This is a genomic window from Marinobacterium sp. MBR-109, assembly GCF_040547565.1.
Classification (GTDB): domain Bacteria; phylum Pseudomonadota; class Gammaproteobacteria; order Pseudomonadales; family Balneatricaceae; genus Marinobacterium.
In genome coordinates this window covers 1-57,671 of sequence record NZ_JBEPPZ010000017.1, presented here as the reverse complement: position 1 = coordinate 57,671, position 57,671 = coordinate 1, and the positions used below count along the sequence as shown (strand labels likewise).

The window sequence follows — 57,671 nt, the reverse complement described above, 5'->3', positions numbered from 1 at the left end:
GACACGACCGGCCTGAATGCCACGACCCATGCGGTAGGCGCGGTTCATGTCGCGGCTCCATACACCGGCACCCAGACCAAACTCGGTGTCGTTGGCGATGGCGAGGGCTTCAGCCTCATCCTTGAAGGTGGTAACGGATACGACCGGTCCAAAGATCTCTTCCTGGAACACGCGCATGTCGTTGGTGCCCTTGAGGAGGGTCGGCTGGATGTAGTAGCCGCGACCCAGATCATCGCCCAGCTGCTCCTTGTCACCACCGATCAGTACTTCAGCACCCTCGGCACGACCGATGTCGAAGTAGCTCATGATCTTGTCAAACTGCTCCTGAGAGGCCTGAGCACCGACCATGGTTTCGGTATCGAGCGGGTTGCCACGCTTGATCTTCTTGATGCGATCAATCACGCGAGCGATGAAATCATCGTAGATGTTTTCCTGCACCAGCAGACGTGACGGACAGGTGCAGACTTCGCCCTGGTTGAAGAACGCCAGTACGGTACCTTCCACACACTTGTCGATGAAGGCATCTTCATGGTTCATGATGTCATCGAAGTAGATGTTGGGAGACTTGCCGCCCAGCTCTACGGTAGACGGAATGATGTTTTCGGCGGCACATTTCAGAATGTGGGAACCGACCGGAGTGGAACCGGTGAAGGCGATTTTGGCGATGCGCTTGCTGGTCGCCAGTGCCTGACCCGCTTCGGCACCAAAGCCGTTGACGATGTTCAGCACGCCCGGCGGCAGCAGATCCTGAATGGTTTCCATCAGCTTCAGAATGGACCAGGGGGTCTGCTCGGCAGGCTTCAGGACGATGCAGTTGCCTGCCGCCAGTGCCGGTGCAATTTTCCACGCCGCCATCAGCAGCGGGAAGTTCCAGGGAATGATCTGGCCGACAACACCCAGCGGCTCATGGAAGTGGTAGGCCACGGTGTTTTCGTCGATCTCGCCGATGGAACCTTCCTGCGCACGGATACAGCCGGCAAAGTAACGGAAGTGGTCAATGGCCAGCGGCACGTCAGCGGCCAGGGTTTCACGCACGGCCTTGCCGTTGTCCCAGGTTTCGGCCACGGCGATCTGTTCCAGGTTTGCTTCCAGACGGTCAGCAATCTTGAGCAGAGTGTTGGAGCGCTCCTGCACGGAGGTGCGACCCCAGGCATCCTTGGCTGCATGGGCTGCATCCAGTGCCAGTTCGATATCTTCAGCGGTAGAACGGGGGATTTCACAGAAGGCTTCGCCGGTCACCGGTGAAACGTTTTTGAAGTATTCACCTTTCACCGGGGCTTTCCATTCACCACCGATGAAGTTGCCGTAGCGCGGCTGCAGAGTGACGATAGAATCTGCCTGTCCTGGCTGTGCGTAGATCATATTCTTAGCCTCTTGTTGTTATTCGCATCACGCTCGAAGAGCAGTAACGATTGACGCTTTCAATCTTAGCGACCGCTACTGATCTTCGAGTATAGTGCCTTGGCAGCGAGAATATGGCTCTTTAGTACTAAACAGGTGGATTAGACCTGGCTGTCAGTTCAGCTCCAACTGGATATGGAAGGTGGTACCCACGGCCGGATCTGACGTTACCGCCATGTGGCCCCGGTGCTGCTGAGTAATGACATAGAAGGCAAAAGACAGACGCTTTTCGGGCCCCGAAGCGGATGCCATTTCATTCTCGGCATGGTGTGGATAGGGCTCGAACAGGCACATCTGCTCTTCACTGCTGAGGCCTACGCCATTGTGCTGAATACGCAGCGACAGGGAGTCATAACTGCGTGAAGCATACAGCTTCAGTGTGGGTTCAAAGCCCTCTTGCTGCAGCGTGACCTTGTCGTTCAAGGCACTCAGAGAGTAACGCAGAATGCTCAACAACGCCTGCTGCAGTTCTGTCACATAGCAGGGCACCTTGGGCAGATCGGACTCAAAGTGACGCTCAACCTTGACCTCGCTGAAAGAGATCGCGTTGGGAAGCGACAGCACCTCTCCGGCCAGATCAACCGAGTGTTCAATAATATCGATCACGCTGGCATTGGCAGGTGCCGTGGTACGGCCACGGGCAAACTCCAGCAGATTCTGAATCACCGACTCCACTTCACGGCCGTGTTCCGCCGCATTCTGCAGCAGACGGTGAAGACGTGCGACCTCCTCTTTCTGCTTGCCGCCCTCCTGCAGGAAGGTGGCGGATTCCAGCAGACTGTGGAAACTGCGCAGATCGAACAAAATCGCCTGCAGCGGCTTGTTAATATCACTCGCCATGGTGGTGGCAAGCTCGCCCATCGACGCCAGTCGATCGTGCTGGATCAGCATGTTTTCGGCAATCACGCGGCGGGTGACATCGTCCACCATAATCACGACACCCGGCTCGCTGTAGTTTTCAAGCGGATAGACGGTGATATCCATGTAGTAACTGCCCGGCTGGCTGTAGCGCAGCGTCAGGGTTTCATTCTTCTGCAGCGCCTCTTCAATGTGGCTCGGTTTCAAGGTGATATCCGGGTAGATCGCCCAGAGGTTACGCCCGATCGCATTGATCGCCTTGATGCCGGAAAGCTGCTCGGCGCGCGGGTTCCACTGTGTAATTGTGCCCTCACGGTCAAGCCCGACCAGCACCAGCGGCATGGAGCTGAGAATATTCTGGATATAGGCTTCTGATGCCTGAAGACGCCCAGTTGTCACCACATGCTCTGATACCTCCTGCTCCAGCCGTGCGGTGCGCTCTTTCACTCGGCTTTCGAGGTTGGCCTTGATCTCTTCCAGCTCGTGGTTGTAACCACGCGCACGCCGCCAGACGATGAACAGCACAAGCGCTGCCAGTGTCAGCAGGATAATCAGTACACCGCTGGAAAAGTTGGCAACATACTGCCATTTGGTGCTGCCATCCTCATCTCGGAACGGCGCAAATATATCGGCATGAGCGAAGGTGGTGGGCAGCAAAAGCAGCAGAGCAGTACAGTATCGAAACATGATGCAAAGGGTATCCGGATGTAAAAAACAGGAAAGACAGGTGACTCAGGGCCAACATTATAATGAATCAGGGTGGCTTCAGGATACACCTGACTGACCGGCCTGCCTCTGGCCGGTCATATCTGCTACCAGGGGCCTACCACGTAGCCCAGTTTCTCCGGCAGCCACAGGGCGATACCGGGCACCAGCATTACCAGCAACAGGCTGCAGGCCATGGCTGCAATGAAGATCAGGGTCCAGCCTATGGTGTGTTCCAGCCGGATATTGGCGATCCGCGTGGTGACCATCAGGTTGACCGCGACAGGTGGCGTAAACTGGCCAATGGCGATGTTCATCGCCAGCAGAATGCCGAACCAGACCGGATTCCAGCCGAAATGATTCATCAACGGCAGCACGATCGGGATCAGGATCAGGTAGATCGACACCGCATCCAGCAGCATACCCGCTATCAACACCAGCAGCATCACCAGCCCCAACAGAACCCAGCCGTTTTCGGACAGTGCCAACAGGCCATCGGCCAGATGCTGGAATGTACCCAGCGTGGTGCCCGCCCAGGCAAATATGCCTGCCAACGCAATGATTAGCATCACCACCCCCGAGGTCACCGCCGCTTCGGTCATCAGATCGAACAGCTGACGCACACTCAGGTTGCGGTAGATCACACAGCCGACGATGACACCGTAGGTTACGGCAACCACGGCCGCTTCGGTGGGTGTAAACAGCCCCGAGCGCAGGCCACCGAGAATGATCACCGGCGCAAACAGCGCCGGCAGTGCCGCCTTCAGGCTGGGCCAGAATGGCGGCCGCTCGGACTCTTTCGGGTCCTCCCAGCCGTACTTGCGCGCCAGCAGCAGTGCCGGCACAAGCAGGGACAGCCCGGCCAGAATGCCCGGGAACAGCCCGGCAGCAAACAGCGCACGCAGATCGACGCCCGGCACCACGATGGAGTACAGGATCAGCGCAATGGAGGGTGGAATCAGAATCGCGGTGGACGAGGATGCCGCTATCAGCGACGCCGAGAACGCTTGCGGATAGCCGGCCTTGCGCATGCTTGGCAGCATCACCATGGCGACGGCGGCAGCATCGGCAGGCCCTGAACCACTCATGCCCCCCATGATCAGGCACACCAGCACGGCGACAACGGCAAGCCCACCGTGGCGTGGCCCGATTACCGACTGGGCAAAGCGCACCAGGCTGGCCGCCACCCCTGCCCGCTCGAATATCAGGCCGGTAAGAATGAACAGCGGAATCGCAATCAGCGGGTATTTGGACACGCTGTTGTAGGTGTTGGTGCCCAGAGTCGCCAGCATATCCGGCGACAGCCCGGACAGAATGCCGACAATGCCGCCAAGACCCAGTGCGATGGCCACCGGTACGCCCAGCAGCAGCGCCAGCAGGAAGCTGCCGATCAGCAGCAGATCAGGGCTCATGGATCACCTCCGGCAGTTCCTTGCCACGCAGGCGATCGATCAGATTCTGCGTCATGCGCCACATGATCGCGGCCGACAGTACCGGCAGCCAGACAACATAGATCCAGTTGGGCAGACCCAGCCCCGGAGACAGTGACTCCCACTGGTATTCCTCCAGCGCCAGTTTGGCACCGTACCAGCAGGTCACACCCAGTACTGTGATGCCGGCCAGCCACTGAAGCACATACACGACCTTGAGCGCCGGTTTGGGCAGGTGGTGCTCGATCAGTTCAATGCGAATGTGCTGATTATGACGCGCCGCCACCGCCGCACCGGAGAAGGTCAGCAGCACCAGCAGGAAAACGGAAAACTCCTCGGTGAAGGCAAAGGAGGCATCGGTCGCGTAGCGGACAATTACATTGCCCAGACTGATCAGGCAGATCGCGATCAATGACAGAGAAGCCAGCCAGGCCTCCGGCCTGAACTTGGGGGGTCGGGTAGACATTATCACTCCGCTTCAGACAACAACGCCCGCCGGGGTGGCGGGCGCTTCATGCAGGCTCCGTATTTACTGCTGACGGTTGGCGATTGCGTCCTGAGCCTGCTTGACCAGATCTTCGCCAATACGCGGCGTCCATTTCTCATAAACAGACTGAGTCGCTTCAACAAAAGCAGCGTGCTGCTCTGGGGTCAGATCGGTCACCTGAACACCGCGTTCCTTGATCTTGGCCAGCGTCTCATCCAGTTCGGCACGGGATTTTTCGATCTCCCACTTGCCTGCATCGATGGCAGCCTGCTTCAGCAGTGCCTGATCTTCAGGGCTGAACTGGCTCCAGACACGGTTGCTGACGGCAAATACCAGCGGATCGGCCATATAGTGCCACTGGGTCAGGTAGTTCTGACCCACCTGATCAATACGCGCCACATCGAATACGGACAGCGGGTTTTCCTGGCCATCAACCGCACCCGTTGTAAGCGCAGGTTTGGCATCCGCCCAGCTCATCTGAGTCGGGTTGGCGCCCAGCGCCGTGAAGGTATCCTGGAACAGCGGCGAACCCACAACACGAATCTTCAGACCTTCCAGGTCAGACGGCTGCTTGATTTCACGCTTGGAGTTGGACAGCTCACGGAAACCGTTTTCACCCCATGCCAGCGGAGTAACGCCGCGCTTTTCGATCGCTGCAAACACCGCTTTGCCCGCTTCACCCTGAGTGATTGCGTCGATGGCAGCGTAGTCCGGCATCAGGAACGGCAGCGAGAACAGGTTCAATTCAGGCACCTGCGGTGACCAGTTGATGGTAGAACCGACCGCCATATCAATCAGCCCGGAACGCATGGCCGAAAACTCCTTGGTCTGGTCGCCTGAGACCAGCTGGGAGTTGCTGTAGATTTTCATGTTGATGCGGCCTTCAGACCGCTCTTTTACCAGCTCGACCCATTTGTCGGCTGCCTGTCCCCAGGGAAATGCAGAGGGCAAAACGGTTGATACGGTGTATTCGGCCTTGTATTCGGCACTGGCAACAGAGCTGAACAGCAGAGTAGCGGCTGCAGCGGCCATGAATGTGCGACGTTTCAGCATCGTGTCTTCCTTTTTTTCTGTTGTTGTAAGGCAGCGGCATTATCCTGACCGCTTGCTCCAATCGATTATAAGAGCCTTGCTCGCAACGACGCAAAACAATTACACCCGTTCCCCTGGCCCACAAACGCAAATCCCCGCACAGGGCGGGGATTGAGTGGTCACGAAATACAGAATCAGCTGTCGGCAGAGGCCTTGGCTGGCTCTTGGTTCTCGTAGATCAGGATCGGCTCGGAGGTGCCTGTGATCACACCTTCGTCAATCACCACCTTGGCGACGTTATCCATTGACGGCAGCTGATACATGATATCCAGCAGAGTCGCCTCCAGAATGGAGCGCAGACCACGGGCACCGGTCCGACGCTCCAGTGCCTTTTCGGCAACCGCTTTCAGTGCGTCTTCACGGAAGTCCACCTCAACCCCTTCCATCTCGAACAGGGCTTGGTACTGCTTGACCAGACTGTTCTTGGGCTCGGTAAGGATCTGAATCAACGCATCTTCATCCAGCTCAGAGAGGGTTGCAACCATCGGCAGACGGCCCACGAATTCGGGAATCAGACCAAACTTGACCAGATCTTCCGCTTCGACGTCGTGCAGCGCTTCACTCAGACGACTGTCGTCCTTGCTCTTCACCACGGCACTGAAGCCGATGGAGCTGCGTTCACTGCGGTCACGGATGATTTTTTCCAGACCGGCAAAGGCACCGCCACAGATAAACAGGATGTTGGACGTATCCACCTGCAGGAATTCCTGCTGCGGATGCTTGCGCCCACCCTGAGGCGGAACGGAAGCAACCGTACCCTCGATCAGTTTCAGCAGCGCCTGCTGTACCCCTTCACCGGATACATCGCGCGTGATGGAGGGGTTATCGGACTTGCGTGAAATCTTGTCGATCTCATCGATGTAAACGATACCCAGCTGGGCCTTTTCCACATCGTAGTCACACTTCTGCAGCAGCTTCTGGATGATGTTTTCAACATCTTCACCCACATAGCCCGCTTCAGTCAGCGTAGTGGCATCCGCAATGGTAAAGGGCACATTGAGCAGTCGCGCCATGGTTTCAGCCAGCAGGGTCTTGCCGCTGCCTGTGGGACCAATCAGCAGAATGTTACTCTTGCCAAGCTCCACTTCACCTTTCTTCTGGAACCGCAGACGCTTGTAGTGGTTATACACTGCAACCGCCAGTACCTTTTTGGCACGCTCCTGCCCGATTACGTAATCGTCCAGGGTTGCCTTGATCTCAGCCGGAGTCGGCAGGGTATCACTGGGCTCCTGCTCGTCCGAATCCTGAATCTCTTCGCGGATGATATCGTTGCAGAGATCAACACACTCGTCACAGATAAAGACAGAGGGACCTGCGATCAATTTGCGCACTTCATCCTGGCTTTTGCCGCAGAAGGAACAGAACAGCTTGCTGCCCTCTCCCCCCTTGCCGGTCGTCTCGTCTGCCATCTTCTTACCTCAAAAAAACCATTTACACTTGTTATGCGCCCGAGGCGGCCGAATTTCAACCCGGCCGCGGCTACAAAGGCTTATTCGCTCTCGATACGGCGCTCAAGTACGGAGTCGATCAGCCCGTATTCAGCAGCGGTTTTCGGATCCATGAAATTGTCGCGATCCGTGTCACGCGCAATCGTCTCGAAATCCTGACCGGTGTGGTGCGCCAGCAGGCGATTCAATTTTTCGCGAATGGACAGGATTTCACGGGTATGGATCTCGATATCGGTCGCCTGGCCCTGATAGCCACCCAGCGGCTGATGAATCATCACACGCGCATTCGGCAGCGCAAAACGCTTGCCCGGCTCGCCTGCAGCCAGCAGGAAAGCGCCCATGCTGGCCGCCTGGCCGATACACATGGTGCTGACGTTGGGCTTGATGAACTGCATGGTATCGTAGATTGCCATGCCCGCCGTAACCGAACCACCCGGTGAGTTGATGTACAGGTGGATGTCCTTGTCCGGGTTTTCGGCTTCAAGGAACAGCAACTGGGCGACAATCAGGTTGGCCATGTGGTCTTCGACCTGGCCCACCAGAAAAATGACCCGCTCTTTGAGCAGACGGGAGTAGATATCGTAGGCGCGCTCGCCTCGTGAGCTCTGCTCCACCACCATTGGGACCAGCCCGGAGTTGGTGATTTCGGTGGAACGCCCGGAATAGATATCTGCCATGCAAGAATTCTCCTTACCCTGATAAGCGAAAAAACGACAGTCAGCCAGGCCAACTGTCGTTTCCTTTACGGCTTACGCCCTGACCGGCTGTTCCGGATCAGGCTTCGGTCTCTTCAGCTTGCTGCTGAGCAGGCTTGATCGCCTCCTCGTATGCAACTGCTTTTTCAGTGACTGTAGCAGAAGCCAGCAGATGATCAACTACCTGATCTTCCAGCACCAGGCTCTTGATCTGGTTCAGGATCTGGTCGTTGCTGTAGTACCAGTCGATAACCTGCTGCGGTTCCTGGTAGGTTTCAGCCATCTCTTCAACGGTTTCGCGTACACGCTGCTCATCCGCTTTCATGTCGTTGGCCTTGACTACTTCCTGAACCAGCAGACCCACGCTTACACGGCGCTGAGCCTGAGCTTCAAACATTTCTTTCGGCAGCATGTTCGGATCGATGTTGGCATCTGGACCACCGAACTGCTGAATCGCCTGACGACGCAGGTTGTCGATTTCGCTGTCAATCAGGGCTGCAGGCACTTCGATCTCATTGGCCTTGAGCAGCTCAGTGAAGACCTGATCTTTCAGCTTCATTTTCAGAGCGTGCTTGAGTTCGCGCTCCATGTTCTTGCGCACTTCAGCCTTGAAGCCGTCCAGTTCTTTCTCTTCGATACCAAAACGAGAGAAGAACTCTTCGTTCAGTTCAGGCAGTTCCTGTTCGGAAACGCTCTGTACCTTGGTCTTGAATACAGCCGCTTTACCTTTCAGGTTTTCAGCGTGGTAGTCTTCCGGGAAGGTGATTTCCAGGTCGAACTCTTCGCCTGCCTTCTTGCCTTCCAGACCCGCTTCAAAACCCGGAATCATGGAACCGGAACCCAGCACCAGGCTGTGACCTTCAGCCTTGCCACCTTCAAACGCTTCACCGTCGATGAAACCTTCGAAATCAATCTTGACCTGGTCGCCTTCAGCCGCAGCACGATCCACTTCAACCCAGTTGGCCTGCTGCTTACGCAGAGTGTCAATCATCTGATCCATATCAGCGTCAGTGATTTCGGCCGTCTGCTTTTCCAGTTCAACACCGGAGAGATCTTTCAATTCAATCTCCGGGTACACTTCAAAGGTGGCCACGTACTGAAGGTCTTCACCTTCCTTGTCGTTCTTGAACTCGATGCTCGGACCACCCGCCGGCTGCAGTTTTTCCTGCTCAACAGCGGTGTAGAAGCTTTCCTGAACGACCTGACCCAGTACATCCTGACGGATCGCGCTGCCGAACATGCGCTTGATCACCTTGGGCGGAACCTTACCCGGACGGAAACCGTCCAGACGGCGGGTGCGCGCCTGCTGAGCAACCAGCTTGTCTACGTCCTGGTCAATGCGTGCAGCCGGAACAGTTACGGTCATCTGACGCTCGAGGCCGGAAGTCGTTTCAACAGAAACTTGCATGGAGATCCTCACAAATAGTTTGCAGCATGATGTTGCGACCTGCAGGCTCGCCCTCCGTAACACTCATCCTGATGGATCAAGGATAAACATTCGGCTGATGACGACCGACCAGCAGAGCCAAAATTCTAAAGCGCGAAATTTTCTTCCAACTGCCGCCATTAGTCAAGCAAAAGCCCAACAGCCGTAAAATGAAAGAGAATATATTGATGAAGGCAAAGCCTTGAGAATCAAAAAGATAGGGAATAATTGCAGGATATATCAGGGCACACTGGGGTGGACGATGGGGCTCGAACCCACGACCACCGGAATCACAATCCGGGGCTCTACCAACTGAGCTACGCCCACCATATAGTGTGTTGCCTTGTGGTGCGTATTGAAAGATTCAAATTTTTTAAATCAATCGGTTACGCAACAATAATAGCGTTTTTGTACACTCCATTGTACACAGCTTCAAGTGTTAACTTTTTTCGCTGTTTTATCGCAATCACGCACCGCGTCGATCACGGAGCGGCACTATATAGATGCCAGGATTCAAATGCAAATTTTTTTAAGCCGATCTACTGCTCACGTCAGGCCCACGAAAGAACCCAGCAGAGCAGATCGGTAACGAGCAAACCACTTGTAGACTACGTGCAGGCTGATACGAAAAGTGCTGGCAATGTCACACACCGGTTGCTGCTTACGAAGTGCTCGACCAACGATCAGGGCTAGAATATGAGGTATAGTTCGTGCATCTTTGAGGGTAGTTGTTCTACTCGGCTATTCGACTTAACCAACGTGAACAACCCCGTTAGCGTCTACACCCATTGATTCAAAGAAGGACTTAACATGACAAATAATCGCAACAGGGCGGGTCCCTGGCTGGTGCTCGGAGTGCCGATTGCCTTGGGCCTGGCCTGGATCACCCAGGGCAGCGGAGTGATCGAAAATGACCGCGAACGAAACATCTACATCCCCGATGAATTGACCATACCGCTTCAGGTGCAGGCCGCCCATAATGGCCAGCAGATATTTTTCCGCTATCGGTGGCCCGCCGACCAGCCCCATGTCTATCACGACATGCTGCGCTACGAGGATGGCGAGTGGGTTCGTCATGGCAATTCAGTTGCAGGACCCGACCCCGATGGCACCTATGAAGACCGGGTAGCGATGCTGGTGGATGATGGTCGTGTACCGAATTTCGGCCGCTATGGCGGTTACATCACCGCTGGCGATCAGATGCGTTTCTTCTCCAACTCCGCGTCACCGGCAGACGTGCAAGCCCATCCGCATCTGGGCAAAACCCTCGGCCAGAGTGATGTCCGCAAGTACCTGCCCGCGACCCGTTCGGACCAGAATGACTGGCGCAGCGTGGTCGATGCCGATGTATTGAAGACCCAGCGTGAAGCCGGCTACTTCCTCGACCTCTGGCACTGGCGTGCGGGGCGCTCCAACCCCATCGGCGCCTCCGACGACCAGTGGATTGGCGAATACCGCAACAGCGATGAAGGCTCGGGCCCCTATACCACCAATTGGGACGGCGACAACAATCAGCCGCGCTGGATGCTCGACCCCGAGCAGACAGGCCAGCGAGCGTTGCGCTGGGAGGATGTGACCACCGGGGGTGTCGATTTCGACGGCATCTACTACCTCTCCGAGGAGAATCGGACAGACTTCGACCCCGACCACGACTGGCAGAATGGTGACGTCATTCCTCGCCGTCTGCTGCGCGAACCCCAGGGCTCCCGGGGCAGTATCTCGGTCCATGGTCAGGCACGCTGGGAAGACGGTTTCTGGGACGTAACCCTGATGCGTGACATGGACACCGGCAATCCACTGGATGACAAGGCCTTCCATGAGCAAGGCGTCTATGACGTAGGCATCGGTGTCTATCGCAATGCCACCGGCAGTCGTTGGCACTATGTGTCCCACCCCTATACGGTAGGATTGGGGCGTGACGCCGACTTCCAGGCCGAAGCGTTCCATGGCAGCTCCCCTGACTGGAATGATGACTGGTTCGAGATGACGCTGTTCTATCCAGGGCAGGTGGACTGGCCGACGCTGATCAGCCGTGCCCATGCCGGTGCTGAAGATATCGCTGCGCACAAGCCGGTAAGACCCCGCCACAGCGAGAAGCAACTGGCCCTCTACGGCGTGGAGATGGAGTTCAGAGAAGCCATCACCTCGCGGTGGTTTATGACCCTGTTTGCCGGGTTGATTGTTATGCTCGGCACGACTCTCGCCCTGCTTCCAAGCTTCCGCTCGACTCGCAAAGGAGACCAATCATGAACGGTGTTCACGCCATGCTCGCCCACTTCCCGGTGGGGTTCTGGGCACTCGCCACTCTGATGATCCTGGTCGGCGCCTTCCTGTCCGGTCGATTGGCTGAGCTCAGTCGTGCCGCCCTTCTGCCGGTGTTGGTGCTCAGCCTGGTTGGGGCACTTGCCGCCACCGCCATCGGGCTCATCATCTGGCCCATGGAGGCCAACCTGGCCAGCCCGCTGACGCGCAACCATATGCTGATGGCCTTCTGGTCGCTGGGCATTTACACCATGATCACCGTGTTGGTCTGGAAAGCCGGCGATACCGCCTTCGAGGGCAATCGTCGCTGGGCTCTGGTGGTTCTGGCCCTGACCGGGGGCCTGATGTTCGCCTCCACCGGCACCCTGGGGGGACATTTGGTGGGGGCCACCACGGCCTTCTCGGATATCCTCGGCCTGATGGGTTGGGAGGTCTACACCACCTTCTACACCCCCCTCTGGGCCATCGGCGTCATGGTGATCATCGGCATTGCTCTGGGGGCGCTGGGCCTCATGAGCCTGCGCAAGACAGGCTGAGACCGCGACAGACTCGCACGGAATCGAGCAGGAAGGGAGCTACCTCCCCTTCCTCTAACACCACCAAGCACCAAAGGGGTTCTACCCCGTTTCTACGGACGGTTCTATACCACGGCAGCTGTTTTGCTTCAGGGGTAACACCTGGACCGAGCTTCATGACCCTTTCACCTGAAGACCATTCACGCATCATTGAGATGGCATGGGAAGGAGATGGCATGGGAGGATCGAACTCCTTCAGCTTCGACCAGCAGGAATCAATCGCAGTTTTGTACCCGGGCAGTATAAGCATCGATGACCGCTCTCGAGAGCTGCGGGCGTAGTGGATACTGGTGTCGATCTAAAGCGGAAAAAAACAGAAATGATTTTCGGGACTTTGAGATGTAATTACGGATTCATAATTACTGTGTTTGGTGCGGACGGAGAGACTCGAAATCAATAAACGAATCAATCAGTTACCTTACCAACTATAGCAGTTTGTACATTCCATTGTACACGACTCAAAGCACTTGTTTTTAAGCCGTTTTGTCGTAATCGAGTGTCTTATCAATCACGGAGCGGCACTATATAGATGCCTAGTTTCGAATGCAAATTTTTTTTAGCATCCGTTAGCTCATGAACCAAGCAAATGGATGTTAGCTTCACGTACGCGCTGCAACTGTTCTGATATCAGCCTGGTTGTTGATCGGCTCAATCCATGCTCACGCGCCAATGCTTCAAACTCAGACAATACACTCAACAGCTCGGCAATACATTCTTGCGCGTCATTCCAAGACGCAAAACCTGCACGCCGAGCCAGCGCCTGCACGGCCTTAACCGTTGGCGCTTTACCATAGCCGGCAAAGGCGGTGGCATGCTCACCGAAGGGATGGGGGCTAAAAGTAACATCGTAGAAAGGTGCGGCTGACCAGTCACCATTATCCGCCTGCAGAAACGCCCAGTTTTTGCTGTGATCATCCTGATTACAGGCAAACAGATTGAACAGTGCACGACGAAACTGCAGTCGCCCCACTGCAGGAGATTTGCACAGATGGCGGCTGGCCTTGATCAGATCCTCGTAATCCATACTGGGCATACGGAAGTCTGCATCCAGCAAGCCACAGGCGCTGTGCATGTGCACCCGGCCTGCAGCGGCCGTACCGTTAGTCAACCAATCAAAGCGCTTTATCGCCAACCACACATCAGCCCCACTGCCCTGTGCCGCCGGCACAAGCGACCACTCCGGCGGCTCCAGCTGCGCCCGTTTTGCCAGGCTCAAAAAGATCGCCTCACAAATGCCTTCTTCATGCCCCAAGGGCAAGTTGCTGGAGGAGAATTTAACCAACCAGGCTTCATCCCCGGGCTTGGCCAGCGTGCTGCAGCGACTCAGGTCACCGTGCTGAGCATAGACCTGCGCCTTGGGCCTCGCGCCCCCGGAACTGCCCGCTGCCGCCAGGGCGGTCAGTACCTCTTCTGTCTGGCCGTCATACAGCGCCTGTGCCTCCAGCCCAAGGGTATGCAGATTTACCGTGTCATCAGCTGTCGGGCAATAATCCGAGACAGGTGCGAAAGACAAGGCTCCGATACCGCTACCACCGACGAAGGCGAGTCGATCCAGGGGCGTTACCTGCGCCGGCAGAATGCCATACTGGCGGAACAGGCGATCCTGCAATAGCAAACCCCAACCGTCCGGCAGTGCATCGGCAAAAACGCCATGCAGGCCACCATGAGGTTCGCGGGGCGCCCGTTGCAACTCGGTTGTCGGTTGTAGCGTCAGTGGTGACAGGTTGCCGAATTGCGGCAGGTAGCCCTGATCGTATTGGAAGAAAATACCCTGGCGGTTTTGCGCCAGCACGCCCACTGCCACCTGTTCACCCGTGCCAAGCGTACGGGTGACATCTAGCCGTTGCACCGGCTTAAAACTCATCGCGCAATACCTCCTCTATGCTGGCAGGCATGCGGTCAGGCTGCCCCCTGCTCTGAGTGAGCTCATATAGGCGCGAAAGGTCATCCAGGGTCTGCCAGATCAGCAACAGCTGGCGAAAAGAGATCTGCCCGGTCAGCTCGAACTTTTTGATGGTAGGTGCGGGGACACAACTACGCTGGGCCAGCGCCTCACGCGACAGCTTGGCCTGCTCTCGCAGAGCACGCAGATGAGCTGCAATGGCCTGTTGAACATCCTGATCATCGAGCAACTGGAATTTAAGCATGTCGGATACCGGTCGGTCAGGTGCTGCGTAAACTTTTTAAATTAGATATTATTGTATCCCATAAAGGGATTAATTGTTAGTTATGGATATAGTAATATCCCATAACCAATGTCCGGCGTGTAATGATTTTCCTCCATCCACCGGACGTTTCCACTCGCAACAAACTGAGTGTTCGCGGCCAAATCCGTTATGGAGGCCGCTATCATTACGCTTGATCGGTTATGGAATCAGCTCGACATCTATAGCTTTGCCCTTCTTCTCGGCGCTTGTTTCGCCTGAAGGGTCTGGTTTCTTGATGACCTTAAACCGGCCCTTGATTTCGAAGCTCTTGGGCAACCGGGTCATGACACTGAAACAATAGCCATGGAAAGTTGATATCTGTAGCTCGAGTGCCAGCTCACCAACTTCTTGCCGAATGCGTTGGCGAATCTCTTGAGCAGCACGGTTGGTAAAGGTGATCAGCAGGATCGAAGACGGATTCACGCCCTGCTGAACCAATCGGGCTGCACGTGAGATGATGGTGCGTGTCTTGCCACACCCGGCACCTGCGACCACCAACAGGTTCACGGCGTCACCGTTGTAATCAACGGCCGCCTGCTGTGCGGAGTTCAATTGCGTCATGTTCTACTCGCCTCAGATTACAAGTTCAGGTAGTAATCCCGAATCATCTGCGTCATCAGTTACCAATGCGCTTCAATACAAGGAATGTTGCAGTCGCTTTGTCTTCTCCTAAGATCATGTACGCATCAGCCAGCATCACCCCCAAACTACTCATTCATATCGCCATACCCATACACAAACGCCAGCTTGCGGGCGCGGGTCAGGCTGACGTAGACCAGCGCGCTCTTCATTCTCGCGCTGGCGTCGGGTAACCGCATCAGCGGCGCTGCTGACGACAAACTCCAGCGGCACCAGGCCCCGGTTCGCTGAGGCGATGAACACGGCATCAAACTCAAGACCTTTTACCCGATGCATGGTGGCCAGGTTCAGTGCACCATCCGGTGTAGCTGCGCCGCGTCCATCCAGCTGATGGCAGAGCTGCTGCCTGTTTTCCAGCCGAGCCTTGGTGTCACCCAGCTCCTTGTGTGTGCGGGCGATCACACAACAGGCCTCGGGTGCCAGTCCCTGTACCTGAATCGCGGCCAGGATAGCATCGGCCTGTTCGGTGGCATCGCTGAAGCATTTAACTTCTGGGGCGGGGCCATGCATCAACGAGTGGTAGAATTGCTAGAGGGTTATAGCCGAATATACGTAACCTCAAACGCCTTGCATGGCCTCTGGCTTTGCAAGCGGTTAGCCAGCTGGAAAGCATCGTTCATATCATACTGCTGGAAGATATCGAGTCCCCGATCAAGGGAGATCTTCCAACCATGATCAGTCACGATGTGACGCGCATGTTGGCTACCCGAGTTGTCAAACGAGTATGCGAATTTGATGCCGACCGAGTACATAGCGCTCTGGATCTGATCCAACCACTCACGTTGCTGATCCCCTTTAAACTCATCTTCGACCGTCACCAGGCTGACAACGACTTCATCACCAGGCGGCTTAATCTTAACGATAGTTTCCAACAGCTCCATCAGGTTGCGGGCCTGATAGAAGAGTCGAATGTAAGGGTCCGTGATGGTTATATGGGTCGCTTCTCGCAGATATGGGCCGAACAGATCGTCATAGCTAACACCACGTTGGTTCTCCATAATGACGATGTGTTTTTCTTCAAGAGCGGTTGTCGCTACCGATTGCTGAGCTGGTACATCTCTGGTTATTTCGGTTCCACTTGGCTGTACCTGCTCAGGCGCGAGATCCGGTAACACATCATCGCCGCTCTCTACCACATGATGGAAGTACCGTGGGTATTCCAGCTCTTCAAGAGTTTTAACCTCAAATTTCTTACCAGACTGGTCAGTGTAGCTGAAGTCCACATCGGCATAGGTAGTATCGATCCGCATCAGCTGATCTTTAACACGCTTACGGCCCTCAATTGAGAGTCGCAGTATCCGTTCGATTTCGTCCTTGGTTGCACCACCCTGTGGGAACAGGATCTTCATTAAACCCGAGAAGGTTTTGTTGATGCCGTCGCGGTCACGGGTTGAGATTTCCGATGACAGTGTGAAGTGCTCTTTGTATTGATCCGAGAAATCCTGGTTGCGCAGGTGGCGCAGAATTTCTGCCAGGTAATCTACCACGAAGCCGTATCCCGACGAGAACATCTCGCCACGGATGATATCCACCTCCCAGCCGGGCACGTAGAAGTGCAAACGGTCCAGGAATGCAGAGTCGTAAAACTTCTCAGGAAGTGCATCGAACAAGTCTGAATGTTTGAGCATATAAGGCAGACTGTGTTCCGTGTTGCCCACAAACGCCATCGACGCATCAGCACCCAAGGTCTCAACACCACGAGAGAACGACTTGTTCGCCATGTAGTTCTTCATGATGTCGACGAGGGCCTTATCTACCCTCTTCTGCTTGCCGGCAAACTCATCAAAGGCCACGGTATCCCAGTAGCCAACGAGACCAATTTTGCCGTTTGAGTTGTTCACAAACAGCTTGGGTACCGTGACTTCACCGCCTGAAATCAGAATGCCGTGGGGCGAAAATTCAGAATAGATGTGGGACTTACCCGTGCCTTTCGGACCCAGTTCGATCAGGTTGTAGTTACGCTCGCAGAACGGGATAAGTCGAACCAACTGTGTCAGCTTGCTGCGCTCGCCAAAGTATTCTGGATTGAAGCCAACACTCTGCACCAGTACATCAATCCACTCATCCAGCGTGAATTGGCTGCGTGCTGCCAGATAGTCCTCGTAGTTGAATCGGGACATCTGGATCGGCTTCAAGGATCCAAGAATCCAGGGCACGGCATCCTTGTCTTCGGTATGTTCGTACTCGATGTCGGCAATCACCCAAACACCGCCAACGAGTAGTTTCGGGTGCTGTTTAACAGTTCCGGAATCGATGAGGACCTTTTTTATACCAAGGTTTGCAAACTCGGTCTCGTAGCAGTCCTTCTTGTCATTAAGCGCAACTGTTACCTTATCGATAACCTTGTGGCGCCCTTTCTCACGGATGGTTGAGCGGATCAGGCCTGCCTCATTGCGATGGACATAGTGCTTGGCCAGGATCTCCTTCACGGTTTGAATGCCGCTTTGGATGCTGTCTTCATCATTGGTCGCGCAATACTGGCCTAACAGGTACTCCAGCACGTAGGACGGTACGATCGCATTCCCCTTAACAGTCTTCACCAGGTCTTTGCGCACGACCAGGCCGGGGAATACATCGCATATTTTGGTGTTCAGATCCGTCATCGCTCTACCCTGTTTTTCCATTACGCTCATACAGCTTAAAAATCGAAGTCGCTGGTGAACGAACGGCGAATGGTGTACTTCAGCTGTTTATATTCAGTGTACTGGTTAGTGCCTGCAACTGGCTCTTCAAGCTTCAGGCTCACTTCCTGGTTATTGGCATCATCCGCATCCTGCGTCAGTACGAAGCGTAACTTCATTTCGCGCTCGCGGGCGTTGTCTGCGGTCAGGTCCAGGGTGACATTGTGAATGTCAGATATCAGCTGTCCAGTCGAGGTGTAAATACCGCACCTCAATTCACGCGGCTTCAGCTTATCGCTCACTGGCTCAGTTTGATACAGCGTCACTGACAACTGGCCAGCTGTAATCACATTGACACCGCCGCGCAGCAGATCAACCTCAACGGTCGCAATATCATCCTGACGCTTCTTGTTCACCGAGATAACCGGAACAATAACTTCCTGCAACGAGGCCCCGCCATGTACGAAGCGGCTACCGGAACCACTCAGACGTAGACGTTGGATTCCTTTCGGAATCACAGCATGGACTTCACCAGCCAGTCCCAACTGAGCAGGACTAAACACTTTGACAGAGTCCGGCGCGGATAGCTGCTTGCCAAGCAGGAAACGGCGGTCTCTGTAATGCACATCGCCCTGCACCTCCGCTTTCAGGAAGTCGCTCTCTTCCAACGGGCGGTTCTGGTAGATAAAGCCGTGGTCTGCCGTAATCAACACATTGGAAGCGTTGTAGGCGGCGAGCTTTTTAACCAGCGTCATCAGGTCATCAAAAGTGCGCTCTGTGGCTTCAAAGGCTTCACCCTCGGACTGCATCTTATCGCCGGCGTGGTCGATTCGGTTGTGGTAGATGTAGATGACGTCATGGTTCTTGAACAGCTCACGCCCTTCAGCTTGCGTCATCTCCAGAATCGACTTAGCCTTCTGGGCACATGCCGACTCACCCAACACTGCTTTTATCAGCTTGTCACGGTTCGCCGTGCCTTGAGTGGAAGCGCCATCAATCGACACCGTACTGTCATTAGCGGAAATCGAAAACTCACCGCCCTGATGCGGCAGCAGCGATGCCATGCCCAACTGGGTGTAGCTGGGCAACGCCGAGAGCATGGGCTTGAGTGAAGCCTGGTAACGTTTCTCCCGGTTAATGCGCCCTATCATCTCTTCTGCTGCTTCATAGCGGAACGCATCCGAGATAATCACGCATACCTTATTACCCCGATTGGTATAGGGCTTAACCCAGTGACTGTAGAACTGACGCTGCGGAATCACATCCGGTACAGACCAGTTGCTCATGGCATCAACCTGGCCCTGCCACTGTGTTGCCAAGGGCCCCAGGAAACGATTGATGTACAGGTTCTCAATCGTTTCATTGAGACTGTTCAACAATGTTCTTGCCGGTGGCGACGTATTCAGCGAATGGATGAACTGTCGGTATAGCTGATCAATTTTGAACCAATGACTGACATAACCATGCACAGCATCTGAACTGTTGCTCATATTGAGCTGGACTCGGTCCAATCGGGTTAAGAACTGACTGGCGACCTCAATAGCCGTGTACAGGGTCTTGAAGTCAGCATACCAATGGCTCTGACGTCGCTCACGGCAATACTTGGTGATCTCGCCTTCTGATAGCGTGCGCTGCTCTACTGCTTTGACCAGATCAACAATCACCTTCTGATCGATCAGGCGGTAGTAATCCATCTCGATCACATCTCGCAGATCCCGAGCGTTCAGGTCGCTCTCGATATCGAGCAGTTTGGCATAGTCTTCCGACAGTGCTTCAAACACCGCTTCGTGCTTGCGGCTTTCCTTCCAGCGCTTAAACAGAACCAGTGCATCGTTGTTGAGTGAGGCTTTATCCTGAGGCTTGGGATTGGTCACCGACAGCGCATAGCAGGATTTAAACAGCTCAATCGAGAAGTCTTTAACGGATGGCTGAGTCGATACATATCCGTAGTGTCGCTCTACCTGCTCCCAAAACACAGCGGTAAGGTTGCAACGCTCCATAAGTGCATAACGGGGCTGCTCCTCTTCGATCAGCTCATCGAAGAGGCTCTCACAGATCACATCAAGGCGCACGTCGGCTAACTGGTGCAGGTCAGCACACACTGCCAACATTTTGAGCCTAACCTGGTGCTTGAGATCATCCGGCTTCAACAGGGCCAGCAGACGCTGCTTACGGATTTCTGCTTGCCTGGGTGCTCTGCCGCCCTCGAAAAAGGCCTCGTGCTCCGTCACAACCTCGGCATATTCAGGCGGCAGGTTCATTTCACTGAGCCAGATCGCCGACTGGTCGGTACGGAACACGGCACTGCTCAGCTGCACATCCAATAGCCAGTTGTTGATGTAATCCGGCTCTTTACCTTCGCAATAGAGCAGAAACGACTGCTTTGGGGACTCTCTCAGTATCCGGTGCTTGAGCGTGAACTCGTTGGCGTTGATCTCGACCTTCTCAATACCCTCCATTTCAAGGCTTTCGAAGGCATCACGAAACTCCTGCTTATCGTCATACCAGAAGACGATTCGCTGGCGCTCAAACAGGCGAGCCAGTGCTTGTTGAATACGATTCTGTGTCATCGCTCTGCCTTAGCTCAAACCAGTAATCTTCTTCAGCGCCGAGCCAAAGAGCGGGTAGTTATGCTTTACACCATCATCCAGATCGATCTCGATGTTCTGGCCTGCCAGTGGATAGAGCACGTCGCGCTCATAGCCGTTGACTTCATCAATTGCTTTGTCGAGCTTGGTGATCATTTTCAGTGCCTGGGTCTTCTCTTTCTGGCTGGCGCTGGCACTTATCGAGATCTGCTCATAGCTATCCTTTCGTGCCTCCAACTTGGTGCGGAACTCACGTAGGTATTCGTTGAGTACGACACTCACCGTCGACGGTGTATAGCGGTGCATATAGATCAACGCATTGAAAGTACCCTTAGGGCTGGAGAACAACCAGTAGATCGGGCGCTTCTTGTAGCGTTTGACATGGTCGTTGTAGAAGTCCTTTACAAAGTACTTTTGCAGAGTCTTGCCCAATGCATTCTCGATGAAGGCCAGGTTCTCGGCATAGTGTTCCTCGCCAAAGGTGACGCGCACGAACTGCTTGAAGCGTTCGGTGATATCATCCTCAAACCAGTCGCCTTCGAAGTCGATCATCGGAACAACATTGTCTTCATCCGGCATAAAACTTGGCTGCGGCACTTGGGCCAGATAATCCTCCAGCCGCTCACCCTGGTTGGCAAGGATCAGACCCGGCTCGTCAAGGCTGTAACGGCCAAACATGCAGCCCACCGCGTAAGAGAGAAACTCGGCCATAGTATCGGCCCGCAGGCGGGTTTCGCGGTCGGCCTCGGAGTTCTTCACGCTATAGCGATAAGCGGGGTTGCAGGTCAGTGTAATCTCCTCGATCGGCACCTCGGGGGTCAGCTCGTCTTGAAGACCATAGGCGTCGATGAAGATGCGGTTGTTGTCTTCTTCCATTGCCTGCACCTCGTCCGTCATGGACTGCCAATGGGCGCGCATGGTGGCGTAGCTGTCCTCCAGCGTCTCGCCGCGATGCTCGGGCGAGAGCAGCGGAAGCGTGGTGAAATCCCATGAAGTTTCGTAGGCGTCCCAGTCGGATTTGGCGGTTTCGACCCCAGCTTGAGTAGGCCCAGTAGGAAAACTGGCTTCATGCGGTATTGTTGGAAGCGCGCGCACCTCGTTAATTTTGGTACTCATGGTCGGATTTAAAGCCTTCAAGAGGTCTCTAACCATTTTTGAGTTCAAGTATGCCAGCGCTACTGTCGAGTGGCTTTTGTCATACGGAAACAGTGAGGGGCCTTTTGTTTCAAATGTAGTTCCCTCTGGCAGAACACGAAAAGCAGTTGAGGCAGAAGTAAGGTCTGTCCATGTAATACCTTCCTGATACCAATATTTCTCCGCCAAAATCCTGGCTGAGTGGTCTTTTCGGTAAAACATGCGAGCAGATTCTGACCAGTCTATCAGGTGTTCAAGATTACCGTACCATTTCCGATAATCTCCCCCCTTAGCGCATATTAGCCACCGTTTTCCGCGTCCGATAGAATGTGCGTCTACTTCCCAAAGAAATCGCAGATATTTTTCGTTGTCTGAGGTCTTATTCTGCCCATCGGTATTGAAAAGATCACCAAGCGAGCCTCGGTTAAATGCATTAAGTGCTGGTTTGCTTAGCCAATATGCAAGAGGGCAGCCTGGAACTTTGGCGAACTCTTTTTGAGATAGTTTATTACTACGATCGTTTTCTGGAGGAAAATTCAGCGGAGTGCCTTGCTCATCTGCCTCATAGTAACGAACACAACGATAGTCTCCAAGAAAACTGGGACTGCAATCTTTTCCAGAGATGAAGGCAGTAGTCCCAAAATTGATTCCCATACTCGTCCGGCCTTTACCAAGATAAGGCATGTGAAGCATTCGGTATATCGTGGAGTCGCTTAAGATTTTTTTGCGAAATTTTTCAAAAGACGACAAGAACATCCAGCTTTCCATGGTGACCATGCCTAACAAGCCCTTGGGTATTATCAAGCGGTAACCACGTGTAATGAATGCTGCATATAGATCAGCTTTTTCATCTGAATATGTTGACTTGAGGTAGTCCGAGACTTTGCCGTTCATCCCTTTACTGCCCATGTAAGGGGGATTCGCCACAATAACATGGTATTTCGTTGACAGATACTCAGCCATATTAAGAACTTGAACTAGGCGTTCAAACACTTCACTTAGCAGAAGATCACCCGAGAAATCCTTGGCTGCGACTAAGCGTAGCGTCTCTGCCGGATCTTTGAGCTTCGGAACAATCAACGAACCAAAATTCTTCGCCTGCTCAAACTGGGTAAGCGTCTCCCGCAGATCGGCGGTATAGAGATCTTTACCCACGATGGCCATCACATCATCCATCTCGGAATCTGAGAAGCTGACATTCTCCAGCACACAGATATTGGGCTTGGCATCCATGCGGAAGAAGCGACGGCGACCGAGCTTTTCGGCGGCCTTCATCTCAAGAGCAAAGGACGCCAGCGCTCCAGCCCGCTCATCAATCTCAACACCATAGAGATTGTTGGTGAGAATCAGAGCTGGAATATCATTCTGGTCGTAACCTTCTTCTTCGTAGATGGCATAGAGCAGATCAAAGGCATAGGTCAGCATATGGCCTGAACCTGCCGCAGGGTCACAGATACGGATCTCTTCCGGGCCGCTGATCTTCAGAAAATCTGATTCTGGATTTTCAGGCGCAATGTAGTACTCCATCTGCTTGGTGAGCCTGGAGTTGGGACGGTTGAGCATCCATAGACGGCCAAGGGAGTTTTCAACCAGGTAGCGCACAATCCAGTGCGGTGTGAACAGCTGGGTCGCGGCCGGTATATTTTCGGCGGTGATCTTCTGGTTCTTCTTGAGCCCAGCAAACACCTCGTCCTTTTTCTCGGAGATGTAAAACTGGTACAACCAACCAATAATCTCAACATCCTTGCAGGCATCCGGCGTCAGAACTTCGCGCATATTGGCCAGGATGGAGCTCTCCGAGAGCAGGTCGTCCGGCATCAGCAGCTCAGTGAAATCCTGAATGCGCTCAAACATATAGGGCATCCGGTCGTACAGGGCGTTGCAGGAACCCACTATCAGCAAACGGTAGGCTTCGGTTTGGGCATCCGGACTGCTGATTGAGCCATTGATGAGGCCTCGAATCTGATCGGCTGTGTGCGTATTAAACTGGGTGTCGTCGATGACGCCCGATTTGGCTTCAGCTAGGATCTCGGGCTGAACCTGCCCCTCCGCTGGCGAAACCACACCGACACGGTTGTAGCCGTTCACATCCATAAAACGCAGGGCGCAGAAACGGTTGAACCAGGTGTAGGCCACCTGATCGATGAGGCCCGCCTCCCCTTGTGCCGAGACCGCCTTCTCAAGCTCATTTACCACAGCGGGGTATTCACGGCGCGCACTGCTCTCGGGCTTGAGTACAAAAGCGAGCTTGCTGCTGACCTGTTCCAGTAGGCTTTTACGGGCTGATTGAGCAAACCTTTTCAGCGCACTTGTTTCCATTTTTGGGGTATCCATTACACGCGCACCTTCTTACCCTGGCTCACAGTGGCCAGCAGTGTGTTTCTGTAACTTTCCAAATAGGCTTCCACATCTGCCTCGGATTCCAATAGTGGTTTGGCGAAGACCACTTGTAGCTCTTTGGCGCCGACAATTTCAGCCTTGGGCTTGGACGGATAAAATGTTGGCGGGGGCTCCTGGGTACCACCGTTCGCTGAAGTGACTGAGCTGTCATCGTTACTGGGCTTTTTCGGCTCAGGTACTGGCTCAGGGGTCGGCGCATTCCACTCAAGGATCTGCTCAAGCAGTGCTGCGTATTGCTGATTTTCAAAGTTGTTCGCTGTATCACGCACCATGGCGATCAGCACCTGATCGTCGATCCGACGCTTAACCGCTTCAAACTGGTTATTCAGCTGCTCTTTCTGCTCAGGTTTCAGGGCGGTGTGCCCCTCGTACTGCGTCAGTTTGGCCTCAAGGCTTTCAATCTTCGCGGTTGCGGCAGCTTTCTCGCTCTCAATCGCGGCATCCAGCTTGGCTTGTAGCGATTGCATATCGGCCACAAGGGTTTGTATCGCCTTGCCTCGGTAGATATTGGGATCAACCAGGGCAGACTTGATGGCATCCAGCTCGTCGGCCTGTACATAGCTGAGGTTGGCCTTGTGCTCTTCCAGCAGGCGATTGGCTTGATCAAACTGAGCTTTGTTGGAGCCTTTCATGAATGACAGGATTGGATCGATCACTCGATCTTTGTAGTCATCCAGCCACTTGTCCTCATCACGAGGCAGTTCGGTTACAAACCAGGGGTAAGGTTTGTCTTCCAGATCCGTAAGGTCGGCAATGATCTCTGACAGCACACGCAGGAACGGATATCGTTCGGTTTGCAGGAATAGCTTCTCAAGCTCGGCTTTCTGGTTCGCGAAAGCTTCCTGAGTCTCTTTCGCCAAAGCCTTGGCTTCGGTTGCGTGCGCCACCTTGTCAAAGTAATCGCTGTAAAACTCTTTCAGCTTTTTGGTCTGGCCTGGGGTGAACTCCACCTGTGGGTCCAGAATCAGGTTGCCGTGGGTATTCGAGTTCTTCAGCTTAAGCGCCAGCTCAGCATCGTCCACCAGGTTGGTATTTTCACGTACTTCAATTTTGCCCCGCGCGCACAGGTGCGCCAACGTGCAGAGCACGGCGGCGTACGACCAGCCATAGGGTTTACGCTCAAACTTCTCCAGCAGCAGCTTGACCGTGGTGCGAATGCCGCCACGGTGGTTACTTTGAATCTGGGAGAACATCTCTTGCTGCGCTTCGGGCAAGCTGGCTTCATCACCGAACAGGCCTTGCTCGCCTTGGGTCAGGGTGGCCGCGATCTCGCTTTCCTGGTATTGCTTGCCCCGGTGCATTTTGAGATTCGGATAGGTCTGCTTGGCCAGCTCAATAAAGGCCTTTTGAACCTTGCTTTGACCATCTTCACCAGCCAGTTCGATCTCTTGCCCACGAACAAAGTAGATCGCCTGTCCCATCAGTTTTGAGACCAATGCTTTCAGCTGGGTGTAACGCTCGCCATTCTGAGCGGCTTTATCCGCCAGGATGCGTTTCACCGAGTCCTGCTGGGTGGTGCGAGTCTCATGGGAGATGTATTTCTCAGTTTTCTTGTAGAGCAGCAGGTCACGTATCAGGCGCTCGCTGGCCGGCAGCACCACCCGCAGTTCATCGTTGTAGACCGTATCGGTTTTGTGTTTTTCGAATGCATCGCGGTAATCATGGAACGAGGTGATCACGTTGATCGCCAGTTCGTGCTCACGGCCAACCTGGTTATCGTCCAGCTTGCGGGTGAACGAGTAATCCTGGCCGCTTTCATCCCAGCGGATCTTGCGGTTCTTGATGACGCCATCAAACACCAGCTTTTCGAGCTCAGACTCAACCGCTTGAGTATCGACGTCGGTGTTTTTAATCTCGGCCTCAATGTCTTGCTCTTCATCGGTGAGGTACTCGTAGAGTTCCCCATTCCGCTGAATCAGCGTCTGATTCTCAAGCAGTGCCAGCGCTTCTTCGACATTGGCTTTCAGTTCCGTGATCGAGGTGTCAAAACTACCCTGCATCAGCACGCAAATGTTGCGCACGGTGGGTTTGAACTCTTTGACGTATTTCACCAGGAACAGAGCCTTCAGCACACGCAGTGCAAAGGTGTTCGTCAGTGTGTTCTCGGCACGAAGGATCGATGACTGGATCGCTCCTTTCAGGGCTGTGCGGATGCCTTCGAACATCAGATCAAAGGTTGCCAGGTCACCGAGCTGGTGGCCTTTGATCCCAATCGCAACCTGCTGGAATACGCCCAGCATAGAGCGTTCACCTACTGAGCTGTGCTTACCCTCAAAGGCGCTGTGTCGCGACAGGTTCTGAATGGCCGACTGGAACAGATTGAACTGATACGGAATAAACGGATAGCTCTTGATGAAATGCTCGCGATCCTTGAAGTTCGGGTAAGTAGCGGAGCCATCAGCAAAATCGAACAGGGTTTTAAAGTTGTTCTCCTGCTGGTGGAACAGGTCCGACAACGGGTTGATATATTCCTTACGCTTGGCCAGCAAGCGCATCTGGATCACTTCCGCCACATCCTGGCTGCTTAGCTTCATGCGGTTCTTGAAACGCGCCTGAATCTTGGTGAAGTCATTGGATTGTTGAGCATCTTCACCCAGCACAGCGGACATATCTTCCTGAGCCGTCACAACCACCCATGAGCGCCCTTTACACTTGGTTGCCAGGGACTCCGCCACGGTTTGTAGGTTGGTCATCAGCTTGACGTTGTCAGCGATGTACTGCCCAACCTCATCGACAAAGAAGTTCAGGCGGAAATCATTACCTTTGGACTCCACATAGGCATTCACCTGCTCAGCAAAGTCCTCGATGGACAGGCGATAGTCATCGCGGTATTTATCCAGAATATCGGTTACGGGCGTATCGATGAACCTCGAGTACGCCTGGTCAATTTGCTTACCCATGCGCTTGGCGCGTTGACGGCCCCACTCCCAGTCCCGGCCCGCAATTTCTGTAAAAGCGGCCTTGAAGGCGTCAAACTGACCATCGGTGTCCAGTTCTCGTTCGAACTGTGCGATATAGGGGTGCTTGCCGTAGTAACCGCAGTGTTCATCAAACACCTTTACAAAAACAGCGATCAGCGCATCCAGCTCATCCTTGGAGATCACATCGGCCTTCTGGTCGATATTGAACAGGATGCTTTCCGAGGGAATAGTGACTGCACGCTTCAGGTCTTCAGCTTGCATACCGCCTTCGTTGAAAGGCGGTTTTTCCAGGAACAGGTCCAGCGGATAATAGGTGTCTTCAATCGGCTTGTTCTGAAGCAGCAGCGCCAGCATCTTCAACAGGTGAGACTTACCTGAGCCGAAGAAGCCCGAAACCCAAACACCGTTCGCGCCCTGGTAGTTCAGGTAGGCGTCCAAGAACTCATCCAGGCGTTTGGCTACCTCTTTGGTAATCACATACTCGTCTAGCTCAACATACAAACTGACATCATCATCCGCTTTGATCACCCCTTCTATCGGGCGATCAACGGCCTTGTCAAACAGCTGTTCCAATAGCATATGAACTCCTATAAATCTGATCAGTTCGCTCGATCGAGTATGTTGAACGCGCGGTAGTATTTGTCGTCGGTGAGCTTGTCGAACAGGCGCAACGAAGCACCACTGGCAAGGGAGTGCTGATACTTGCCAGGGAAGAACATCAACGTGGGCTGCTCTTTGGCAACCCGCTGTAAGTTATTCAGAATGTTATGGGAGCGGATGTACGGAAAGACCTCACCCACACCCGTGATGAAAATGACATCGTAACTGGTGGCATCCATCTTCTTGACGATGGCCGGGATCAGCACGGTTTCGGTATCCAGAATCCCCTGAAGCTCTTCTTTTAGTTCGTCACGCGAGAGGGTTGTCTCGTTTTCCAGTAGCCACTCCCAGTCGCCCTCGCCCTTAAGAATCTCAATCACCAGGTCATAAAGGTTGATCTCCAACACGCCCACACCTTTGTCGGCCAGCTCATTCTTGAGCTGCTTGACCGCCTGCATCATGTCGGAGCTGATCTCAGGCTCAAACGGGCAGATATGGAACGGGACTTCGTTATTGAGCCCTTCGTTGTTTCGAAAGCGGTGACTGGAGACTACATTTAGCAAATGACTCTGACACTCAGCCAGGTTCTTTGCCGACACGGTATTGTCACGTGACGGATTGGATGTGACCTGACTCATAGACGTATTGCTCCGGGTATAAAGGCGAGATCAGACTCTGGCGAGCAGTTCTGTACCGCTGCCGAGAGCATCTGGGGCATCAGTTCGTTGGACTCGTTAAGCAGCTCACACTGGCGCATCATCTGAAACAACATCTGGCGCGCGTTGGAGCGTGTTTTGTCGGATACCTTTTCAAGTTCCGGATGCCACTCTGCTTTAGCATTGAAGAAGTAGCCATAGTCGTCATAGGTGATTTCATATCGTCTTGAAGCACTGGCAGAAGCCAGTACTTCCAGTGAAAATTCACCAATGAACGGATACTGCTTACAGATTGCGATCCAGACCAGTTGCCTGACATCTTGCGTATGATCTTGAACAATCACCTCAACCTGTGCTTCAGACAAAAGCTTGAGGCGCTTGTGAACCTCATTGTAGATGATACTGCTTGTACGGCTGGCGCGCGTTTGGAGGACGTTATCATCGATAACGACCTGCTTAACGCGTGCCCAGTCCTTCAGATCGCTGAACTGCTGCGCAACCAGAACGGTTTCTCTGAGCAATGCGGTGCGCGCAAATCCGATTTTGTATGTTGTTACCACTTAAGTTTCCGCCCGAACACCATCTATCAGCTTGATCATCGAGCCACTTACGTTTGACCCACTGCCAACGAAGTTGGCTAAAGCATTGGATTCTAGAACAAAAAAACCTCAGACCCAACGAGCGTGGTGTCGTTGGGTCAAGTTATTTAGTACGACAACAGAGAGCTAGACAGCACCGCTCTCTGATTTTGTAACGTGAATGTGACCAGCGCGGCATTCCTATTTCACTTTCTTCCAGTCCCTACTGGATGTCTTGCCAGCCAGTCCACTCCTGACACTTCTTACAATTTTCACAGTTCCAGGATGTGCGCGAGCCCTAGATTTTTCAGAAGAGCTTTTCGCCTCACGCGCCCTATCCCGTTCAGCCTTTAATACAGCTTGCTTTGCCAGGTATTCTTCCCGTTCCCTCTCAGCCTTCTGCCTAATTTCAGTTATCAATTTACCAAGGCAAATAACACCCTCTTCCGAAAGCTCAATGTTTGAGCGCATTGCAACAAGAACAGCCTCGTACTCCCTCAGCTTTCCTAACTCTGGAGTAAGATGTTTACGCTTCACTTTCGTCATACAGAATACCCAATTTCGCCTCGAAGCTGCCCAGCAGCATAGGCCATGTTTAATTGGTTGATCTGAGTCTCCGAGTTCTCGAAACCAGAAATTTACCGAGCCGCATTTTTTCTGGCGTCGCGGACTAAAACCACTTTCCCATCCCATTGGATGTCAAAAAGGCCAATTGCATCGATCAGTTCGCTGAGTTTTTTGTAGCCATAATTGCGGGGATCAAAATCAGGACTGGCCTTAGCAATGTAGTTACCGACAGGGCCAAGGTGGGCCCATCCATTGTCATCGGATGCAGCATCAATGCCAGTACGAATCATAAGAAGAAGCTTCGTATTCCCACGCAACTCCTTCGATGATTGTTTAGAAAGTGCAGCTTCAGTGGGTGCTACATCGTCATCTGAGCCTGATGAGCGTTGTTGCGGGGTAAAAACTTCGGTATAGATAAATCGATCACAGGCAGCGACGAATGGCTTGGGTGTTTTCATCTCGCCGAAGCCATAGACGACTTTGCCCGCTTCCCTTAATCTTGATGCTAAACGAGTGAAATCACTATCACTTGAAACGATGCAAAACCCTTTACACGGACCTGTATACAGCAAATCCATCGCATCGATAATCATCGCGCTGTCCGTCGCATTTTTACCTGTTGTATATCTAAACTGTTGGATGGGCTGAATGGAATGTTCTAAGAGAGCCGATTTCCAGCCGTTTAGGTTTGGTGTTGTCCAGTCACCGTAGATGCGTTTGACGCTTGCAACACCCAGTTTCGCAACTTCGCTGAGCAGACCATCAACTGTATAGGGGTTTGCATTGTCAGCATCGATCAACACCGCAAGAGTGTTTTCGGTATCTGCTGCCTTGAGCGTGCCATTTGCCATCGTCTATGCCATCCATGAAATTGAATTCGTCCTAAAACATACCATTGGTGCAGGGGCTGCCATTTTATTGTTGTTGAGACTAAATCCCGGTGCCATTAGCTCCGCCCACATGCTTTGAAGATTTGCTAGCCCAAACGCCCACTCCTTTACCGAAACATGCCGATGGCCATCGCTGAATGGAATGGTTCGACAGCAAAAGCCCAAACGACCACCCCAAGTCCGGCCGCGATCAACTCACGCATGTAATCGCCGTATATCAATTATTCCCTAGCGCCCTGTGCATCACGGATCCATGCTTCGAATGTGCTCGCCGTTGACGAGTGACGACGGCTGATTTTGAATTCATTGAACAGCCAGTCCACCGGATCATCCGGCTGTGCCGCGAGCGCCGCTCGGGCGACGCCAATCTGCTCTTGGTAACACAGCCCTTTCCAGTCACGTTCTTGACCAAAAGCGTTCAGACCTCGCCACGCGATCTCGTCACATACATCACCCGGTGATAGCCAGACGGTTGTGCTCTCATCCCCTCCATCCCAAAAGCCAGCCCAGCCTTCAATCACTTCACGCAGATGCTGACGCTGTTTTCGGGAACTTCGGTTCAAGTCGTGCTTCTGGGCGATATCGAAGGTGAGTTCGTGCAGCGCAATGCCATTTTTACGCTGAAGCACGGCACGCGCTAATGCACTTAGATTGTCTCGGTGTTCCGCCTGAAAGTAGCATTCCTTATCGTATGTAGGAAGGTCAGCCAGGACATCGCCATCTATAGAGGACGCTGTGTCAGCAGGCTCAGGTGGCGGAGGAGGCATATCCGGTGCGGCCTCTTCGGGTGTTACCGGTTTAGTGGTCGGTCCCGGTGACCTGTGGCTCTGCCCGACCTCCGCTCTGCCAGCCACCCTCTGCGGCGCATCAACCAATTGCGGTTCCTGCTCGGTCTCGGTCTCGGTCAACTCGAGTGTCTCCTTTGCCGCCGATGCGGCAAGCTCGGCGGCCTGACGATCCTCGGCCAGGAGAGCTTCCAGGCGCTCATGCAGCCTGTTCATGGCGTATTCCGGTTCCTGGAAGTAATCGGTCGACCAGAGTCGAAGGATACGCCAACCAAGATTTTCCAGAATCACCTGCCGCACGCGATCACGGTCACGCGCTGAGGGCGAGCCATGATAGGTTGCTCCGTCACACTCAACGCCCGCAAGGTACTCACCGGGTCTATCAGGATGCACAATCCCCAAATCCACGCGGAATTTGGATACCCCAACCTGGGTCTGGACCTTCCACCCTTTTTCACGCAGTGTCATCGCCACGGCCTGCTCGAACGCTGAATCAAACTGATCAACACCATAATTGGCCGTGCTGAACTCAGCGAGGGCGATAGGCCCACGCTCTGCGAATTCCAGATAGTTTTTCAAATGCTCCACGGCTGTCGCTTTGGTACGCGACAGATCCACCATTGAAGAATCGAAGCTGGTGAATAACAACACCTCCGTTGTTGCACGCGTTACTGCAACATTGAGCCTTCGCTCACCCCCCGTCTTATTCAACGGGCCAAAGTTCATGCTCATGGTGCGGCCACCTAGCTCGGTGGGGCCATAGGTCAGAGACAGGATAATAATGTCACGCTCATCGCCCTGAACCGACTCCAGGTTCTTCACGAACATCGGATCGTAGGTATCGGTTGCGGTAAAGAAGCGCTCCAGTTCAGGGTTGCTCCGCCGCGCTTCATCCACTAAATCTTCAATCAGGCGCTGCTGTTGAGAGTTAATGGTGACGATACCCATGGTTCGTTCGGGCGCACCCTTCAACATCGCCGTAAGCCGTTTGACGACTTCAGTAACCACCGCCTGGGCTTCAATTACGTTCGTCTGACCTCGGCCTTTGGCATAGACCCCATCAACACGATGCAACGTCACCGCGCTCTCTTTGGTTTCCGCCGACGGGAAAGTCCTTAATTGGTTTTCGTAATAATGTGAATTCGAGAAGGCGATCAGGGTTTCATGGCGACTACGGTAGTGACCCGTCAAGCGCAGATGGGGCAACCGTGCAGCCAGCGCTTGATCAAGGATGGATTCCAGGTCACCTTCATCCGAATCCTCTTCTTCCTTACGCCCGAATGTATTGCTGGGCGGCATCTGTTTAGGGTCACCGACCACGATGACGTTCTTGCCACGCGCAATCGCACCAACGGCATCCCAAGTGGTGATCTGCGAGGCCTCGTCAAATACCACAAGATCGAAGAGTGCAAAATCTGCCGGCAAGAATTGCGCCACGGATAGCGGAGACATCATGAAACAAGGCGTCAGATCAGTCAGTGCCGCTCCCATTTCCTTGACCAACGCTCTCACCGGCTTGTGGCGGGTTTTCTTGGTGAGTTCACGTGCCAGCACACCGTACTCAGCCGGTGCATTGGGTGCGTTACGATCGGGCACTGCCCCCGCTGTTTTCGCCAGGATATAGTCGGCGGTTGTCTCTGCGACTTCGGCATCGAGCTCCCTGAACATCTCAATGGTTGACTCATGCGAAGCGCCTGCGAACTGCACAAGTGATGGACTCTGGTCGATCAGTTTCGGTGCCAGCCAAATGCAGAGCGCCGTCATCGCGTTGTCTTCACAAGACTGCGGGACAATAACGCGTGTTTCCAGTGCCCGTGACAAAGGCTCAAGCTGGTACCTGGCCGCTTTTTGCTTCGCTCCCAGCCATCGACACCACCGGCTCAAGCGTTCGCTCTGCTGTTCAACCACTGCGAAGTCTGATGCGATTGTCGCCAAGTCATCTTCCTGACGGATGGTGACTTGCAACTGCGCAGCTTCTTCCACCAGTTCGGTCAGCTGCGCTGCATCATCAGCCACCGTTCGTGACAACTTGACCAACGGTGTATTATCGGTGAGGTAGTCTCGCCCTTCCACGAGCACTGAACGCAGTTTGCGCAATGGAATGGCTGGATCATCAAAGGTGCTTATGAAGGCCTTAAACAGCTCCATAGCTTTGATGCCATTGGCCAGAGTACTCTCTAATGCACCTGTGTCCGAATCCACCCCTGCCCAAGTGGTGCTACCCTCAAGTTCAGCTGAACTCTTTTTGAGCGTTTGCAACGTCTCACGAGCGGCAAGTGCCTTCTCCAGAATACTGAAGTCTGAGATCTTCTCGAGACCTTGTGTGCACATTTGCTGACGCAGACTCCGACGTTTAAAGAAGCCAAACAGGCCTGTTGCGTCATTGCGCTGTTGGACCCATTGATCCCAGTCGCAGTCGTCTAGCATGTTCCACTTGAGACCATGCCCAAAATCCCGGATCTGTTCTTGCAACCGAGCATGTAAGGGCACGCATTCTTTTAACGCTTTGACACGTGCGAGCCCTCCTTGCTGGAGTGCAAAAACAACATCAAAACGCATCACAAACTCGCACAACTCTGCCAAACGGGCCAACTGCACATGCTTATCTGGTGAAATGTGATCTAGGGGAACCCCCAAGACTTCCAATAACGTCTCTGCATTGGTACGAGCCTGCTTGGCGATCGCATTGATGCGTCTTGCAAAGGTCACCAGAGAGGTACGCCACTGGTTGGAAAATTCCTTTTGAGTAACCGATTTAAAGTGATCTGGCTCCAGGTCTTCAATTTCACCAAAAGCGATTCCCAGCTCTCGTGCGGTCTCCAGATAAGGATCGAGTTCAGCTTCAGTAGTGATGGGTGCCTGAAGCAGGTCTTCAGGCCAATCCAGGCGTAACGGATGCTCATAGGAAAAATGGACCACCCTCGCCATCGCATCACGGGCAGACAAGCCAAGTGCATGGGGGCGGTGCAATTCAACAACGTAGCTATTCAGCCCGTGCCTAACCTGTTCCAGCTTCTGCGCCTTGGCGACCCAGTCACTCTGGGAGATACTTTGACGCCGAGTCCAAGCTGCGCCCAGCTGATCCAACACCGATTTCTTGTTAGCCTTGTTGGAGTGCAACTCCAAACACAGGTGGGCCAGTCCAATCTTCTCCATGCGACGGTATACCACTTGGAGTGCTGCCATTTTTTCAGCCACAAACAGGACCTTTCGCCCTTGCGCCAGGTTGTGGCAAATGATTTTGGCAATGGTCTCCGACTTACCCGTTCCGGGCGGGCCTTCCAGAACAAAGTCCTGAGGGTGAGATGAAGCCTCAACCGCCACCATTTGAGAAGAGTCGCAGTTCAACGGTGCATAGAAGTCTTCCGGCGATATTTTCTCATCCACCTGCTCACGCTCAATGAAGCGATGATCCTGATTGAAAGCCTCCGCAGGGCGCTCAATCAGATGCTCTACAAACGGGCTTCTTTTGAGCAGTTCCGTACGATCACGCAAGTCTTTCCACATCAGGTACTTGGCAAACGAGAATGACCCGAGAACAATTTCCTCCACCACAATAAATCCAGGTTGTTCCTGGATGGCCGCTCGAACGATATTCCAGATCGCCTCGACATCAACACCGGATTCATCTTTAGGAAGTTCGTGACGTAGTTGGTCCAGCGTGATGTCGTAATCCGCCTGAAGCATCTCGATCAGCGTCAAGTTGAAGATCGGCTCTTCGTCAGCCAGCTGAGAAAGCTTGACCGGTGCCTGCGCGCTGCGACGTTCAAGTTTAACCGGCAGCAAAATCAACGGGGCACGGAACGATTTGTCGCTTTCAGGTGTTTCCTTCCAGCGCAGCATCCCGATTGCCAAAAACAGCGTATTGCTGCCCCCTTCTTCCAGGTCGTTCTTGGCTTTACGCAGCAGCTCAATCAACTTGGTTTCGGTTCGTCTTGCAGTCTCATTCACAATGAGCTTTTTGTTATCAAGCTGTTGCAGCGCAAATTCCCGATGCAAATCCTCGCCTGTCGATAACCGAAACGCTTCGGCACTACGTTCTTCATCCACGAGCGGCGTATCTTCGGCTGATACAAATCCAAATATTTGATCAGCGGCCAGCATATCCTCCAACTTGCCCAAGTCTGGGCAAAAGAGCTTCAGCGCCGATTGTTTTACATTCAGCAGTGGGTTGCGCTTCGTCAAATCCAGCAGCTTACGCTGCCACATATCGATGCGTGTTTCCGGTGTTTCTTCATACACCCTCTCGTCCCCGCGCACCGGCGGCAGAGGCGGAGGGCCATCGATGCCGATCGACACAGCACGCGCAACGGTTTTACCCTCTGTTTCCAGGGCGGCTTTGGAGCGCTCTTCAATGATACCGATGGGTTTGATTCGACGTGCCCGTGCCTGCTTGATATCAATCAGCATGACAAAGTCGGATTCCTTGTCTTCTTCCAACAAGGTTTTCGCATGATCAATAGCTTGCTTGAACGTAACGGGTGAATCGTTGGTGACCAGCGTCGTCTCAAACATGACAAGGTCAGACGTATCTATGCGTTTCCTCAGATCGATGGGATCATCGTTGGTCAGGACCGGGAAACACTCATCAATCAACCAGAATCCGGCAAACGCATGGGTCTTGGTTAGCGCAATAACCGGGTTCAACCCCATATTTTCGAGGCAACTCGCAAACAGGATCGACGTATCCAGGCAAGCAGCGGTTTTATGCTCCAGGATATCCTTGGCTGGGCGAATGCGCTGCCCCTGTTTTGCCCAACCATTGGGGGGCGACAGGTACATCAAACGTTCGTTGAACAGCGTCGCCCACAAGGCAGCGCCGAACAAGAATGGCCGTTCGCGGGTATTCGACTGATAGCCGTCGATAGCGCTGTTCTGGCCATCATCACGTAGCCCTTGCGCGACTTTCGCGGTCAATGCTTCAACCGCATGGACGTTGGGTTGTACGAAAGCACCCAACAACTCTGCCTGGCGGGATTCGCCCCCCAATAATCGGCCGGCAACACACACACTTCATAATGAGATATCAGTTCCCGTGACTGTCCCTCTGCATCAATATAGGACGCGGCAAACGTCAGCTGAACCTGCATCTGTTCCGTAAGGCCAGTCAGCTTCTCGAACAGGGGCTTGAGTGGTCGTTCTTGCAGTTTTGCGGACTGACCCGCTGCAAGACGGTCAATCAACCACTCTTCCGGTTCGAAAAAAACGGGGTCACTGGTAAGGCGTATCCGGATATCATTGATGCTCCCGGAAGGCTCTCCATCAGTGGCCTCAGGCGTTGAGACCAGCGCTCGTTTAAGCAATGGATAGGCGTTCTGTTGCGCCGCTAAAGAGAAGGTAGAAGCCAGTTCACAATTGAGGTGCAACTCCATGCTAACGTCCTTTTTATCCTTGAAGCATCGTATTGGCTTGTAAAATCTGGTTCCCCCAAGCCAAGCAGTTAATCCAGTCTAAGGCGTAGCCGCGAGATCCTCAACTAACCGGGTCAGACTGGTCAAATCATGTTGAAGCCAAGCGGCATGCAGCCGCGAAAAATAGTTGTTCAGGTATTCCGACGAATTCCCATCCCCACAGGCCTGTAACCACAGGGCCTGCAACGATAAAGGAGCGCTGCTCTCATTAGCTAGAAGGCATACTCATCATTTGTGACATTTCCAAGTAGCGACAGAAGGCATTGGCTAATTGCATCTGGCGCGGAGTCCGGCACTCTGCATCAAAGACATATGGTGATGCAACGAGTATAGCCATACATTTAGCACGTGAAATCGCCACGTTTAACCTGTTTGGGCTATATAGGAACTCCATCCCCCTTGGCGCATCGGCGAAACTGGAGGTTGCCATGGAGAAGATCGCAATCGGTGCCTCCTGTCCTTGAAACTTATCGACTGTCCCAACCCTAGCGTTTGGCAACAGCTGCTGAATCTCAAATACCTGGGCATTGTATGGCGCTATGATCAGAATATCGTCCAAGGTAATCGGTGCCTCTTCTCCTTCACGATTCACCCATGTTGAGCTATCGGCAAGGATGCGGTTAACAAGCTCAAGTACCGCCTCTGCTTCCTCAATTGAGGCATTGGTGTTTCCTGTGTGCGTGACCGGCAAGTATCGAATACCGTGACCAGAAATGGGGCCATCCGAACGCACGGTCTGATCAACACAGTCCGGCATCGCATCGAGTTTAGACTCATAGAACAGCTCGGAGTTGTAGGCACAGATTTCAGGATGCAGTCGCCAGGTTGTTTCCAGAAACAATCCTTGATCGGGCTGAATGGTTTGGTGCTCACCCAATATATGCTCCAGTGAGGAAGCATCTGTTCCATCAGGATGCGAACCCTGCATAGGCTGTTCAAGCTGCTGGGGATCCCCTAACAAAATGACTATTTTAGCTGCGGGCGATACAGCCACGACATTGGCAAGCGACATTTGTGCAGCCTCGTCCACTACCAAGACATCCAATGTGTCTTGAGCTTCTAAGCGTGACCACAAAAAATGAGTTGCTCCCGCAACCTGAGCGCTGCCCTCGGATAGTGCGTTAAAAAGCGCGTCATTCGTTTTCACGAAAGTGAGTTGCGGCGTGTTCGGTTCAGGCTCTTTTGGTTTTTGAATACAGTGAAGCGGGATCTTTGATTTTTCTGCGACATCAATCACTTTGTCGAGCAGGTTACGAATAACTTTGTGGCTATTCGCCGTGATACCAACGGTCTTACCCTGTTTCACCAGTTCACAAATCATATGAGCGCCAGTGAAGGATTTACCAGTGCCGGGTGGCCCCTGAATAGGGAGTACGCCGTATTCCAATTGTTGAGTCAGTCGTAAAGCCGCATCGAGTGTAATCTCGCCTTCTTCCTGAATGGTCTGACCATTTAGGTTGGGTGCGTTGCGCAAGAGCAACTCACGCCCACTGCGATACGGACCTTCCCCTTCAATGCCATGTTCGGCCACATATTCACCCATCCTAAACAAAGAAGCGGCTTGTTCCGCTGTTCCGATGACTTGGTGAGCGAACACCGCCTCTGGGTGGATGTCTTTCGTCGCAGCAGATTTCTTGATATCAACCGTGCGATCGTTGGGAGCAATAGCGACCACCGTCCCCAATGATTCGCCGCCTACTTGCTTAAGGGCCTCTCCGCCGCGTATATCCGTGTCTTGTAGCTCAAACCGGTATCGATGTGTCGGTATTCCCCTTTTAGTCGTTTCGATCGTTTCTACGAGTGCTAAACCCGAAAGTGCTGCTCGCTCCTGCAATAGCTCATCTGCCGTCAGATCACTTAACCTGAAATATTCCCACCATGTTGCCTTATCTTCTCGACGATGCCACTCAAGGAGATAGGCAAGTATCCAGCGCGCATGCTGTTCTCTGGTGCGCTCCTCAGGATCGGCGGGGACATCATGGGTAAGACGGGTGATCAGCTCCTGTATACGCTGAACCTGATCACTTAATTCTTCGCTCGGGCCATCTTGGCCAGGTTCAGGCCGGTTAATAGCAACACCATCCCCAATACGCTGCGCGCGCAGCTCTTCCAGCCAATCCCTTAGTGAAGCAGTCGAGAAACAGTCATCAGCGTTGTAGCCCTGCACTATCGCTCTTGTTTCTTCATCGATAGCCGCTACGTCATTCAGTTCCAACTCTGACGATAAACGCGTTAGGGCGACATTGGCGTCATGCAGTGTCACTTGTCTCTGGAAATTAAAAAATGGTTCTAGCTTTTTCAATGAGTAGCTTTCAACACTGGCCCGTAGAGCGTTTCGGACCACAGCAAGCAAATCAACAAAGACCAAACCCCTCAAAAGGTTATCGATCTCAGTTTCGCGAGTGGCGTAACGTCCCATGAGCCGCTTGAGCGCTGCTGGTTCATAAGGAGCGAAATGATACACGTGCATATCCGGATACTTGGCTCGACGATCAGTAACGAAATCAACGAAGCGCTCAAATGCCAACTTTTCCGTCTCTCGATCCAAAGCCCACTCGCAGTAGTACTGGGTTTGGCCGTCATCATTCTTAGTCGCATAACCTAACAGGTATTCCAATCCGTGTTCGCCAACGAACTGATCACTTTCGATATCAAAGAATACGTCACCATCTGAAGGCTTCGGGAGTGCCTCGAACCCCACCCCAGAAATTAGATCCAGGAATTCAATTTGGAGCGCTCCCTTTTCTCGAGCCAGAACCTGAATGGCAGCCTGTGCTTGTACTTTCTCAAGAGAGGCGACTGATCCTCTTTGTGGTTGAAATGGTAGAGGGACAGGAGCATCTGCAAGCCCCTTCATGGTTGTGATCCCGTTCGCTTGCAATTCGTTGATTTGATTTTTGGTAATATTGGCGACTAAACAAAGGTGGTCGTCGTCTCGGCGTCGGTTATCACACTGACTGCTCCACCGACAAACATCGCAGTGGGCTTTGGGGTCAGGGTACGTCTGCGCTGGAGTGTTATCCCCCACCTGAGTTGCACTTTCTGCTGTGCCTCTTACATGTCTGTAGTAGGCGGCAAAGTCGGCCACTCTGTATGTTTGAGGTTCGAAGTCCGACCACGGCGAAACAACATGTATGTTTTCAGGTTCAGCCCCCTGCGCAGCAGTCAGCAGATCCGCGTACAGGCTTAGCTGTAAGACCGTGCCTCCTTTTGTTTCCCGCGCTAACTTGGTATCGACCACCTCATAGGACCAATTCCCGAATTTACTGGGCTTATCGACACGTATCAGGATATCGGCACGACCGCTCCATCGATCGTTTCGTAATGCCGCTTGGATGATTAGCTGGGCGCCAGCACTCATCGCATCCAGCGTCGCTGTAACAGCATCATCTGTGATATCGACACCATCGATTCTGATGGCATTCAACCCTTCACTTTCGAGGTATTCAATGTATGCCTGTTCGTGCTTGAATCCTCGCTCTCTGAGGATCTCTAGCAGAGGATCATAGTAGTCTGGTTTAGATAACGCCCCTGTTGCGACCTGAACATTTAGTGCTGTCAGGTGATCACAATTCAGGTGACCAACAAGGTCTGAGGCGCTTAATTGAAGTCTTCCATCCAGCTGTTTCATCCTGAATATCCTCTTTTTAAATTGCAGTCCTTGGCTTGCACGTAAAGTTTGTGTGCAAGTTGAGAAAGACACACGACCGACCGGCAAACTTTTTGCTTATCGCTAAGTGTTGCGCACCCGCTCAAGACTTTCCTCATAACACCGGATGAAGATTCGTGGAAATACACGGCCCGCAAACTGCCCAATGCGAATGAAATCCACATCCAATAACGGCACCAACATTTCCGGGTTCACCTCGCCCCTCAGTGCATGCCAACGATAAACGCTAGGTTGACGATGAAGTGTCAAATTCAGGTTGTTCAAATCCCCGACCAGGTAATACCCCTGCTCTGGGTCGAACCACACGCCTTGGAGGCCGGGTATCTTCCTCAACCAAGAGCGGGGGTCGTAGACAGGTCGGTCGATCAGCTTGGATAGAACAAACCACCACATCCCCAGGGCTTTTTTGTCGCCACCCAAATAGGCTGTCGATTTATCGTTTAGCGCTTTGCGGAGCGGATCAAAAGCTATACGTTCATGACCGAGATGAGCGTGGACGATTTGTTGCCAATCCTGGCAGAGCTTGGGCAGATTTGTGACTAACTTTGACCTTTGCGCTTCTGTTGAACTGTCAGCGAACAGGCCTTGAACAAAGTCTTTGGTCAATGAATTCTCGTAGCCTGTCGGTAACAGCCAGCTAGAAGTTGCGAACTTATTTTTCCGGCCTTCAAGCACCGGTATCAGTTGATCGATGCCGTCAGGCATAATGAGCGGCGTGTTGTTACCAGGGCTCTGGACCAAGATGGTGTCCTGATCACGTAATACGAACACCTGACGTCGAATAAATCCATCGACGTCCTTCTGAATATCTTTCTCTGGGCCAAAGCTGTACGGCCACTGCTCTACCACAAGCCCCATCAGTTCCTGGCAATTTACGGAATGCTTGGCCAGAGCAGCATCAAGTTGATCGAGTGCCTGCGGATCAGACAAAACGAAAGGCAGGATCACCGGACGATCCTTATCCACCGTAAACAGGTAGCCCTCTGAGATTAGCGTTAGGCCATCTAGCAGGTGGGCTTGTTTTGGCAAGTACTCTGATATTTTGGCCGATGTATCACGGAGCAATTGCTTGAAATGCAGTTCTTTTATTGCCACAACCAGTTTCAGGGCAACAAACGATGCTTGCTCCTTGAGTTGCTCAAGAGTGTAGTCAAAGTAGTCAGCATAGACTTCGGTAATGTGGCCATGATCATCCATTGTGAACCACTGGTCGACTGACGTTTCGTCATCCAGTTCATGGGGGTTCAAAATAATGTGTTGGACAGCACAGCTCTGCGAAAAACGACCGGTATACTCGTAAGGGTCCTGTGGCAGGTCTTTGCCCTGATCAAGCACAACAAGGTATCGCTGGTTAGGAGCGAGGCTCAAATGAGCTAAGTTTTCGGGCTGATCCTGCATCAGCTTTAGGTCGACCTTGAGCCCTTCCTGAAGTAACAATCCACCCAGCCAATCTCGCAGCTCCTCGATAGGTGTATCCAGGTTCTCACGTGCATCGACCAGCGCCACCTCGAACTGCTCGACAGGCAACGAGCGAAGCCTGTTGTGTTTGTCTGGCTTGTGCTCGCTGGGGTATCTCTCCAAATGGAGAGTTTCGGGCGAGAGCGGAAACCCATACTGTTGAGCCGCCTCGACAAAAGACTGAATGGTTTGCTGAATCAGGAAGCTGCGGCTGCTACGAAGCCCATCAGGTGTCTTTAAGTCGATGAAAGGACGTTGTTTGCGAGTCCCTTTTGACTTTCTTATCTCTTGGAACAGCACGCCCCGCTCGTCCTTTCCAGGAAACCAGCGATCCAGCCCTTTGTCCTTGTTTCGCATCCACAATTTGCCAGTTCGTGGGGCCTCAGGTGCGAGCTGGCGTAACGCTACGTTTGAAAACTTTATCGTAACTTCAGTGGTATTTCCGTCACATCGCTGCCTTACGGATCCTTCGACATCAATGGCTTCGATACCTGGATTTTTTCCACCCCACTCCTTGATTTTCAACAAAGGCTTCCCCAGTGCACGAAAGCCCCTCGTATGTCCCGTTTTGTGCCCGATTTGGCGTAACAGAAGCTTCAACCACACCGGGTTTAATTCCGGTGAGTATTGGACGCGTTCGGGCTCAAGAATCGTATTATCTCGAGTCTTTATAACGGGCAGCGGCTCTCCTTCTTTGGTTAGCGCAACGTACAAGTTACCACCGCTCATATAGTATGGATAAGAGGCCTCGGAGAGACTCTCGTCCAGAACTTCAATCCACTCCCAATGCTTCATAACCGCCTTTGAGAGCGGATAACGATACACCACCAGCCGGCCAGCCCGTTCCGAATCTATCTGGTCATCTCGATAGGTCAAAGACGAAATGCGAAGGTCTCTCATAGGGCATCATCCTTTGAAATGGGTTGGTTCAGAGCCGTTTGGGTTTGGTGCCGCCGAGCCAGTTCGCATAGCCCCGCGAAACCTGGTGTGGTCTTATGTTCGAAATGAGGATGTATACAGCTGGATAATACGAGTATAGGCGCTTCATTGACGTCCATCGGGTTCAGCTGCAAATCAAACCCCTTGAGAGCAGCATCTCCATCGGATCCCACCAAGTTGGCAATAACAAGCCTGGCATCATTAGTCAGGTACTTGCGCAGCGCCAGCACTTTCTCAGCCAGCGCCGTTCGCTCGTTATCCTTTGCGCCGACGTTAGTTAGCGACCCCTGAAATACCTCATCAGCTTGCCTCAGCGTTGCAAGACCCCAGAACTTCGCATCGATGAAGAGCGGCGTATTTACGATGTGGAAATCATAGAGTTCCAACGTCCGGTCATGCAGCAGTTGTGTTGAGCACGTGATTGACTCATGGTCGAACAACCCTCGAATGGATTCCTCACCAATTCGACCTTGCAAAATGCGCTGGGCAAAATGGGGGTGAAACATGAATTGCTCTTCCAGCCCACTGCTTACCTCAGGGCTGGTGGCATAGCCGTGGTTGTTGAACCAGCGCACTATCGCCTCATGGTGAGAAATCCACCGGTAAAGAGGCTTGAGGCTGTAGAGCCTGGACTCTGGTGCGCGGTCAGCTAAGAATCGACCATCAGCACATTGCCATACACCATTGGATGGATCTGCACCGATAGGCAAACGGATACAAGCCCAGTCCTTCAGTGACAGCGTCTCAATATTTCTGAGCCCAAGAGCAATCCCATCAAATGAACAGGCCAAATCACGCCTCAACGCTGCCCGACCCAAGGAGTCCCAGATATGTTTTATCCTTTTTGTTTCCCCTGGCTCTCGACCCGCTTCACGTGAGTGGCGAATCAGGCCTACAAGGTGATCATCAATGATTTTTCTAATTTGGTTTCCGTCCTGAATAGGCGCGAAAAGCAGTTTTAGCGGATCGACTGAGTCTTGCTTTGACGCCAATGTATCGAGCAGCCCCTCGTTTAGAGAGCTGATAAGAGACCGATGTTGACTGAACGCATGTGGGTTTTGCGCGTACCTGGACAATGAGTTCGCAAGCTCTGTTTGTATGTAGATTTTTGTTTCTGGAGTTTCATCCCATACTCGCTCCAGGCGGCCAACCTGCTGTTGGACATCTGCTGCCAGGTTAGAAACGTAATCATCGGTCGCTTTATAGACGACATTGTTCAGTTGGCTGACCTGCCGCCTGTCTGACACCATGAGCGAGCCGATGTAATGCCGATAGTCGAGCTCAGATATTTGTGCTGATTGTCGTAATTTCTGCACTTGGCGGATCTGTGCTCCGATCGTTGCCATTTGCTCCCCGCCAGCTTTAGCCTCTGGTACTGAGAAGTAGAAATGACGCGCTTCATATAGATACAGGCACGTCAGATCAGATTTTTTCAGAGTCCCATCTTCCCAAAAGGCAAAGTCGAGATTGATGCCATTGGTTGCAGATGCAACTTGAGTGATAACAACCACATTGAATGGGGTGCGAAACGCTTGAGCATAGTGATCCGTAAAGCCTGGAGACTTCTGGCTTTCCGCTGTAAGGAGGCACAGAATCATAACACGCCCCCTTACAACGACTGGTTTAAACCACGGAGATTCAAACAGTGTTTCGGGTATTGCAGACCGATCGGAAGGCTCAAGGTCTTCCGAGAAACCTGCTAAATTCTGTCGGCTCTCAAACGCCATATCACTTTCCAACCACTTACGCAGATAGCGGATGGAGTTCACGAAAGCCAAGTGTCCTCGATGCTGCTCATTGTCTGCCGCCTTACCAATAATCGACAGCATGGCGAAAAGGCATTTATACCTGTATTCACGCGTAGACTCTGCGACCACCTCCTGCTCCGCCTGGAAAAAGTCGGTTGTCAGCAGGCCAAGAGCTACCGCAATCTCGGCAGCATCGTTCTTACTGGTAAAGTCACAAACTTCAACGGCAAGTTGATTCTTTCGCTGTTTACCCTTGGTTTTTTTGAGGTGGGAAATTAACGCTTGCTGATGGCGCACGCTTTCAGGGTTGGGCGTTGTTGGGATGGGGGCTCCATCACCTACCCTCATCCGCTTATCTGCTATTTCCGTAAGGGCACGGTACACCCACTTAAGGTCAAAATTGCCTAGGGATCGGTCAATCATTGAAGTCGCAGAAAGTCCAAAAACCAGGTTTCGGCTCGCCAATGAAACAAGTAGCGCCTCTGGGGTCGTGGGAATGTGTGCCCGCTTTTGAACAATCCTCAACCTGTCCAGTTGTTCTTTGGCTTCTGCGAACATCCAGCAGCTAAATCCGTGTATGTGTGCCTGAGTGTGAGGAACAACATTGGTTTTCCTCCACTCGGCCAACTCCGGTAAATTGGTGTTCGGTACGGCGCCCTTGAATATAGCGTTGTTAAGGCTCTGATGGTAATGGCCACTTTGATAGTCATTCACACTGTTGAACAGCAAGTGCATGAACTCGTCATACAAGCTGCGGCCGGATCCTACTTGCTGCTCCACAGGGAGCATTGACAGAGTCTGGAGAGTCTTCCGAAGCAGCCGCTCGAGTCGCGATAAAAAGAAGCCCGCCGTCACCGAAGATGACGTTTTCTCTTGAACGATCTCAAGACCATGGTCGCGTGGTACCAGGAAAGTAGGTAGCTGAGTGATTGTGTAGTCTGATTGAAACAGATAACGGGGTTTGAAGGCGATACCTGGCTCCTTCACCAGTGCTCTCTGAGCCGGAAAACCGATGCCTTGATCGGCCAGATCAGTCACTGCCTCCTCAAAGTTCTGGTCTAAGTCTTCTAACACTTCATGCAGGCTGTCGTTCTCCGCATGTGTAATACGTGCACGTGCGATCAATCGTTTCCCCTCGTCAATCAAAACACCCAAACACTGTGGCAGCTCCTGAACCCGCTGAGCCTGGCTTAGCAGATCCAAGAGAACAGGCTCCTGGTATTCAAACTCGTCGATGAAAACCACATAGCCCGACAGCGCAGCATCACCCATTCTGGCCTGGCGTCGTCCATCGAAGAAACCATTGAAAAACTTGTGTGTAGTCATCACCAGCAGCGGCTGGTTATCATCTTTCCATGCAATGCCCGGCAGGGCCCTACGAATCAACTCGTTTTGCCTGAACAAGGTGATTTTTTCTACTTCCGCATAATCCGCCCCTGTGTTGTTGCGGCGCTTTCCCTTGGACGTTTTTTTGTGCTCACGCTTCAGCTTTTCCAACTGCTCCAGGTTTTGGATGATGGCTTGTTCAAACTGGGCACACACCCGCCCCAGCTCCCTTTCAAAATATTCCGCCAATTCTGCGTCATCAGGATTCTGGCTTGATTTTATGCGCTCTAGACGCTGTGCGCGGTGTTCTATTGTTGAGCAGCAATACTGGAGTGCTTCAAGATTGAAATGGTCATTCACCCATAGGTGCTTGTCGGCTAAGACACCGATGTGAGTACGCCAGTCTCCAAATACTGCATCTTGCTTTTCATGTCGTAACGCTTTCCCTTGCAAGGCTGCACATATTTGCTCTTGCCGGGGGTAAAGCACGCTGCATGGATACCCCTCTTGAGTGACATCCTCGATAAGGCCTTGAAGTATGTTCCAGCGGTGGGTGACGAAAATAGCCTGAAGACCAGAGTGTTGTAGATAGCTTAGAACAGGCTCAGTACCCTGTTGGCTTGGCTTTACCAAAGCCGAAGTCTTGCCAAGGCCCGTGGGGCCATTTACCTCTATCAGCCCTGCTAAGGATTTTTCGGACTTCAACGCTCTAGACACTTCAGACTGGTAGAACGCTTGATACGAGAGGACTGACTCGTGCATGGGGATCACTCTCCGCTGTGGTTTGGCTAAGGCCGGCTATACAAATCCTATGTATATAATCACTACATGTATATACTGTATACATTCATATGTCGCATTTTCAGGCAGGTAGTATGCTCGAAGACATCAAATGGGACCAAGCGCTGAGGTTTCGTCTTATAGAAATCATTGCCTTATGGGAAGGTCGCTTGACGACGAACCATCTCTGCTCAGCATTCCAAATTGGGCGTCAACAAGCTTCTCGGGATATCAACCGTTATCAAGCCTTGTTTGAAAAACCTCCTCTGGAACTTGATCGATCCCTCAAGGGATACAAGCCATCTGCAACATTCACGCCTTGCTTCAGTCAAGGTACCGCAAACGAATACCTATCTTTGTTACATAGACAAAGAGAGATGGTTGAAACCTTCGACTTTTTCGAAATGGGCCACGCGGAATCCGAGGTCGTAAACGTTCCGGATCGTCATATATCGCCTACCATAGTAAGGGCACTCACGCAGGCAGCACGTGAGCAGCGTCGTGTCGACATAGACTATATATCACTCAGTACTCCGCACCTTAGGGGCAGGATTCTGGTTCCCCATACGCTGGTGAATGATGGTCAACGTTGGCATGTAAGGGCCTATTGCGAAGAAAGAAGCGAATACCGGGATTTTGTCTTGAGCCGTTTTAGGAACACTCCGAGCATGATGGATAGATCGGCACATGGACGCGACGGCGATGTAGGTTGGAATACTGAAATTGAGATTGTTTCTATCCCTAATCCCTACTTGTCAACCGAGCAACAGTTGGTAGTTGCTGCCGATTATGGGATGGAAGCCGGTATGATGAGCTTTACCTCGAGGCAAGCACTCGTCAAATATGTCGTTCGTCGACTAAACTTGTGTTTAGATGACGATAAACTACAACTGTCTCCGAGGGAGCATCAGTTGACAGTGAAGCAGCCAGGTATTTTGAAAGAGTACATGATATTAGGCGGCTAGCTGGAGCGATGGGCTACTTCTCGAGGTAGTGTTCCGGCTGGCCTAGGTTCGGATCCCAGATATCCCGTTTCCGGACATACGTTGGACAGAGACCATAATGATAAGGAAGCACACGAATGCAAGGAGCACCATTCAGCATTGACCCAGCCGGGATCGTCTCTGCACTTCGTGAAGAGCAGGCCAACACACCTGATTACCTGCCTTTCAAAGTCATTGCTCGTGAGAACGAAAAAGGCATCTGGCGTCTTGAGGTCACTGGCATCGGGCGCAACGTGAAACTGGACGAATCATATGAGGGGTGTAAAGTCGGCTGGAGCCAACCAACCAAAGGGGCTGCTCAGATCCTAGCTGTTATTCCTGAAGACGGTATAATCCACGTACACCATGCATCAGCTGCCCCTCCTCCAACTGACAGTATTATTTACCTTTACCCACCTTCATACCTAGAACCTTTACTCCAATATTGGTCAGATCCATTTCGGTACAGCGCAACGTCACGCTGGCTTAAGCAATATAGCCCCGACCCTCCTTCCTTGAAGCCATTACCACAACCCGAAAAGCTTCCATTGAGGCCTAAGCAGTCCGCTGCCTTTGGCCTGTTTAAAAAACCAATTGGGTTCCTTTGGGGACCTCCAGGTACAGGAAAAACCTACACGCTTGGAGCAATGCTGGCGCAATATTTGATCAAACATCCGCATAAGCGCGTTTTACTGCTCTCTGCAACCAATATGGCACTGGACCAGGCACTGGTCAGCGTTGATAAAGCTCTGGAACTATTGAGTGAAACGGTTCCTCAAGCGAATGCAGCACGGAAGACATGCAAACGGCTCGGACATCAATTCATCGCCCGCTATTATTCAGCCCGTGAGCACCTGATTCCGACCTATGATAGTGGACTAGTCAAATTGCTAAGTGCTTTAGAAGCAGAGGAGCCTGAAAAGAGTGATGTTCAGCGCTTTCAACGCTGGCAAAAGCAGGTCGAGGAGATAAGGGAAAAAATTAAGGCTGAGGCTAAAGCAGCCTTGCTGCGTACACGCTTGGCAGCAATGACTGCAACACGGGCCATCTACACATGGAACGACTTAGCAGAATTGGGCTATGACTTGGTGGTGTTTGATGAATCGAGTCAGATCAGCCGGGCATTAAGTCTCGCACTTCTCCCCTTGGGAAGACAAGCCCTTTTGGCAGGTGATGATAAACAGCTCGCTCCGATTGCACGCAGCAATTCAGAAAACGCAAAACGTTGGCTTTCAAGTTCGCTATTCCAGGACCGAAAAATGGGCTTGCAGTGCACTCTGACGGAGCAGTCGCGAATGTCTGCTGATATATGCCACGTTATCAGTCGTGTTTTTTATCACGATATGCCGAAAGGCGACCAGCTGGAAGTGGCTGCGGAGCAAGCAGTTGATTCTGCATGGAAACAAGTGCGTAAACCACTGCAACTGAGTTCGATTCCTGATAAAGCGCTGGCAGTCATTGATGTTAAACAGAAAGACGACGGAACCTACTCATCTAAGATGGGGGGACATATCCGTTACTGGAGTGCTGAGCAATGTGCTTCGATTGCACGCGAGTTTCAGGACCAAGGTCGTAGTGAAGACATTCACATTCTGACCCCGTTTCGCGCACAACGTAGTCTTATCAGGCGCAAGCTCAAAGAGGCAGGTGTTCGTGGCATCAAAGTCAGTACGGTGCATCGGGCACAAGGGAGTGAATGCCACACAGTTTTGTTCGACCCCGTTAATGGTGACGATAACTTTTTACATGGCCGCGACGAATACGAGAAAAAATCCGCTAGGCGTTTGATCAACGTGGCACTAAGCCGTGCTCAGGCCCAACTGATAATTCCGTTATCAGAGAGGGACCGCAAAAACCCATTGTTTGATCAAATCTACAGGCTGGCAAGGAACCGCCCACAAAGTACCGCCGGTTTCGAATCTTTGCGTGATTTTGTAGGGAAACCTGGGTTCCCGGAGGTACTCGTAGGCAAAAAAATACGCTTCTATGATTGTACTGGCCAAGTGCTGCGTTTGGAGCCGTACAGCAAAACTAAGACTTGGGTGGTTATCAACGACCTTGAAGCTGGCAAAGAGCGACAGTTTGATTTGGAACAACTTCTAGTTGGGATTGGAGCTGTCAGTAAACTATCCAAAGCCGAAGAGCCTGCGGCCTGCCCTGTGTGTTCTGAGGAGACCAACAGCATCGAGCAGTTATCCCAACATGTTAGAAAACATCATCCTGAACAGTTGAAAGAACTGTTTGATTGCAGGATTTGCACTGCAAAAGTGTCTCTCCAAAAGTACGCGAAGCACATTCGCCTTGTCCACCAAGACTCGAACAAAAGAAAGCCACCAGCACCAGCACCAGCACCAGCACCAGCACCAGCACCAGCACCAGCACCAGCACCAGCACCAGCACCAGCACCGAAGGGAGTTTCTTCCTGCCCCTTCTGCTTTGAAAGTATTACTGATGAAATTTTTGGGTTACACCTTGCCAAACAGTGCCCTGTGAAACACCCCAAAAAAAGACGTAGAGGCTCCTCACAGCTCTGTCCAGTGTGCCAGCGATACATTCCGTCACAGACTTACAAAGTACACCTTCAAGGACATCAAAAAGCAGGCACTAGGTCCAAGCCCAATCAACCCCCAAAAAGAAACAAAGCTTCTTCCCCCACCTCGAGCATAGTAGACCAAAAGGGCAAACACTCCCTAGAAATACCCAGCACTAACCCTGATATACAGGCTTACCTAGAGAGAACCAAGCAACGTTAGGGTTTTCAGGCTCGGACCAAGAAAGCTTGGTCGGATTGCTTGAACCGAGTTTATCAGTTGCAGAAGTGCATCAGTCGGTAAGCGTCCGGAGATCACACCTTGTCGGTGGCTGTCGGTTTCCAGTTATGCGGTAGCAGCTCATTGTACCTCAACTATGGCTGTTAGCTGTATTAATCCAACGACATTTTCTGTCGAAGAGAAAGCTGCGTCCATGCGGCTTCCATAGATTTTTGCAGATTTAATATGTTGCTGTAGTTGCCCCCGCTAAACCGGACACCACCTCATTCGTTTGATGCCAGTTCCGCCCGGTACTCCCAGGGCGATTTCATTTTCAGGCCCTTATGTGGGTGGCTGCGATTATAGTCCTCGATCCATTCTGGCAACCTGGTCATAACAGTCGTAGCATCGGGAAGATCGTTCAGGTACACATAGTCCCGCTTGAACGTTTTCACGAAGGCCTCAGCCATGCCGTTGCTCTGAGGGCTTCTCACGGGCGTGGTACACACCACAAAGCCCAGAGAAGACGCGAAGGATCGTGTTTCCTTGGCAATGTAGCAGCTGCCATTATCCGTCAGCCATTCCAGCGGATGAGGCACTCGCTCTGACTGGCCGAACCGGTATTCCAGGCTTTCCAGCAATAAGTCCTGAACCATCTCACCGGTGATGCCGCCCGTGGTCGCTACATAGCGCATCAGCTCGCGATCACAGCAGTCCAGGCTAAAGGCCACGCGAACGACCTCCTTGTTCCAGCAGCGGATCTCAAAGCCATCTGAGCACCAGCGAAGGTCCGGCTTCAACGTAATGACCTGGCCGTTGTGGCAGCGCTCCTGAGGCCGCCCCGTATACCGGGGTAACAGCAACCCATCCTGCTTCATCAGTCGGTACACGCGCTTATGGTTCACTCGTTCATCGTTGGCTGCGAGCAATCGATTCAGTCGAGCCGTGATCCTTCGATAGCCATTGGCAGCACGAGCATCGCACAGCTCACGGATAAACGGTAAATGCCGGTCATCGTCCTGTTTGTTGTATCTCGGGCTTCGGCCTTTCTGGCGACCATGAAGACGATCCAGAAGATTGGAGCGCGATACATTCAGCACTTCCGCAACCCGCTTCAGAGGGTATCGTCCGGCGGCAGCAACGGCATGCGCGAGATCAACTTTTTTGACTGGGCCACCTCCAGGGCTTCCCGGAGTATTTCAGCTTCCATCGTCTTGCGACACAACATCCGCTCCAGCTCCCGAACCTTCTTGTTCAGAGCTTTCAACTCGGATGCACTGACAACTTCATCACCGGATTCAATCGCGGACATGCCACCGTCTTTCATCAGCTTCTTCCAACGGAATAACAGACTAGCTGATATACCATGACGCCGGGCTACAAGCGACACCGACATGCCTGGCCGCTCACACTCCGCGACCATGCATGCTTTCTCCTGCGCGGTATACCGGCGACGGCGCTGCACTCCGGTTATCACTTCGATTCTTTCCACCTTGGACACTCCTTTGCACTAGGTCTATGCCTAGGTCTTTGCTTATACAAAGGTGTCCGGTTTAAATGGGGGCTACTACAGTTGCCAAGTTAATATCTTCAGCATATTTGGCTATTTCAGATAATTTTCTGACATAAGTTTTATGACCAACCGGGATTTTTATAAAAGACACAACCATTTCATATTTAAAAATTAAAACTCACTTGTATTTTACAAAATAATGCACTTTCCCCTGATTAAATAATTTTGGGATAGGATCATCTTTTTTAGGTGCAATATATATGTAAAACCATGATGGCATAAATGATGAAACTCTAAGCAAGAAAGGTGTCCGTGATAACTCGCCCAAATTAGAACGTATCATTTCTTCTCTTTTAATCTCTTCAAAAAGACCCAATCCCTTTTCTGCTGAAGCACCTACCCAAACATTAGGACCTGCTTTTGACGAAAACCTTGCCCTATAAAAGTCAGGATGAAAAAAATAAACATCATCTCCACCCACCCACTCCGGCGACTTCATTATTGGAGGATTCCCCTTATTAAGGCCAATTGATAACCTGCATCCAATCATACTAGGCCTGGAACCCATAAAATGTACATAGCCTTGCTCACACGGACCTCCTTTCAAAACAGTTACATGTTGAACTGATTTTGGGCCAAGCGTGGGCTTCCAATGGTTCACAATCTTTTCATATTGGATGTCAGCTGGTAATGCTTTAAAAGCAGCTTCCTCTAACATATTGGCTAAAACGTCCCTTGCGTCTTCAGGGGAGCTAGCCATATCTACGGGCATGTAAGCAAACATATGATCCTGAATAAAAGATGGCTTGTATGGACTATCTAAAAGACTCAGTAATAACATACCGCCATGAAAGCCCGAACTAATCCCGATAGGAGGAGGAGTTAAACCCGAAAAGGTTGCCGCTGCCTCCATAGTCGTCAGAGTGTCGTATACAGCCTCATTTCTATTAATTGATTTACTATGCGCTATAGCATCTGTTCCTGATAATTCAATAAGATCAACTTCTACATCCTTAATTTCACCATCTTCAATCATAACACCCGCAGCCAGCAAGTTATTCAATGCATAGCTATAATTATCATTGTATTTATATTCGCTTATATAGCTTCTGCCAGCACATCCAGTAATTATCGTAATAAAAACAGAAAGCATAGTGATTTTAAATATGTTTTTTTTTCATTGTGTAAAGCATCTTGGTAGTTTGATTTATCCATTTAATCAAATGGATTAAATACCCCATTAATTAATAATGAGATTTTTGCGGGAACAAAAATTATTAAAAAATATTTCAGCAAATAAACATATTATATCCTATTTTAAAATCTGTAATTTATTAAAATTTTCAACTTATAAACTTGCTTTTAAACAACAATTTATATAGCTATATTAGCCAAAGCTTCCCAGCACCTCCCTCGCCTGCCTATGGATCGCCTCCCTCCAACTGACCGGCTCCACTACATCTATCGCCGAGCCAAAGCCCTGTATCCACCATTGAGTCTGCTGGTCGTTAGGCACTTCGGCTTCCAGCCAGCACCAGCCCTGTTCGTCGGGCTCATCAGTTAGCCTTTGCACATCACTCAACGGCGTTTCCGACAACAGTCTGGCGACCTCAGGCCGGATCCGCGCTTTCAGTTGTACGAACTGCTCATCCAGCGGATATCCGAAGGCGCCGGTTGAGATGTACTGGTCGACGCAAAAATCCGCTTTGGATCGGTACGGCTGTTCACTGGTTTTAATGCTGACAATGCGGTGCAGCGCAAACTGGCGTACATCGTCATAGTCGTTTACGGTTGCCAGCAGGTAGGAGACGCTGTGACGCGCAACGATGCCCAGCGGGTGCAGGGTAAAGGTTTTGTGTGCGTCCTTGGAACGGCTGCGGTATTCCACATCCAGCGCATAGTGGTTGAGCAGTGCATCGGTCACCAGTTGCCAGACATCGTGTTCGATCAGGGCCGGGATCAGTGCCTTGCCGTTGGGAATGGCTTTGACGTACTCGCTCCAGTGCGCCAGCCGGTTGCCGTTGAGGCCATCCAGATACTTGCGGGCGTTTTCAAACTGCCCGGCCAGTTGGTCGATGGCGATCTGCGGAAGCAGACCGCGCAGGTATTCTTCGGCCAGCACCAGCGTTAGAGCAGTGGCGGTGTCCAGTGCTGGCAGGTTGCTTTTGAAGGCCGGGTCGAAGGACCAACGGAACGGGCGCGTGTCGCGGTTGCAGAGCAACGGGAAATGCGCGGACATCTTCTCCAGGTCGCGCTGAATAGTGCGCATCTCGACATTGAAGCCGCGCTCTTCCAATAAGGCCTGTAACGTCGTGGTCGCACGGTAGTGCGGCGCCCGCGGAATGAGCTGTAGCATGGCAAGGTGACGGAACAGTGTGTCTTGGCGACCACTCATGGCACTTCCTTGTGTTTGTGTGTTTCTGATAGCCGACATAGTACCAAATCCTTGATTACATGGAAGTTTCATTTCATTCGCCTTTCAGCTTATAAAGCCGATGACGCGACCCTGATGACGGGTCTTGATGGCATGCTCCTGCTCCAGCCCTGCTATCAGGGTTTCGGGTGTCAGCGGTTCGGCCAACACCTTGGCGCGGCGCTCAACGGTGGCGAAGTCACCGGGGGTCAGCTGAGGAAGGCGTTTCAACCGGGACTCGTACCCTTCCACATTCACTGCAGCAAAGGGTTGCGTCTGATGCATCCCCAGCAGACGATTGAAGAAAGCCCAGGACTGGTCAAAGCCCAGGTAGTCAAACCGAATTTTGAAGTCGAACCGGCGCAATGCGGCGCTGTCGAGGTGGTCCATGAAGTTGGTCGACATGATCAGAATGCCGTTGAACTCTTCCATCTGTACCAATAGCTCGTTGACCTGGCTGACTTCCCACTGCTGCTGGGCTGCGCTGCGTGACCCCAGAAAGCTGTCGGCCTCGTCGATCATCAGGATGGCGTTTTTCTGTTTCGCTTCGGCAAAGGCGGCAGCCAGCTGCTGTTCGGTCTGACCCACAAAAGCGCCCAGCAGATCAGATGCCTTGCGCAGCAGCAACGGCTTTTCCAGTACAGATTCCAGATAACGCCCCAGCTCGCTTTTACCGGTGCCCGGCGGGCCATAGAGGCAGATGCGGGCCTGGCCACTGCGTTTGAGTCCTGAGACCAGTCGCTCGAGCGGAAAATCCGTGTTCGACAGCGCCGGGTTGAACGCGGATGAGGACGGGCGACGCTCCTTGTGCTCCCACTGGTATCCCAGCGCTTGATACAGGCTGCTCAACAACTGTTCCATAGTTTGCTCCACACGTTCGGTTTTGCGCAGGCGCAACTGGCGCACCACCTTGGCAGCGCGAGTCAGGTGGGCTGGCTGTAGTCCCTGTTTCCTGGCCAGCATGCGCATCCATTCTTCGCGCACATTCAGTCCCTGCAACGTGCGCTGGACCATGACAAAGCGGGTCTCTTCGTTCAGCTCCGGCATGCAGATCAGCATATCGAAGCGGCGCAGGTAGGCTTTGTCCATGCTGTTGATGTCGTTGCTGATCCAGAACACCGGGCGCGGATTCTGCTCCAGCATGTTGTTGATCCAGGCTTTTTGGCCGTTCTGCTCACGGTAGGTGAATACGTCCTCGATCTCATCGAACAGAATCACCGACTGGGGGCTGGCCCTGAGGATCTGCTGGCTGATCAAACAGGCGGAGAAACGCTCGTCACCACTCATGGGCTCTCCGTCATGGCGGGCATACTTGACCTCAAACAGCTCCAGCGCGAGTTCATCCGCCAAAGTGCGCACCAGCTCGGTCTTGCCGGTGCCCGGCGGACCGTAGAGGAGGATATTGGTACCCACCAATCCCGAACGCACTGCAGCTTTGAGATAGCGTTTAAGCTGTGAGTACTGGCTATCAATGTGGATGAAGTCGTCCGGCTGCAGCTCGGGCACGGCACCCTGCTGAGTAAAGTGACGAAGCAGCGACTCGGGGCCCTGACGTTCATACATGAGGACGTTGTCAATGCCGTTAAGCAGCTCCAGTTCACCGCCGCGCCCCACCGGGTTAAGTAGACGGCAGCGTACCAGCACGCTGTCATTCGACAGTGCCCGTGCAATTGACGGTCGCGGCAACTTCAATGCAATACTCATCAGCGAGGCCAGTTGCTGAACGGACGGCAGACCATAATTGGAGGAGAACAGCTTGAGCGTGTCGTTCATCCCCTCGAGCTGCTCCAGGATGCTCAGGAACGCCAGTACCGACTGTTCTACCGGTGCCAGCCCCAAGGCTTGCCCCAGTTTGGACAGGTTGTGATCCAGCAGGCCGGGCTGATGATGCTTCTGCTCCAACTCAGACAGGCGCGTCTTGAGCAACTGAAGCCCTTCCTTCAGGGTGACCTCTTCGTCGTTGTGGGACTCCAACCCAATCAGGCGGAGAATGTCGTCATCCTTGAAACCGTCTTTGTTGAAAAAGAATCGGTATCCCTTAGCGTTGACCAGCAATCGCAGCGCCCAGAGCGCAGCCCGAGCTTGATAGGTCTCGCTGGTTGCCAGCGGCACTGCATTGCGGCGTGAGCGTTTACGCAAAAAAGCGGGGATTGCCATGAGTGACTCCTGTACATCTGATCGACGGGAACAGAGTACGGGAGTCATGCGTCAGAATGGGTCGCTTTGTGAAAGAACCTATTCAACTCCCTTAACTAAGACTTTGACTCTGCTCCCCTTCTGCCATCGCTGATGACACACCCGGTGCATGAATTCAAAACGATCTCGCTGGAACCATTTCAGGCGCAGAAAGCTCCAACGTTCGGCCTGGTTCTCTGGCCGATCTGTTTCACAAAACTTCATCGCCCGAGAAACTTGAGGGCTATTTCGTTTCCGAGAACAGCGGTCAAAGGCGCCAGTTATTTTTTGCACAGGAAGCAGTATCAATATCAGGGCACCTCGAAAAACCCGGCTTATACGTTGCCGAACGGGCTGAGCTAACCGCAAGACTCCAGTTTTAATCGATTACGTCTCGTTTTGGGGCCCTCTGGACCTGCAGCGGTGGTCTCTGTGTGCCCATGAGGCATACCGAACCACCACCAACGGCTCAAAACGCCTTAATCCCGGCCCGCTGGAAGTACACCAGCCGCTTCAGGTTGTAGCAAGCGGCCATCATGGTCATCGCAAAGTTGGCTCTCGCTTGACCCACTGTGCGGATCAACTTGCCACCCATCTGGTCAATGCTGGCGAACACATGCTCGACACGAGCACGGGGTTTGGCAATCCGCTTATTGCGTCGTTGTTGGCACTCCGATAACGGTTTCTGACGGTGGCCTTTGCGCTGAATATGGTTGCGATAGCCGTGCTCTTTCAGCCAGGCTTCTCGCTCGGTCGAGGGGTAACCGCGATCGGCATAGACGTCCTGACTGGTGTTGTGCCGATCAAGAACAGCCTCGAAATGTTGGCTGTCATGCACTTTGGCAGTGTCACACTGAAAACGCCGGATCACCTTGTACTTGGCATCGACGTTGATTGACAGTTTGTAGCCAAAATGGCTCTTTCCGTGCTTCTTAGTCCAGCTGGCATCGGTATCCTTCTGTCGCCGTTTAGCGGGTTTCCAGTCGGCTGGTATGGCCTTTTGACCCAGCAGCTCCTTGTCACTGCGTCTGTTATGCTGCTTGGGCGCCGGCACCAGAGTAGCATCAATGATCTGGCCACCACGGGCGATGAAGCCCTGCTTGAACAGTTGCGCCGATACACCATCGAACAGGGCCTGGGCACCGGCTTCACCGATGCGATTTTCAAAGTGCCAAATCGTGGTGCGATCCGGAATATTGATGGCTTGGGTCAGCCCGCAGAAGCGCTGATAGCTCATTCGGTCCAGCAGCTGGTACTCCATCTGTTCATCCGACAGGTTATAGAGGCGTGTATGGACTCCTCCTCTATTGCAAGCACTTTGTTCGATAACGACTAAGGTACGACTGCCTACGTGTATCCGGTCTCGTTAATGATGCTGTTTCATGGGCATCGGACCCTGATGGGCTATGCGCGCACTGGTTCCCAATCGCTTGAACGAGCTCAAGGCTCTAGCAGTCTGTCGGATTAACGTGGCTCGTCGGAGTGACAGAGCCCTTTATCGCTTTCAATGATCGCCAGACAGCCATCATGACCTGTGCAT

At 52.6% G+C, this 57,671-nt stretch carries 33 protein-coding genes, 1 tRNA gene and 1 pseudogene (1 of these 35 running past the window's edge); 4 read left to right on the top strand and 31 right to left on the bottom strand.

Going from position 1 to position 57,671, the window contains the following annotated elements:
- From exaC to ABIE60_RS16245, 9 genes are all read right to left on the bottom strand, one after another.
- On the bottom strand, positions 1-1,362 hold the 5' portion of the coding sequence (gene exaC, locus ABIE60_RS16285; protein ID WP_354470553.1) for an acetaldehyde dehydrogenase ExaC. It extends 159 nt beyond the left edge of the window; only the first 1,362 of its 1,521 coding nucleotides appear in the window; the start codon lies at positions 1,360-1,362; the stop codon falls past the left edge of the window.
- 153 nt (positions 1,363-1,515) lie between these two features.
- Positions 1,516-2,946, bottom strand: a complete 1,431-nt coding sequence (locus ABIE60_RS16280) for a two-component system sensor histidine kinase NtrB (protein ID WP_354470552.1) — start codon at positions 2,944-2,946, stop codon at positions 1,516-1,518.
- A gap of 125 nt (positions 2,947-3,071) precedes the next feature.
- Positions 3,072-4,376, bottom strand: a complete 1,305-nt coding sequence (locus tag ABIE60_RS16275) for a TRAP transporter large permease (protein ID WP_354470551.1) — start codon at positions 4,374-4,376, stop codon at positions 3,072-3,074.
- Positions 4,366-4,860, bottom strand: a complete 495-nt coding sequence (locus ABIE60_RS16270) for a TRAP transporter small permease (protein WP_354470550.1) — start codon at positions 4,858-4,860, stop codon at positions 4,366-4,368. The genes ABIE60_RS16275 and ABIE60_RS16270 overlap by 11 nt, the downstream gene beginning before the upstream one ends.
- 63 nt (positions 4,861-4,923) lie before the next feature.
- Entirely contained in the window at positions 4,924-5,934 is a 1,011-nt protein-coding gene (locus ABIE60_RS16265; protein ID WP_354470549.1) for a DctP family TRAP transporter solute-binding subunit, read from the bottom strand.
- A gap of 173 nt (positions 5,935-6,107) precedes the next feature.
- The gene (gene clpX, locus ABIE60_RS16260; protein ID WP_354470548.1) at positions 6,108-7,382 is read right to left on the bottom strand and encodes an ATP-dependent protease ATP-binding subunit ClpX; all 1,275 of its coding nucleotides are present in this window, start codon (positions 7,380-7,382) and stop codon (positions 6,108-6,110) included.
- A gap of 80 nt (positions 7,383-7,462) precedes the next feature.
- Positions 7,463-8,098 (bottom strand): ATP-dependent Clp endopeptidase proteolytic subunit ClpP, encoded by a 636-nt coding sequence (gene clpP, locus ABIE60_RS16255; protein WP_091822961.1) that lies wholly within the window; start codon positions 8,096-8,098, stop codon positions 7,463-7,465.
- 97 nt (positions 8,099-8,195) lie between these two features.
- Positions 8,196-9,524 carry a trigger factor gene (tig, locus tag ABIE60_RS16250; RefSeq protein ID WP_354470547.1) on the bottom strand — a complete coding sequence of 443 codons (1,329 nt, stop codon included), beginning with the start codon at positions 9,522-9,524 and terminating at the stop codon, positions 8,196-8,198.
- A gap of 269 nt (positions 9,525-9,793) precedes the next feature.
- Positions 9,794-9,869: transfer RNA gene (locus tag ABIE60_RS16245), tRNA-His, on the bottom strand.
- 483 nt (positions 9,870-10,352) lie between these two features.
- On the opposite strand from ABIE60_RS16245, the gene ABIE60_RS16235 reads away from it, so the two are divergent.
- A complete protein-coding gene (locus ABIE60_RS16235; RefSeq protein WP_354470546.1) occupies positions 10,353-11,792 on the top strand; it encodes an ethylbenzene dehydrogenase-related protein in 1,440 nt (479 codons plus the stop codon).
- Positions 11,789-12,340 (top strand): DUF2231 domain-containing protein, encoded by a 552-nt coding sequence (locus tag ABIE60_RS16230; RefSeq protein WP_354470545.1) that lies wholly within the window; start codon positions 11,789-11,791, stop codon positions 12,338-12,340. Before ABIE60_RS16235 ends, ABIE60_RS16230 begins: the two co-directional genes overlap by 4 nt.
- A gap of 610 nt (positions 12,341-12,950) precedes the next feature.
- On the opposite strand, the gene ABIE60_RS16225 is transcribed toward ABIE60_RS16230, so the two are convergent.
- The 17 genes from ABIE60_RS16225 to ABIE60_RS16145 form a co-directional block, all read right to left on the bottom strand.
- Positions 12,951-14,243, bottom strand: coding sequence for a type II toxin-antitoxin system HipA family toxin (locus ABIE60_RS16225; RefSeq protein ID WP_354470544.1), 1,293 nt, complete (start codon positions 14,241-14,243; stop codon positions 12,951-12,953).
- Complete coding sequence (locus tag ABIE60_RS16220) at positions 14,233-14,526, bottom strand: helix-turn-helix domain-containing protein (RefSeq protein ID WP_354470543.1); 294 nt, start codon at positions 14,524-14,526, stop codon at positions 14,233-14,235. Before ABIE60_RS16220 ends, ABIE60_RS16225 begins: the two co-directional genes overlap by 11 nt.
- Positions 14,527-14,745: 219 nt before the next feature.
- Positions 14,746-15,147: a UvrD-helicase domain-containing protein gene (locus ABIE60_RS16215; RefSeq protein WP_354470542.1), complete on the bottom strand. Its 402-nt coding sequence runs from the start codon at positions 15,145-15,147 to the stop codon at positions 14,746-14,748.
- Between the two features lie 150 nt (positions 15,148-15,297).
- The gene (locus tag ABIE60_RS16210; RefSeq protein ID WP_354470541.1) at positions 15,298-15,735 is read right to left on the bottom strand and encodes a 3'-5' exonuclease; all 438 of its coding nucleotides are present in this window, start codon (positions 15,733-15,735) and stop codon (positions 15,298-15,300) included.
- A gap of 26 nt (positions 15,736-15,761) precedes the next feature.
- Positions 15,762-17,828, bottom strand: coding sequence for a BREX system Lon protease-like protein BrxL (gene brxL, locus ABIE60_RS16205; RefSeq protein ID WP_354470540.1), 2,067 nt, complete (start codon positions 17,826-17,828; stop codon positions 15,762-15,764).
- A gap of 35 nt (positions 17,829-17,863) precedes the next feature.
- Positions 17,864-20,416: a BREX-1 system phosphatase PglZ type A gene (gene pglZ, locus ABIE60_RS16200; RefSeq protein ID WP_354470539.1), complete on the bottom strand. Its 2,553-nt coding sequence runs from the start codon at positions 20,414-20,416 to the stop codon at positions 17,864-17,866.
- Between the two features lie 9 nt (positions 20,417-20,425).
- On the bottom strand, positions 20,426-23,902 hold the full coding sequence (pglX, locus tag ABIE60_RS16195) for a BREX-1 system adenine-specific DNA-methyltransferase PglX (protein ID WP_354470538.1): 3,477 nt from the start codon (positions 23,900-23,902) through the stop codon (positions 20,426-20,428).
- Positions 23,902-27,468, bottom strand: coding sequence for a BREX system P-loop protein BrxC (brxC, locus tag ABIE60_RS16190; protein ID WP_354470537.1), 3,567 nt, complete (start codon positions 27,466-27,468; stop codon positions 23,902-23,904). Before brxC ends, pglX begins: the two co-directional genes overlap by 1 nt.
- Before the next feature lie 20 nt (positions 27,469-27,488).
- Positions 27,489-28,127 (bottom strand): DUF1788 domain-containing protein, encoded by a 639-nt coding sequence (locus ABIE60_RS16185; protein WP_354470536.1) that lies wholly within the window; start codon positions 28,125-28,127, stop codon positions 27,489-27,491.
- Positions 28,124-28,705 carry a DUF1819 family protein gene (locus ABIE60_RS16180; protein WP_354470535.1) on the bottom strand — a complete coding sequence of 194 codons (582 nt, stop codon included), beginning with the start codon at positions 28,703-28,705 and terminating at the stop codon, positions 28,124-28,126. The genes ABIE60_RS16185 and ABIE60_RS16180 overlap by 4 nt, the downstream gene beginning before the upstream one ends.
- A gap of 219 nt (positions 28,706-28,924) precedes the next feature.
- On the bottom strand, positions 28,925-29,269 hold the full coding sequence (locus ABIE60_RS16175) for a hypothetical protein (protein ID WP_354470534.1): 345 nt from the start codon (positions 29,267-29,269) through the stop codon (positions 28,925-28,927).
- 92 nt (positions 29,270-29,361) lie between these two features.
- Complete coding sequence (locus ABIE60_RS16170; RefSeq protein WP_354470533.1) at positions 29,362-30,141, bottom strand: NYN domain-containing protein; 780 nt, start codon at positions 30,139-30,141, stop codon at positions 29,362-29,364.
- Between the two features lie 260 nt (positions 30,142-30,401).
- Positions 30,402-35,924, bottom strand: coding sequence for an anti-phage protein ProA (proA, locus tag ABIE60_RS16165; protein WP_354470532.1), 5,523 nt, complete (start codon positions 35,922-35,924; stop codon positions 30,402-30,404).
- Entirely contained in the window at positions 35,879-36,337 is a 459-nt protein-coding gene (locus tag ABIE60_RS16160; protein ID WP_354470531.1) for a hypothetical protein, read from the bottom strand. The genes proA and ABIE60_RS16160 overlap by 46 nt, the downstream gene beginning before the upstream one ends.
- Before the next feature lie 247 nt (positions 36,338-36,584).
- Complete coding sequence (locus tag ABIE60_RS16155; RefSeq protein WP_354470530.1) at positions 36,585-40,007, bottom strand: TM0106 family RecB-like putative nuclease; 3,423 nt, start codon at positions 40,005-40,007, stop codon at positions 36,585-36,587.
- A 102-nt stretch (positions 40,008-40,109) separates the two neighbouring features.
- On the bottom strand, positions 40,110-42,404 hold the full coding sequence (locus ABIE60_RS16150; RefSeq protein WP_354470529.1) for a hypothetical protein: 2,295 nt from the start codon (positions 42,402-42,404) through the stop codon (positions 40,110-40,112).
- Positions 42,401-46,279: a hypothetical protein gene (locus tag ABIE60_RS16145; protein WP_354470528.1), complete on the bottom strand. Its 3,879-nt coding sequence runs from the start codon at positions 46,277-46,279 to the stop codon at positions 42,401-42,403. Before ABIE60_RS16145 ends, ABIE60_RS16150 begins: the two co-directional genes overlap by 4 nt.
- Positions 46,280-46,392: 113 nt before the next feature.
- Between ABIE60_RS16145 and ABIE60_RS16140 the strand changes: the two genes are divergently transcribed.
- The gene (locus ABIE60_RS16140; RefSeq protein ID WP_354470527.1) at positions 46,393-47,262 is read left to right on the top strand and encodes a BrxR family helix-turn-helix transcriptional regulator; all 870 of its coding nucleotides are present in this window, start codon (positions 46,393-46,395) and stop codon (positions 47,260-47,262) included.
- A 116-nt stretch (positions 47,263-47,378) separates the two neighbouring features.
- A complete protein-coding gene (locus ABIE60_RS16135) occupies positions 47,379-50,033 on the top strand; it encodes an AAA domain-containing protein (protein ID WP_354470526.1) in 2,655 nt (884 codons plus the stop codon).
- 281 nt (positions 50,034-50,314) lie between these two features.
- On the opposite strand, the gene ABIE60_RS16130 is transcribed toward ABIE60_RS16135, so the two are convergent.
- From ABIE60_RS16130 to ABIE60_RS16110, 5 genes and pseudogenes are all read right to left on the bottom strand, one after another.
- Positions 50,315-51,522 (bottom strand): IS3 family transposase gene (locus ABIE60_RS16130; RefSeq protein WP_354470525.1). Its coding sequence is split into 2 segments (ribosomal slippage): positions 50,315-51,195 and positions 51,195-51,522, totalling 1,209 coding nucleotides; the frame shifts between segments, so codons are not numbered across the junction.
- A gap of 199 nt (positions 51,523-51,721) precedes the next feature.
- Complete coding sequence (locus ABIE60_RS16125) at positions 51,722-52,696, bottom strand: hypothetical protein (RefSeq protein WP_354470524.1); 975 nt, start codon at positions 52,694-52,696, stop codon at positions 51,722-51,724.
- A 234-nt stretch (positions 52,697-52,930) separates the two neighbouring features.
- Complete coding sequence (locus ABIE60_RS16120) at positions 52,931-53,938, bottom strand: helix-turn-helix transcriptional regulator (RefSeq protein WP_354470523.1); 1,008 nt, start codon at positions 53,936-53,938, stop codon at positions 52,931-52,933.
- 84 nt (positions 53,939-54,022) lie between these two features.
- Complete coding sequence (locus ABIE60_RS16115) at positions 54,023-56,113, bottom strand: AAA family ATPase (protein ID WP_354470522.1); 2,091 nt, start codon at positions 56,111-56,113, stop codon at positions 54,023-54,025.
- Positions 56,114-56,600: 487 nt separating this feature from the next.
- Positions 56,601-57,419 (bottom strand): annotated as a pseudogene (locus ABIE60_RS16110) (IS5 family transposase); the annotation flags it as partial.
- Positions 57,420-57,671: the final 252 nt, after the last annotated feature.

Excerpts from the sequence above, each read along its gene's own strand:
- ABIE60_RS16120 (WP_354470523.1), bottom strand. The coding sequence starts at position 53,938 with ATGAGTGGTCGCCAAGACACACTGTTCCGTCACCTTGCCATGCTACAG.
- ABIE60_RS16170 (WP_354470533.1), bottom strand. The coding sequence starts at position 30,141 with ATGGCAAATGGCACGCTCAAGGCAGCAGATACCGAAAACACTCTTGCG.
- ABIE60_RS16155 (WP_354470530.1), bottom strand. The coding sequence starts at position 40,007 with ATGAAACAGCTGGATGGAAGACTTCAATTAAGCGCCTCAGACCTTGTT.
- ABIE60_RS16160 (WP_354470531.1), bottom strand. The coding sequence starts at position 36,337 with ATGGAGTTGCACCTCAATTGTGAACTGGCTTCTACCTTCTCTTTAGCG.
- ABIE60_RS16140 (WP_354470527.1), top strand. The coding sequence starts at position 46,393 with ATGCTCGAAGACATCAAATGGGACCAAGCGCTGAGGTTTCGTCTTATA.
- ABIE60_RS16150 (WP_354470529.1), bottom strand. The coding sequence starts at position 42,404 with ATGAGAGACCTTCGCATTTCGTCTTTGACCTATCGAGATGACCAGATA.
- ABIE60_RS16230 (WP_354470545.1), top strand. The coding sequence starts at position 11,789 with ATGAACGGTGTTCACGCCATGCTCGCCCACTTCCCGGTGGGGTTCTGG.
- ABIE60_RS16125 (WP_354470524.1), bottom strand. The coding sequence starts at position 52,696 with ATGCTTTCTGTTTTTATTACGATAATTACTGGATGTGCTGGCAGAAGC.
- ABIE60_RS16135 (WP_354470526.1), top strand. The coding sequence starts at position 47,379 with ATGCAAGGAGCACCATTCAGCATTGACCCAGCCGGGATCGTCTCTGCA.
- ABIE60_RS16225 (WP_354470544.1), bottom strand. The coding sequence starts at position 14,243 with ATGAGTTTTAAGCCGGTGCAACGGCTAGATGTCACCCGTACGCTTGGC.
- ABIE60_RS16275 (WP_354470551.1), bottom strand. The coding sequence starts at position 4,376 with ATGAGCCCTGATCTGCTGCTGATCGGCAGCTTCCTGCTGGCGCTGCTG.
- ABIE60_RS16185 (WP_354470536.1), bottom strand. The coding sequence starts at position 28,127 with ATGAGTCAGGTCACATCCAATCCGTCACGTGACAATACCGTGTCGGCA.
- pglZ (WP_354470539.1), bottom strand. The coding sequence starts at position 20,416 with ATGACACAGAATCGTATTCAACAAGCACTGGCTCGCCTGTTTGAGCGC.
- ABIE60_RS16270 (WP_354470550.1), bottom strand. The coding sequence starts at position 4,860 with ATGTCTACCCGACCCCCCAAGTTCAGGCCGGAGGCCTGGCTGGCTTCT.
- ABIE60_RS16235 (WP_354470546.1), top strand. The coding sequence starts at position 10,353 with ATGACAAATAATCGCAACAGGGCGGGTCCCTGGCTGGTGCTCGGAGTG.
- ABIE60_RS16280 (WP_354470552.1), bottom strand. The coding sequence starts at position 2,946 with ATGTTTCGATACTGTACTGCTCTGCTGCTTTTGCTGCCCACCACCTTC.
- ABIE60_RS16210 (WP_354470541.1), bottom strand. The coding sequence starts at position 15,735 with ATGCATGGCCCCGCCCCAGAAGTTAAATGCTTCAGCGATGCCACCGAA.
- ABIE60_RS16220 (WP_354470543.1), bottom strand. The coding sequence starts at position 14,526 with ATGCTTAAATTCCAGTTGCTCGATGATCAGGATGTTCAACAGGCCATT.
- ABIE60_RS16215 (WP_354470542.1), bottom strand. The coding sequence starts at position 15,147 with ATGACGCAATTGAACTCCGCACAGCAGGCGGCCGTTGATTACAACGGT.
- ABIE60_RS16175 (WP_354470534.1), bottom strand. The coding sequence starts at position 29,269 with ATGACGAAAGTGAAGCGTAAACATCTTACTCCAGAGTTAGGAAAGCTG.
- clpP (WP_091822961.1), bottom strand. The coding sequence starts at position 8,098 with ATGGCAGATATCTATTCCGGGCGTTCCACCGAAATCACCAACTCCGGG.
- pglX (WP_354470538.1), bottom strand. The coding sequence starts at position 23,902 with ATGGATACCCCAAAAATGGAAACAAGTGCGCTGAAAAGGTTTGCTCAA.
- ABIE60_RS16265 (WP_354470549.1), bottom strand. The coding sequence starts at position 5,934 with ATGCTGAAACGTCGCACATTCATGGCCGCTGCAGCCGCTACTCTGCTG.
- clpX (WP_354470548.1), bottom strand. The coding sequence starts at position 7,382 with ATGGCAGACGAGACGACCGGCAAGGGGGGAGAGGGCAGCAAGCTGTTC.
- brxC (WP_354470537.1), bottom strand. The coding sequence starts at position 27,468 with ATGCTATTGGAACAGCTGTTTGACAAGGCCGTTGATCGCCCGATAGAA.
- ABIE60_RS16115 (WP_354470522.1), bottom strand. The coding sequence starts at position 56,113 with ATGGCAATCCCCGCTTTTTTGCGTAAACGCTCACGCCGCAATGCAGTG.
- ABIE60_RS16145 (WP_354470528.1), bottom strand. The coding sequence starts at position 46,279 with ATGCACGAGTCAGTCCTCTCGTATCAAGCGTTCTACCAGTCTGAAGTG.
- tig (WP_354470547.1), bottom strand. The coding sequence starts at position 9,524 with ATGCAAGTTTCTGTTGAAACGACTTCCGGCCTCGAGCGTCAGATGACC.
- brxL (WP_354470540.1), bottom strand. The coding sequence starts at position 17,828 with ATGACGGATCTGAACACCAAAATATGCGATGTATTCCCCGGCCTGGTC.